This window comes from Janthinobacterium pasteuri, from assembly GCF_051380775.1.
Lineage (GTDB): Bacteria > Pseudomonadota > Gammaproteobacteria > Burkholderiales > Burkholderiaceae_D > Janthinobacterium.
Genome location: NZ_JBNYXS010000006.1, coordinates 114123 through 171553, shown reverse-complemented (window position 1 = coordinate 171553; position 57431 = coordinate 114123). Strand labels below are relative to the sequence as shown.

The 57431-nt window shown below is 60.9% G+C and carries 48 protein-coding genes and 4 tRNA genes (1 of these 52 only partly in view); 29 read left to right on the top strand and 23 right to left on the bottom strand.

What is annotated here, in order from left to right; all coding sequences use genetic code 11:
- Positions 1-894: the 5' portion of a heavy metal sensor histidine kinase gene (locus ACQ4WN_RS08905; protein WP_436551197.1), read on the bottom strand. Its footprint begins 507 nt before the window's first position; 894 of the gene's 1401 nt are visible here — the first part of the coding sequence; its start codon is at positions 892-894; its stop codon lies beyond the left edge, outside the window.
- Complete coding sequence (locus ACQ4WN_RS08900) at positions 891-1601, bottom strand: heavy metal response regulator transcription factor (RefSeq protein WP_289952618.1); 711 nt, start codon at positions 1599-1601, stop codon at positions 891-893. Before ACQ4WN_RS08900 ends, ACQ4WN_RS08905 begins: the two co-directional genes overlap by 4 nt.
- 141 nt (positions 1602-1742) lie before the next feature.
- Between ACQ4WN_RS08900 and ACQ4WN_RS08895 the strand changes: the two genes are divergently transcribed.
- Together ACQ4WN_RS08895 and uraH are read left to right on the top strand one after the other, a co-directional pair.
- Complete coding sequence (locus ACQ4WN_RS08895; RefSeq protein ID WP_436551196.1) at positions 1743-2237, top strand: GlcG/HbpS family heme-binding protein; 495 nt, start codon at positions 1743-1745, stop codon at positions 2235-2237.
- 11 nt (positions 2238-2248) lie between these two features.
- A complete protein-coding gene (gene uraH, locus ACQ4WN_RS08890) occupies positions 2249-2656 on the top strand; it encodes a hydroxyisourate hydrolase (RefSeq protein WP_436551195.1) in 408 nt (135 codons plus the stop codon).
- Here the strand turns inward: uraH and ACQ4WN_RS08885 are convergent.
- A complete protein-coding gene (locus ACQ4WN_RS08885) occupies positions 2653-3357 on the bottom strand; it encodes a glutathione binding-like protein (protein ID WP_436551194.1) in 705 nt (234 codons plus the stop codon). The two genes, uraH and ACQ4WN_RS08885, sit on opposite strands and share 4 nt — an antisense overlap.
- A gap of 190 nt (positions 3358-3547) precedes the next feature.
- Between ACQ4WN_RS08885 and ACQ4WN_RS08880 the strand changes: the two genes are divergently transcribed.
- Positions 3548-3973 carry a hypothetical protein gene (locus tag ACQ4WN_RS08880; RefSeq protein ID WP_436551193.1) on the top strand — a complete coding sequence of 142 codons (426 nt, stop codon included), beginning with the start codon at positions 3548-3550 and terminating at the stop codon, positions 3971-3973.
- Between the two features lies 1 nt (position 3974).
- Here the strand turns inward: ACQ4WN_RS08880 and ACQ4WN_RS08875 are convergent, their stop codons facing one another.
- On the bottom strand, positions 3975-5621 hold the full coding sequence (locus ACQ4WN_RS08875) for a methyl-accepting chemotaxis protein (protein ID WP_436551192.1): 1647 nt from the start codon (positions 5619-5621) through the stop codon (positions 3975-3977).
- 311 nt (positions 5622-5932) lie between these two features.
- On the opposite strand from ACQ4WN_RS08875, the gene ACQ4WN_RS08870 reads away from it, so the two are divergent.
- From ACQ4WN_RS08870 to ACQ4WN_RS08860, 3 genes are all read left to right on the top strand, one after another.
- Entirely contained in the window at positions 5933-6298 is a 366-nt protein-coding gene (locus ACQ4WN_RS08870; protein ID WP_034781254.1) for a hypothetical protein, read from the top strand.
- Between the two features lie 99 nt (positions 6299-6397).
- Positions 6398-6529 (top strand): cupin domain-containing protein, encoded by a 132-nt coding sequence (locus ACQ4WN_RS08865; protein WP_436551191.1) that lies wholly within the window; start codon positions 6398-6400, stop codon positions 6527-6529.
- Between the two features lie 73 nt (positions 6530-6602).
- The gene (locus ACQ4WN_RS08860; RefSeq protein WP_436551190.1) at positions 6603-6812 is read left to right on the top strand and encodes a helix-turn-helix domain-containing protein; all 210 of its coding nucleotides are present in this window, start codon (positions 6603-6605) and stop codon (positions 6810-6812) included.
- 47 nt (positions 6813-6859) lie between these two features.
- Here ACQ4WN_RS08860 and folE read toward each other — a convergent pair whose 3' ends face one another.
- Both folE and nudC read right to left on the bottom strand, forming a co-directional pair.
- Positions 6860-7426 carry a GTP cyclohydrolase I FolE gene (gene folE, locus ACQ4WN_RS08855; RefSeq protein WP_436551189.1) on the bottom strand — a complete coding sequence of 189 codons (567 nt, stop codon included), beginning with the start codon at positions 7424-7426 and terminating at the stop codon, positions 6860-6862.
- Positions 7427-7512: 86 nt separating this feature from the next.
- Positions 7513-8349 carry an NAD(+) diphosphatase gene (gene nudC / locus ACQ4WN_RS08850; protein WP_436551188.1) on the bottom strand — a complete coding sequence of 279 codons (837 nt, stop codon included), beginning with the start codon at positions 8347-8349 and terminating at the stop codon, positions 7513-7515.
- Between the two features lie 296 nt (positions 8350-8645).
- On the opposite strand from nudC, the gene ACQ4WN_RS08845 reads away from it, so the two are divergent.
- The 6 genes from ACQ4WN_RS08845 to ACQ4WN_RS08820 all read left to right on the top strand — a co-directional run bounded on the left by ACQ4WN_RS08845 (position 8646) and on the right by ACQ4WN_RS08820 (position 17300).
- The gene (locus ACQ4WN_RS08845) at positions 8646-10982 is read left to right on the top strand and encodes a catecholate siderophore receptor Fiu (RefSeq protein WP_436551187.1); all 2337 of its coding nucleotides are present in this window, start codon (positions 8646-8648) and stop codon (positions 10980-10982) included.
- A gap of 382 nt (positions 10983-11364) precedes the next feature.
- Positions 11365-12678: a dicarboxylate/amino acid:cation symporter gene (locus ACQ4WN_RS08840; RefSeq protein WP_436551186.1), complete on the top strand. Its 1314-nt coding sequence runs from the start codon at positions 11365-11367 to the stop codon at positions 12676-12678.
- A 108-nt stretch (positions 12679-12786) separates the two neighbouring features.
- Positions 12787-13797, top strand: coding sequence for a porin (locus ACQ4WN_RS08835; RefSeq protein WP_436551185.1), 1011 nt, complete (start codon positions 12787-12789; stop codon positions 13795-13797).
- Between the two features lie 45 nt (positions 13798-13842).
- The gene (locus ACQ4WN_RS08830; protein ID WP_436551184.1) at positions 13843-14052 is read left to right on the top strand and encodes a hypothetical protein; all 210 of its coding nucleotides are present in this window, start codon (positions 13843-13845) and stop codon (positions 14050-14052) included.
- A gap of 4 nt (positions 14053-14056) precedes the next feature.
- Positions 14057-15964 (top strand): sensor histidine kinase, encoded by a 1908-nt coding sequence (locus ACQ4WN_RS08825; protein ID WP_436551183.1) that lies wholly within the window; start codon positions 14057-14059, stop codon positions 15962-15964.
- Positions 15957-17300: a sigma-54-dependent transcriptional regulator gene (locus ACQ4WN_RS08820; protein ID WP_436551182.1), complete on the top strand. Its 1344-nt coding sequence runs from the start codon at positions 15957-15959 to the stop codon at positions 17298-17300. The genes ACQ4WN_RS08825 and ACQ4WN_RS08820 overlap by 8 nt, the downstream gene beginning before the upstream one ends.
- Here ACQ4WN_RS08820 and ACQ4WN_RS08815 read toward each other — a convergent pair.
- Positions 17293-18039, bottom strand: a complete 747-nt coding sequence (locus tag ACQ4WN_RS08815) for a metallophosphoesterase family protein (RefSeq protein WP_436551181.1) — start codon at positions 18037-18039, stop codon at positions 17293-17295. The two genes, ACQ4WN_RS08820 and ACQ4WN_RS08815, sit on opposite strands and share 8 nt — an antisense overlap.
- A 228-nt stretch (positions 18040-18267) precedes the next feature.
- Here ACQ4WN_RS08815 and ACQ4WN_RS08810 point away from each other — a divergent pair, with 228 nt between their 5' ends.
- Positions 18268-19116: a porin family protein gene (locus tag ACQ4WN_RS08810; protein WP_436551180.1), complete on the top strand. Its 849-nt coding sequence runs from the start codon at positions 18268-18270 to the stop codon at positions 19114-19116.
- 6 nt (positions 19117-19122) lie between these two features.
- Here the strand turns inward: ACQ4WN_RS08810 and ACQ4WN_RS08805 are convergent, their stop codons facing one another.
- The gene (locus ACQ4WN_RS08805) at positions 19123-19629 is read right to left on the bottom strand and encodes a hypothetical protein (RefSeq protein WP_436551179.1); all 507 of its coding nucleotides are present in this window, start codon (positions 19627-19629) and stop codon (positions 19123-19125) included.
- A 256-nt stretch (positions 19630-19885) separates the two neighbouring features.
- Between ACQ4WN_RS08805 and ACQ4WN_RS08800 the strand changes: the two genes are divergently transcribed.
- The 4 genes from ACQ4WN_RS08800 (at position 19886) to ACQ4WN_RS08785 (ending at position 25425) form a co-directional block, all read left to right on the top strand.
- Positions 19886-20803 (top strand): ABC transporter ATP-binding protein, encoded by a 918-nt coding sequence (locus tag ACQ4WN_RS08800; protein ID WP_436551178.1) that lies wholly within the window; start codon positions 19886-19888, stop codon positions 20801-20803.
- A gap of 9 nt (positions 20804-20812) precedes the next feature.
- Positions 20813-24394, top strand: coding sequence for an ABC transporter permease/M1 family aminopeptidase (locus ACQ4WN_RS08795; protein WP_436551177.1), 3582 nt, complete (start codon positions 20813-20815; stop codon positions 24392-24394).
- 98 nt (positions 24395-24492) lie between these two features.
- Positions 24493-25005 carry a hypothetical protein gene (locus tag ACQ4WN_RS08790; protein WP_436551176.1) on the top strand — a complete coding sequence of 171 codons (513 nt, stop codon included), beginning with the start codon at positions 24493-24495 and terminating at the stop codon, positions 25003-25005.
- A 114-nt stretch (positions 25006-25119) separates the two neighbouring features.
- Positions 25120-25425, top strand: coding sequence for a hypothetical protein (locus tag ACQ4WN_RS08785; RefSeq protein WP_436551175.1), 306 nt, complete (start codon positions 25120-25122; stop codon positions 25423-25425).
- 82 nt (positions 25426-25507) lie between these two features.
- Here ACQ4WN_RS08785 and ssb read toward each other — a convergent pair whose 3' ends face one another.
- Positions 25508-26026 carry a single-stranded DNA-binding protein gene (gene ssb / locus ACQ4WN_RS08780; protein WP_071075050.1) on the bottom strand — a complete coding sequence of 173 codons (519 nt, stop codon included), beginning with the start codon at positions 26024-26026 and terminating at the stop codon, positions 25508-25510.
- A gap of 381 nt (positions 26027-26407) precedes the next feature.
- Between ssb and uvrA the strand changes: the two genes are divergently transcribed.
- Entirely contained in the window at positions 26408-29257 is a 2850-nt protein-coding gene (uvrA, locus tag ACQ4WN_RS08775) for an excinuclease ABC subunit UvrA (RefSeq protein ID WP_436551174.1), read from the top strand.
- Positions 29258-29400: 143 nt separating this feature from the next.
- On the opposite strand, the gene ACQ4WN_RS08770 is transcribed toward uvrA, so the two are convergent.
- On the bottom strand, positions 29401-31272 hold the full coding sequence (locus tag ACQ4WN_RS08770; RefSeq protein ID WP_436551173.1) for a phosphoenolpyruvate carboxykinase (GTP): 1872 nt from the start codon (positions 31270-31272) through the stop codon (positions 29401-29403).
- 328 nt (positions 31273-31600) lie between these two features.
- On the opposite strand from ACQ4WN_RS08770, the gene ACQ4WN_RS08765 reads away from it, so the two are divergent.
- Positions 31601-32614: a D-2-hydroxyacid dehydrogenase family protein gene (locus ACQ4WN_RS08765; RefSeq protein ID WP_436551172.1), complete on the top strand. Its 1014-nt coding sequence runs from the start codon at positions 31601-31603 to the stop codon at positions 32612-32614.
- Here ACQ4WN_RS08765 and ACQ4WN_RS08760 read toward each other — a convergent pair.
- Positions 32602-33375 (bottom strand): L-asparaginase, encoded by a 774-nt coding sequence (locus ACQ4WN_RS08760; protein ID WP_436551171.1) that lies wholly within the window; start codon positions 33373-33375, stop codon positions 32602-32604. The genes ACQ4WN_RS08765 and ACQ4WN_RS08760 overlap by 13 nt on opposite strands.
- Positions 33376-33552: 177 nt before the next feature.
- Between ACQ4WN_RS08760 and ACQ4WN_RS08755 the strand changes: the two genes are divergently transcribed.
- Both ACQ4WN_RS08755 and ACQ4WN_RS08750 read left to right on the top strand, forming a co-directional pair.
- Positions 33553-34038, top strand: a complete 486-nt coding sequence (locus ACQ4WN_RS08755; protein WP_034781194.1) for an asparaginase domain-containing protein — start codon at positions 33553-33555, stop codon at positions 34036-34038.
- Positions 34039-34559: 521 nt separating this feature from the next.
- Positions 34560-37331 (top strand): TonB-dependent receptor, encoded by a 2772-nt coding sequence (locus ACQ4WN_RS08750; RefSeq protein WP_436551170.1) that lies wholly within the window; start codon positions 34560-34562, stop codon positions 37329-37331.
- A gap of 76 nt (positions 37332-37407) precedes the next feature.
- Here the strand turns inward: ACQ4WN_RS08750 and ACQ4WN_RS08745 are convergent, their stop codons facing one another.
- From ACQ4WN_RS08745 to dinB, 3 genes are all read right to left on the bottom strand, one after another.
- Positions 37408-38700, bottom strand: coding sequence for a hypothetical protein (locus tag ACQ4WN_RS08745; protein ID WP_436551169.1), 1293 nt, complete (start codon positions 38698-38700; stop codon positions 37408-37410).
- Between the two features lie 160 nt (positions 38701-38860).
- Positions 38861-39757 carry a recombination-associated protein RdgC gene (locus ACQ4WN_RS08740; protein WP_035823026.1) on the bottom strand — a complete coding sequence of 299 codons (897 nt, stop codon included), beginning with the start codon at positions 39755-39757 and terminating at the stop codon, positions 38861-38863.
- Between the two features lie 118 nt (positions 39758-39875).
- The gene (gene dinB / locus ACQ4WN_RS08735; RefSeq protein WP_436551242.1) at positions 39876-41030 is read right to left on the bottom strand and encodes a DNA polymerase IV; all 1155 of its coding nucleotides are present in this window, start codon (positions 41028-41030) and stop codon (positions 39876-39878) included.
- A 173-nt stretch (positions 41031-41203) separates the two neighbouring features.
- Here dinB and ACQ4WN_RS08730 point away from each other — a divergent pair, with 173 nt between their 5' ends.
- From ACQ4WN_RS08730 to ACQ4WN_RS08695, 8 genes are all read left to right on the top strand, one after another.
- Entirely contained in the window at positions 41204-43339 is a 2136-nt protein-coding gene (locus tag ACQ4WN_RS08730; protein ID WP_436551168.1) for a S9 family peptidase, read from the top strand.
- Positions 43340-43438: 99 nt separating this feature from the next.
- A tRNA-Val gene (locus ACQ4WN_RS08725) sits at positions 43439-43514 on the top strand.
- Between the two features lie 54 nt (positions 43515-43568).
- Positions 43569-43645, top strand: a tRNA-Asp gene (locus ACQ4WN_RS08720).
- A 217-nt stretch (positions 43646-43862) separates the two neighbouring features.
- Positions 43863-43938 (top strand) — tRNA-Val (locus ACQ4WN_RS08715).
- Between the two features lie 57 nt (positions 43939-43995).
- Positions 43996-44072 (top strand) — tRNA-Asp (locus tag ACQ4WN_RS08710).
- Positions 44073-44327: 255 nt separating this feature from the next.
- Positions 44328-45335 (top strand): hypothetical protein, encoded by a 1008-nt coding sequence (locus ACQ4WN_RS08705; protein ID WP_436551167.1) that lies wholly within the window; start codon positions 44328-44330, stop codon positions 45333-45335.
- On the top strand, positions 45326-45952 hold the full coding sequence (locus tag ACQ4WN_RS08700; RefSeq protein WP_436551166.1) for an ATP-binding cassette domain-containing protein: 627 nt from the start codon (positions 45326-45328) through the stop codon (positions 45950-45952). Before ACQ4WN_RS08705 ends, ACQ4WN_RS08700 begins: the two co-directional genes overlap by 10 nt.
- 135 nt (positions 45953-46087) lie before the next feature.
- A complete protein-coding gene (locus ACQ4WN_RS08695; protein ID WP_436551165.1) occupies positions 46088-46426 on the top strand; it encodes a CzcE family metal-binding protein in 339 nt (112 codons plus the stop codon).
- Positions 46427-46494: 68 nt separating this feature from the next.
- Here ACQ4WN_RS08695 and ahpF read toward each other — a convergent pair whose 3' ends face one another.
- The 9 genes from ahpF to ACQ4WN_RS08650 form a co-directional block, all read right to left on the bottom strand.
- Complete coding sequence (gene ahpF, locus ACQ4WN_RS08690; RefSeq protein ID WP_436551164.1) at positions 46495-48090, bottom strand: alkyl hydroperoxide reductase subunit F; 1596 nt, start codon at positions 48088-48090, stop codon at positions 46495-46497.
- 99 nt (positions 48091-48189) lie between these two features.
- Positions 48190-48753, bottom strand: coding sequence for an alkyl hydroperoxide reductase subunit C (gene ahpC, locus ACQ4WN_RS08685; protein WP_102120961.1), 564 nt, complete (start codon positions 48751-48753; stop codon positions 48190-48192).
- Between the two features lie 188 nt (positions 48754-48941).
- Complete coding sequence (locus ACQ4WN_RS08680) at positions 48942-49340, bottom strand: DUF3597 domain-containing protein (protein WP_436551163.1); 399 nt, start codon at positions 49338-49340, stop codon at positions 48942-48944.
- A gap of 176 nt (positions 49341-49516) precedes the next feature.
- Positions 49517-52360: an EAL domain-containing protein gene (locus ACQ4WN_RS08675; RefSeq protein ID WP_436551162.1), complete on the bottom strand. Its 2844-nt coding sequence runs from the start codon at positions 52358-52360 to the stop codon at positions 49517-49519.
- A 132-nt stretch (positions 52361-52492) separates the two neighbouring features.
- Complete coding sequence (gene rbsD, locus ACQ4WN_RS08670) at positions 52493-52885, bottom strand: D-ribose pyranase (RefSeq protein WP_436551161.1); 393 nt, start codon at positions 52883-52885, stop codon at positions 52493-52495.
- 13 nt (positions 52886-52898) lie between these two features.
- Positions 52899-53810, bottom strand: a complete 912-nt coding sequence (rbsK, locus tag ACQ4WN_RS08665) for a ribokinase (protein WP_436551160.1) — start codon at positions 53808-53810, stop codon at positions 52899-52901.
- On the bottom strand, positions 53807-54865 hold the full coding sequence (locus ACQ4WN_RS08660; protein ID WP_436551159.1) for a LacI family DNA-binding transcriptional regulator: 1059 nt from the start codon (positions 54863-54865) through the stop codon (positions 53807-53809). The genes rbsK and ACQ4WN_RS08660 overlap by 4 nt, the downstream gene beginning before the upstream one ends.
- Positions 54866-54886: 21 nt before the next feature.
- Positions 54887-55858 (bottom strand): ABC transporter permease, encoded by a 972-nt coding sequence (locus ACQ4WN_RS08655; protein ID WP_436551158.1) that lies wholly within the window; start codon positions 55856-55858, stop codon positions 54887-54889.
- A gap of 18 nt (positions 55859-55876) precedes the next feature.
- Positions 55877-57427, bottom strand: coding sequence for a sugar ABC transporter ATP-binding protein (locus ACQ4WN_RS08650; protein WP_436551157.1), 1551 nt, complete (start codon positions 57425-57427; stop codon positions 55877-55879).
- Positions 57428-57431 lie beyond the last annotated feature (4 nt).

Below are 57431 nucleotides of genomic sequence, written 5' to 3'. Positions count from 1 at the left end.
CAGCCGTTCCAGCTCTTCCACATTCGACGACACCAACTGTTCATAGTCTTGCGCACTGCGGGGGCGGGCCAGCATGACCTGGCTTTGCCCCAGCAGATTGGTGACGGGCGTGCGAAATTCATGCGCCAGGTCGGCGGAAAATTGCGACAGCCGCGCATAGCCTTCCTGCAGCCGCGCCAGCATGGCGTTCAAGGCCTGGATCAGGGGTAGCAATTCCGTGGGCGCATCGCGCGCCTCCAACTGCTGGCCCAGTTTGCCGGGCCGTACCAACGCCGCATGGGCGGCGATATTGCGCAACGGCCGCAGTCCCCGCAGCAGCATCACGCTGGCCAGTATCGCCGCCACCAGCGCGCTGACGGCCACCGACACGACGATCTGCCAGCGGTAGGCGGCAAACATGGCCGTGCGGTCGCCGTAGACGCGGGCGACAGAAATGTCGGCCATCTGCGCAGGGTCACCGATGCGCGCGCTGGCAGCCACGACCCGGGCCGGATAGCCGTCGCGGCTGGTCCAGCTGGCGATGTCGCTGTTTGTCACGGTCGCATCGACGGCCACGGGAACCGCATGCACGACGTTCTCGCCATGTGGATTGACATCGATCAAACGCGTGCCATCGGCACGCACGATGCGCACCAGGGAATTTTCTTGCCCGCTCATGGTGTCGCGGAAATACTGGGGCCGCTCGCGGATGATGTCGAGGGTGCCCGCATTGCCCAGCAACTGCTGGATCTGGCGCAGTTTCCCCAGCAACAAAATGTCGTCGCGGCGCTCGATTTCCGCGACGAATGAACGGTATAAATGCATGCCCAGCCCGGCCGACACGAGCGCCACGATCAGCACGAAGACGAGCGTGACGCGCAGGGTCAGCGAGCGGCGCAATTGTGCCAGCTTCATTGCGTGGTGCCGCTGTCAGGAGCATGCGGCGCGCGCAATTCGCAGACATAGCCCATGCCCCGCAAGGTATGGATCAGCTTGGGTTCGAACGGGTCATCGAGCTTGCTGCGCAGGCGGCGGATGGCCGCGTCGATGACGTTGGTGTCGCTCTCGAAATTGATGTCCCACACTTGCGAAGCGATGATGGAACGCGACAGCACCTCGCCCTGGCGCCGCGCCAATAAATGCAGCAAGCCGAATTCCTTGGCCGTCAGAGTGATGCGCTGCCCTTGCCGGCTGACCTTGCGTTTCATCACATCGATTTCCATGTCGCCGATACGGATCACGTCGTCTTCACGCGGTGGCCCGCGCCGCAGCAGGGTGCGGATGCGCGCCACCAGCTCGGCAAAGGCAAATGGTTTCACCAGGTAATCGTCGGCGCCCAGTTCCAGCCCTTTCACGCGGTCCTGCACTTCGTCGCGCGCCGTCAGGAAAATCACGGGCACGTCCGCGCCGCCTTCCTGCAGCCGCAGCGCGCGCAAGACTTGCCAGCCATCCATGATGGGCAGCATGACGTCGAGCACGATCAAATCGGGCGCTTCTGTGCCGGCCAGGTGCAGGCCGTCGCGGCCATTGCGCGCCAGGCTCACCGTAAAGCCGGACTCGGCCAGTCCGCGCAGCAGGTAGTCGCCCGTCTTCGGCTCGTCTTCGATGACCAGGATGCGCATGGGTGGGGCTTTCGTGTGGGAAGTTAAAGCATTTTACGCCGCGTGCGGACTGCTGCGGATGATAAAAATGTCATGCGACGATCATCTTCTCGTAGGGCAACACTGGCCATACTGGCGTTACTTTACTCAACGGACAGCCCCATGAAAACCCTGTTACTCGGCAGTACCCTGCTGTGCCTGCTGGCCAGCCCCGCACACGCCCAGCTGCGCAAGGTCGATGATCTTTCTCTGGCAGCGGCCAACAAGCTGGCCGATGCGGCCATGGCCGCTTGTCAGGCGCAAGGACGGCACATCGTCGTCACCGTACTGGACCGTGGCGGCAATGTCGTGACCGTGCAGCGCGCCGATGGCGTCGGGCCGCACAACACGGATGCCAGCCGGCGCAAGGCCTACACGGCCCTGTCGACGAAAAACGATACGCAGGCACTGGCCGTGGCCGCGCGCGGCAATCCCGACATGGCCAATTTGACGACACTGCCGGAATTGTTGCTGTTGGGCGGCGGCCTCCCCTTGCGAGCCAGGGGCGAAGTGGTCGGCGCCATCGGCGTCGCCGGTGGCGGTGGCGCCCTGCAAGACCGGGCCTGCGCCCATGCCGCCTTGGCCGCCACTCCAGAACTCGATTCCCCCACCCTTTGAAAGAGACAACGATGACTTACCTGAAAAAAATCACCGCCACCCTGGCCTTCGCCAGCCTGTCCGCCATGGCCCAGGCCGCCAATCCCTTGAGCGTGCACATACTCGACCTGCAGAGCGGCCAACCGACGGCGGGCGTGACGGTCACCCTGGAGCAAAAGAACGGTGAAAGCTGGCAACAGCTGGGCAGCGCCGTGACGAATGCGCAGGGGCGCATCGCGGCCATGTATCCGGCCGAGACACCGATGCAGGCGGGCGACTACCGCATCGTGTTTAAAACAGGCGAGCACTATGCGCGCCTGAAACAGGAAACCTTCTTCCCGGAAATTCCCGTGCAATTTCACGTGGAAAAGACTGACCAGCACTATCACATTCCGCTGCTGCTCAGTCCTTTCGGCTTTTCTACTTACCGGGGGAATTAAACCGCGCCGATAGTTTTCGCCGTCTGCCCGAACAGCACGCTTTTCGCGTCGCCGCTGACGGTGGGCTGCTCATTGATTTCGGCCGCGCGGGCATACGCGCACACGGTGGCGGGACGGGCGGCAATGGCCGCGAACCAGCGCGCCAGGTGCGGGAAATCTTCCAGCTTCTGGCGCTGGCGCGCGTGCGGCACGATCCACGGGTAGATCGCCATGTCGGCGATGGTATAGGTATCGCCGGCCACGAAGGCACGGTCCGCCAGGCGCTTGTTCAGCACGCCATACAAACGGTTCGTTTCGTTGACGTAGCGCGTAATGGCGTACTCGATGGGCTCGGGTGCGTATTGCACGAAATGGTGGTTCTGCCCGGCCATGGGACCCAGTCCGCCCATTTGCCAGAACAGCCATTGCATCACCTCGGCGCGCCCGCGCACGTCCGCCGGCAGGAATTGCCCGCTTTTCTCCGCCAGGTATTGCAGAATGGCACCCGACTCGAACAGGGACAAGGGCGCACCGCCATCTTCCGGCGCCTGGTCGACGATGGCGGGGATGCGATTGTTGGGCGCGATGGCAAGAAACTCGGGCTTGAATTGCTCGCCCTTGCCGATATGCACGGGAATGATGTTGTAGGCGATGCCTGCTTCTTCCAGGAACATCGTCACCTTGTGCCCGTTGGGCGTGGTCCAGTAATACAGGTCGATCATCGTCGTCTTTCAGCTCGTTGGCATAGGGAGGGCGTAACTATTGTCACGCCGCAACTGGTGTGCATGGATATAATGCCACGTAAGCGAAAAACAAGACGGCGGACGACGCACCAACCATGCAAGCAAGCGCCCACTCTCGCCGCAAGTATTGAACTCCGACACCCCAGAGAACCACCAAAGAAAGCCGACCATGCGCAAACTCCTGATCGTCATGCTGTCCGTCCTGCTGTCAGGCTGTGTCCAGGACTTCGCCATCTATCTGTTTGACGGCCAGGACCATTCCCTGACCGTGCGCCGCCAGCAACGATATTTTTGGCAAGATACCGTGGAAGTGCAACTGATGGCCACCAATTTGCCGCAATGCCAGCGTCTGCATATCCTGGCGACCGATGCACCCGCCGACATCACCGTCGAGCTGTTTGCGGCCGGCGATGGCCTGTGGAATATCCGCATGGGCAAGCAGTTGTGGCAGGCGGAAACGACTACCTGCAATGCGCTGACGGAAATGGAAAACGACCCGAAAGCCGACCTGGGCCAGCCGGTCGGGCAATTCGTGGTCGTCGATGACAAGCTGGAATTCGAGCCCGCGCCGCAAGCGGCGGCGCCAGCCCAGTAAATCAGCGCGCCGCCAGGCTGCGCAGCGGCTTTTTCGCCACGGCGCGTGGCGCGCCAGCAGAGCTCGCCGCCACGCGCGGCGCCGTCCCCGGTTCCTGCGCCGACAGTTTGAAGCGCGCCACCAGTTGCGCCAGCACGGCCGCCTGGTCCTGCATGCTGGACGCCGCTGCCGCCGCCTCTTCCACCAGTGCCGCATTTTGCTGCGTCACGCTATCCATTTCCGTGATCGCCTGGTTGACGTGGCCGATGCCCGTGCTTTGCTCGTGCGAGGCGGCCGTGATGTCGGCCATGATGTCGGTCACGCGCGAGACGCTGGCGACCACCTGATCCATGGTCGTACCCGCCTGGGCGACGAGCGTGCTGCCGGCCGCGATACTGTCGACGGAAGCGCCGATGAGTTCCTTGATTTCCTTCGCTGCGCCCGCCGAGCGCTGCGCCAGGTTGCGCACTTCCGACGCCACCACGGCAAAGCCGCGGCCCTGCTCGCCGGCGCGCGCCGCTTCCACCGCTGCGTTCAAGGCCAGGATATTCGTCTGGAAGGCGATGCCATCGATGACGCCGATGATGTCGACAATCTTGCGCGACGAAGCGTTGATGGTGTCCATGGTGCCGATCACTTGCGCCACCACGGCGCCGCCCTGGCGCGCCACTGCCGAGGCGGACTGCGCCAGTTCATTCGCCTGCACGGCGTTGCCCGCGTTTTGCGTCACGGTCGAGGTCAATTCCTCCATCGAGGCCGCCGTTTCTTCCAGCGAACTTGCTTGCATTTCCGTGCGCGCCGACAAGTCCATATTGCCGCTGGCAATCTCGCTCGATGCCGTGGCGATCGTCTCGGCGCTGTGGCGGATTTCACTGATCGCATCGACCAGGTTGGCCTGCATGGTTTTCATCGCGTACAGCACGCTGTGGCGGTCGTTGGCGTGCGTGCGCACGTTGCCGCTCAAGTCGTTGTTGGCGATTTTTTCCGCCACATCGGCTGCATACTCGGGGTCGCCGCCCAGCGCATGGCGCAGGCTGCGGTTGATCGCCACGACGACGGCCGCCAGCAGGCCGCACACCAGCACCAGCACGCCCAGCGAGGTGAGCAGCGACTGGCGGAAGGCCGCGTCGATATCGTCCATGTACACACCCACCACCAGGGTCCAGGCCCACGGCTTGTAGGCCACCACGCGGCTCATCTTCGGCTCAGGATTTTTCTGGCCCGGACGGGGGAAATAATAATGAACGAAGCCCTTGCCCGCATCGCTCTTGCCGACGGCAACGATGTCGCGGTACAGATAGGTGCCGTTGGCATCCTTGAAGTCCGCCATGTTCTTGCCGTTGGTTTGCGGCGCGGCGGGATTCATCACGACGACGGCATCCAAGTTGATGATGGACAAGTAACCGGTTTCGCCAAAACGCATGCTCTTGATGACGGCGGTGGCCTGCTTTTGCGCTTCTTCCTGCGTCAAGGCGCCGCTGGCGGCCAGGTCGCCGAACATCTTGACGGCGCCCAGGCCCAGGTCGGCGGCATTGCTCAGGTCGGCGCTGCGTTCTTCGATGCGGATCTTGCGAATTTCCAGGGCGTTATAGACAAAAATGACGGTGATACATAACAGGCTGCAAAGCAGGGGGATCCATAATTTTTGCTGGAACGTCAATTTCTTCATGCTGTGTCTCCAACTATCTATATGCGCTAATGGGGCGTGGCCCGCTTCCAGCTCGGCTGGCCAGGAATGCGGCGGCGACGGTGCTCTGGCGGCACCGTTCAGACGACTCCAGCATACGCTCGAACGAGCAATATTTACAATGCCGGTAGGCAATGTTTTTTGCCCGGTGTTGTTAATGGGCTGCGACAATTGACGAGAATTGATGCTGCATTGCAGTAAAAAAGCATGCAGATAGGCAGTGGCAAGGCAGGCGGGGGTAGCGTGCCTGTGTCAAAATGCACGCCAGATCGATTGAATCACGAAAGCACAGCATGACCAAGAATGAAGCCATGAAACGCATCAACGACCGCCTGGGCAAACCCACCCTGACGGACAAGAACACGCATTTTGCCAGCGTCGCCAGCTATGGCACGGACGAAGGCTGGTGGCTGAAGATCCCCTTCCTGACGTTCAAGCAGGAATTGCACTTCATCCTCAACAATGAAAAGACGAAAAGCTTCCAGCACCTGAAAATCGGCGCAAACCAGATCCTCAGCCCCGGCATGAAGTTCCGCAGCACGGGCGGCGCGGCCGACGCCTTCATGTCGGCCTCGGCGCCGAAACGTCTGGTCGACTTGCTCGACGGCGGCAGCAAGTACAACTTCACCAAACACTTTGTCAACGACTACCGCTACTGATGCATCGCCATGCTGCCATCGCCCGGCGGCAGTCGCGGCGCATCCGGACGAGGGGGAATCCAGCCAAAGCATTCCCATGCCCCATCCCTCTTGCCCAGCATGCTGATGGCCCACCTGGGCCTGGCCAGCGTGCCCGAGGATGCGGAACAGGCGCCGCACCAGCACCGCAAGGGACAGCTGCTGTATACCACGCGGGGTATGATTCATTGCGAGGTGGAAAGCGGCGTGTGATCGTGCCGTCCCAGTGCGCCGCGTGGATGCCGGGCGGCCTGATGCATACAGCGCAAGGCGTGGGCGAGGCGCAATGTTATTGCCTGTTTGTCGAGCCTACCATGGCACCGGTCCTGCCCACCGTCTGCTGGCCACCCTGCTGCTGGCGCAGGGCCACAGCGTGAAGGCAGTGGCGCTGGAACTGGGCTATAAAAATACCAGTGGGTTTGTCACCATGTTCCGCAAGGCCGTGGGCAAGCCACCGGCGCGCTACCTGGCGCAACGGGAATCCGGAAGAATATAAAAAAAAGGCGGCATCACGCCGCCTTCGCCCTGCATCGTCGCCGAAAATCAGACTTCGCGCGCCAGGGCCAAAAATTCCGTGCGCAACGCCAGGTTAGGCTGCATCTCGCCCAGCATGGCCGAGGTGATGGTTTCTTCGCCCGGCGTACGAATACCGCGGCTTTCCATACACAGGTGACGGCAGCGCACGACCACACCCACCGATTTCGGTTCCAGCACTTCCATCAGGGCATTGGCAATCTGCATCGTCATACGTTCCTGCACTTGCAGGCGCTTGGAGAAGCAATCGACCAGGCGCGTCAGTTTCGACAGGCCTACGATCTTGCCGTTAGGCACATAACCGATGGTGGCCTTGCCAAAGAACGGCGCCAGATGGTGTTCGCAATGGCTGTAGACAGGAATGCCGCGCACAACGATCAGCTCGTTGTACTGTTCCGCGCCATCTTCAAAGGCTTTCAGCAAGTCCACCGGATCCTGGTCATAGCCGGACGTCCAGTGCTTCCAGGCCTTGGCCACGCGCGCCGGCGTTTCCAGCAAGCCAGGACGCTGCGGATCTTCACCAAAGCTGCTGATCAGCCGGCGCCAGTCGTTTTCGGAGAATTCTTCTTGAGACATGCTAAACCACCCTAAAATTTTCAATTGCCGCCAGTATATAGAAAACGCGAGAAAATGCGGCAAGCTGCCCGGCAGCCCTTGCCTTACTACACTGCCGGCGGGCGGTGCGCTCTCACCAGCAGCGCGGAAATCGACACGCTGGAACTCGCTTCCGGCCACGCATCGCCGGGCCCGAACCAGCGCGCCTCGGCGATTTCGTTCTCGTCGAGGCGGATCTCGCCATCGAGGTAATCGGCCGTAAACGCGATCATCAGCGAATGGGGAAACGGCCAGGACTGGCTCATGAAGTACTGCAGATTGTGCACGCGCAAACCCACCTCTTCCATCACTTCGCGGTGCACGGCTTCCTCGATCGATTCGCCCGCTTCCAGGAAACCGGCCAGCGGGCTGAAACGCTGCGACGGCGAATGCTTGTGCATGGCCAGCAGCACGGAATCACCGTTGCGGATCAGCACCATCATGGCTGGCGAAATGCGTGGATATGCGAGCATGCCGCAGGCGGCGCAGGTAAAACAGCGTTCGCCGCGCGTGCGCTGCATGGGCGTGGCGCACACGCCGCAGTGGCGGTGCGTGCGTGCCCACTCGGCCAGTTGCACCGCGCGGCTGGCCAGGCCCAGGAAAGCATCGTCGACGGCATTAAAAAGCGAGCGCATGCCGTGCCAGGCCAGGCTGCTATCGGCGGGCAGCAGCTCCGCATCCGTCCAGATGGTCTGGCAATAGCGGCCCTGCCACAGGCCGACGGGCTGGGCGCGGCTCAAGTCAATAGCGAGCGCGGCCGCCTCGGCGGCAGTGGGCAGGACCAGCTCGGGCGTACGCAACAGCAAGCGCCCGCGGTGAAAAACAAAGGTGAGCGTCTCGGTGGCGGCCGGAGCCGGTTCGGGCGCGTCAATCAGGGGGACAAAGGCATCGGGAGTCTGCAGCATGCTAGGCGGAACGAGTAAAGGTTGCTCATCATACTCCCGCTGCAGAACGCTTGCGCGCCTAGCAGCGGCGATGCTGCAAAGCAAGCATTCATGCGCCATGACAGTGTTTTTTTTTGCGGCATGCCCAATCCGTTGCGTAAACGATACTGATAACGATTCTCATTTACGAAATAGCGCCCAGTTATTACAATACGGCCTTCCGTCTCCATCGCCAGCCACTTGCCCGCGTGCCTACCTACACACCGCGTCGCAGAGCCAGCCAGGAACCACTACCCTGAACTTATCGAGAGAGCAAGATGGCAATCAAGAGCCGCAAACACGCACCAACCCGTTTCAACCAGCACATCGGCGCCGCCCTGGCCGTGATGCTGCTGCCCGTCGCCGCCCAGGCGGCAGACCCGGCTGGCCAGAGTGCCCCGGCAGCGCAGCAAACCCTGAACGAAATCAAGGTCGTAGGTTCCAAGGAAAACGATTTCAAGGCCGAAAAAGCCTCGTCGCCGAAATACACGGAAGAACTGGTCAATACGGCGCAAACCATCGTCGTGATCAAGAAGGAATTGATCGAACAGCAAGGCGCGCTGACCCTGACGGATGCGCTGCGCAACACGCCAGGCGTCGGCACCTTCTTCCTCGGTGAAAACGGCAACACGAACACGGGCGACGCCGTCTACATGCGCGGCTTCGATGCGTCGGGCAGCATCTATGTCGATGGCGTGCGCGACGTGGGTTCCATCTCGCGCGACGTCTTCAACATCGAACAGATCGATGTGCTGAAGGGCCCTGCTGGCACCGACAGCGGCCGCGGTGCACCCACCGGCTCGATCAACCTGGTCAGCAAGACCGCCACCATGGCGAACACCTTCAATTCGCTGCTGACGGCCGGTAGCGGCAAGCAGAAACGCGCCACGGCTGACTGGAACCGCATCCTCGACAGCGATACCGGCACGGCCATGCGCCTGAACCTGATGACGCAAGACAGCGGCAATCCGGCGCGCGATGAAGTCACCAACAAGCGCTGGGCCTTCGCGCCCACCGTCACCTTCGGCATCGGCAAGCCAACGCGCGTCACGGCCAGCTACCTGCACGTGGATCAAAACAACGTACCCGACGGCCTCGTGCCGACCATCGGCTTGCCAGGCTACTCGACGCCGGACGTCGCCGCGAAGGACAAACCGGCCGTACGCACCTTCCTGAACAGCGCGGCGCGGGTCGATCCAAAGAATTTCTACGGTTCCAGCGCCGATTACGACAAGATCAAGGCCGACATGGGCACCTTGCGCATCGACCATGATTTCTTGCCCAACGTGCAAATCCAGAACACCACGCGCTACGGCAAGACCAAGCAAGACTACCTGCTGACGGCCTTCATGGGCAACACCGCCAACCTGCAGACGCCGAACGCCAACGATCCTTCGAGCTGGACCCTGGCGCGCAATCTGCCCACCGTGAAGGACCAGGAAAACACGATTTTGACCAACCAGACCGTGGTCAGCGCGCAATTCGACACGGGCGTGCTGAAGCACTCCGTGGTGGCCGGCGCCGAGTTCACCAGCGAAAAGCAGACCAACTACGGCTATGTCGCCGCCAGCCTGGGCACCTTGCCAGCTGCCAATCTGTACAATCCGAACCCGCGCGACCCCGTCACGGGCCGCAATCCCGTGCGCAGCGGCGCCTTCACCCAGGGCGAATTCAACACGCAAAGCCTGTATCTCTTCGACACCATCAAGTTCGGTGACAAGTGGATCTTCAACGGCGGCGCACGCTTCGACCATTTCAACACCACGTTTGACGCCGTCAGCCTGCAAACAGCCGTGACCGCGCCCGCGGTACAGCCATTGCCAGTGGGCACGCCGATTCCCACCCATTTGACCCTCAGCGATACCTTAGCCAACGGCAAGATCTCGGCCCTGTACAAGCCGACGCCGGACAGCAGCGTATATGCCTTGCTGGCCACGTCGAAGGCGCCGCCAGGCACCAATTTTGTGCTGAGCGCGGGCGCCAGCAGCGCGCAAAACCCGAGCTATGACCCGCAGGAAACCATCACCAAGGAAATCGGCACCAAGTGGGACTTCCTGAAACAAAAACTGTCGTTGTCAGCCGCCGTCTACCAGACCACCGTCAAGAATGAAGTGGAACAGGATCCAGTCGACAAGACCTACTATCAGACTGGCAAGAAGCGCGTGCAGGGTATCGAGATCGGCATGGTCGGCGAAGTCATGCCTAACTGGCTGGTCAGCGCCGGCTATACGCGCATGAACACCAGGATCGAGTCGAACAGAGTCGTCAGCGTCACGGCCAGCGGCATCAACAACCTCACCTACACGCCAAAACAGGCGTTCACCAGCTGGACTTCGTACACCCTGCCGTTTGGCCTGAAGATCGGCGGCGGCGCGCGTTACGTGGGTGAAATGCTGCGCGGTATCGATGGCGCCGTCGGCACCCCGGTCCGCGTGGATGCCTACTGGGTCTTCGACGCCATGGCGACCTATACCGTCAACAAGAACCTCGACTTGCAGTTGAACGCCTACAACCTGGCCGACAAGACCTACGTGGCAGCCATCAACAAGTCCGGCTTCCGCTACACCCCGGGCCAGCCCCGTTCGTTCAGCCTGACGGCGAATATCAAGTTCTAAAATCGAGAACACGCTTCGCGTCACATCCAGCCCCTCTTCGGAGGGGCTTTTTTATTGTCCTGATAATCTTGCCTTTTTGCCGCACCGCCGCCCTGCAGCGACTAGCGTATGAAAAGTCATACAGCGATGGCCCGCCGCGTCCAATTTTTCGCGCAAAGACGCCAAATTGCGGCATCTAAGCAACAAAAAAACTTCCTTAAATCAACAACTTAAGAAGTTAGGACCCAAATTCCCATTTCAGGCATATCCTTTGCTATGTACAGGTTTTGCTGCAAATAATCGCTGGCACGCAAGGGCTTGTTTTTGAGAAATATTGACTCCAAGCTTGAGTTGCTCGCTATCAATAATCCGCTCACAGCGGCGTTTCACCGGAGGAGTCAAAATGAAAAAGAAACGGCCATTAACCCTGTACATCCTGATTGCCATGATCCTCGGCATTGCCGTGGGCTATGGATGCAACACCGCCTTCCCTGATGCCAAGCTCAGCGCTCAAATCGCTGGCAATATTTCCATCGTCACCGACGTCTTCTTGCGCCTGATCAAGATGATCATTGCGCTGCTGGTATTTTCCACCCTGACAGTCGGTATCGCCCACATGGGCGACGGCAAGACAGCGGGCCGCATCGGCTTGAAAGCCATGTGCTGGTTCGTCGTTGCCTCGCTGGTCTCGCTGGCGCTGGGCATGGTGCTGTCGAACCTGATGCAGCTGGGTACCAACCTGGGCTTGCCATTGCCGGACGTACACGCTTCGACCAATTTGAAAACGGCTGCCTTCACCTTGAAAGATTTCTTCACGCATCTGGTGCCGAAGTCGCCGATCGAGGCCATGGCCAACAATGAAATCTTGCAAGTGCTGGTGTTCTCGATCTTCTTCGGCGGCGCACTGGCCGGCCTGGGCGAATCGGGCAAGACCTTGACGGCCGTCGTCGACCAGCTGGCGCAAGTCATGCTGCGCATCACCGGCACCATCATGAACCTGGCCCCGCTGGCCGTGTTCGCCGCCATGGCCTCCGTCATCACCACCCACGGCCTGGGCGTGCTGGTCACGTTTGCCAAGTTCATGGGCGGCTTCTATCTGGGCTTGCTGTGCCTGTGGGTCTTGCTGATCGGTGCCGGTTTCATCGTCATCGGCCCGCGTATCTTCAAGCTCGTCGGCCTGATCCGCGAACCCTTCCTGCTGGCATTCTCGACGGCCAGCTCGGAAGCGGCTTATCCAAAATTGCTGACGGCGCTCGACCAGTTCGGCGTGGACCGCAAGATTTCCAGTTTTGTATTGCCTATGGGCTACTCCTTCAACCTCGACGGCTCGATGATGTACTGCACCTTCGCCGTGCTGTTCATTGCGCAAGCCTACGGTATCGACCTGTCGATCGGCACGCAGATCACCATGCTGCTGCTGCTGATGCTGACCTCGAAAGGTATGGCAGGCGTGCCGCGCGCCTCGCTGGTGGTGATTGCCGCCACCCTGAACCAGTTCAATATTCCGGAAGCGGGCTTGCTGCTGCTGATGGGTGTCGACCAATTCCTCGACATGGGTCGCTCGGCCACTAACGCGGTCGGCAATGCCGTCGCCACGGCCGTCGTCGCCAAGTGGGAAGGTGGCCTGGCCACCGAGGAAGAAGCCGCCGCGGCCAACGCCGCCAACCAGAATACGGAAAGCCATTGGGGCGAAGCTGACCACGCTAGCAAAGCCTGATAGCGCCATGGCCCGCCACAAGCGGGCCATTTATTTGTTGTCCATGTTGAGTAACAAGCAGTCAGGTAGTGCGATCAGTAGTCATTCCAACTTATTAGAGAGATTTTCATGAAAAAAGTCCTGTTTACCCTGCTGGCCCTTGGCGCAGCTTCCGGCGGCGCATTGGCTCAATCCAGTGTGACCATGTATGGCGTGGCTGACGCCGGCCTGGTGTTCGACAAAGATGCGGCCGGCGATCGCCTGAACCGCGTCGCCTCGGGCGTGGCCTCGGGCTCGCGCATCGGCTTCAAGGGCAAGGAAGACCTGGGGGCTGGCCTGGCCGCCACCTTCGTGCTGGAAAGCGGTTTCAATATCGATACCGGTACCTCGGGCCAGGGCGGCCGGCTGTTCGGCCGCCAGGCGTATGTGGGCCTGACCGGCAGCGCCGGCGCCGTCACCCTGGGCCGCCAATATACTCCGTACTATCTGGCCCTGCGCGACGTGGCCGATCCGTTTGTCATCGGCCTGGCCGGCACGGCATCGAACATCATGTCGACGACGAATTACCGCGTCGATAACATGGTGCAATACAGCACGCCGACCTGGAGCAAGCTGTCGGCCGAACTCGCGTATGGCTTTGGCGAAGTAGCCGGCGACAATGCGAAAAACCGCAGCATGGGCGGCGCCGTGCATTACATCGATGGCCCGCTGAACGTGACCCTGACCCATCACCGCAAGGAAAATCCGCTGGCGACCGCCCAAACGCGCAACACCCTGCTGGCCACGCGTTATGACTTTGGCGTGCTGCAAGGTAACTTCGGCTATGCAGACAACCGCACCATCGACGACAACAAGAGCAACGACAGCAAGAGCAATGACATCCTGGTTGGCTTCAGCGCCCCGTTCGGCGCCACCAAGCTGGTCGCGTCGTACATCCGCCATAACGACAAGAGCAACGCAAACCGTGACGCCCAGCAGTGGGCCATCGGCGCGTTCTACGCCCTGTCCAAGCGCAGCGACCTGTACACCGGTTACGGCCATATCCGCAACAAGAACGGCGCCACCTTCGTTGTCGGCAATGCCACCGACGATGGCACCGGTAACAGCGGTTTCAACTTAGGCATGCGCCACACTTTCTGAGGACGTCGGCCAAAATCTACTGCGCGGCGCGCTTTGCGGCCGGCGATGCTCACCGGCTCGGCGCCCCCGTACTCAAGTACGGTTGCGCTTCTCGGCCACAAATCACTGCCGCTCGCTACGATTTTGTCGGACGTCGTGATGTTCGTGAAATATGCGTCAAGCACGCTGCTGGCCGCCGGATTACTTTCCGGCGGCTTTTTTTATATTGAGATCATCAAGATGCGATACTGTGGGTTCTTGCAAGTTGGCAGCTGATTTTATGCATAGCAGTAACAAACCCTCCCTTTCCTGGCGCCAGCGCCTGTCCCAACGGTCGGGCCGCGAAACGCTGGCCTGGGGCGTGGTGCTGGCCGCCTGCCTGGCCACCGTCTGGCTCGTGTATTTCTGGACCGAACGCATCGCCATTGGCAAACTGCAGGCCAGCGGCGCACAGCGCCTGGAGGTGTATGTCAGCAGCCTGGAAAATGCGCTGGAAAAATACGACTTCCTGCCCAAGACCCTGGAACTGAACCGCGACGTGATCCGCCTGCTGCAGCACCCGGAAGACCCGGTGCTGGTCGATACGGTCAACCATTACCTGGAACAAATGAATGCCCAGGCGAAATCGTCGACGATTTTCATCAGCAACCTCGACGGCAACACGCGGGCCGCCAGCAACTGGCAGCAGCCCGACAGCTTTATTGGCGACAATATCTCGTTCCGCCCCTACGCCCAGGATGCGCTACGCGGTACGCCGGGCCGCTTCTATGGCGTAGGCACGACGCGCCTGGAGCCCGGCTACTTCTTTGCCCATGGCATCTACCAGAATGGCCACATGCTGGGCCTGGCAACGGTCAAGGTGAACCTGGAAACCCTGGAAAAACGCTGGGTGCAAGGCGCGGACAAGGTCATGCTGGCCGATGAGCACGGCGTGATCTTTCTCAGTTCCATGGCGGATTGGAAATACAAGACTCTGGCGCCGCTGTCGCCCGCCATCGTCGAAGAACTCAATCGCACGCGCCAGTATTACTCAAAGCAACTGGCAGCCATCCCCTTCGTTTCCGACCGCCAGCTGGGCAATGGCGCCCGTGTGATCAGCGTGCGCGAGCAAGAACACGCCGATACGCCACCGAAGATCAGCTCGAGCGTCATGACGCAGATCAAGCTCAAGTCGCCGCAAGGCTGGACCTTCATCTATTTATCTGACCTGGCGCAGGCCAAGGCCAGCGCGCGCGCGGCGGCGGCCTTCTCCTGCGTGCTGTTGGGCTTTTTCATGCTGCTGTTCTTTTACCTGCGCCAGCGTCGCGCGGCCGTGGCGCAAAAATTGCGCGCCCGCGAAGACCTGCAGCATGCCTATGACAACCTGGAAGCCATGGTCGAGGAACGCACCTCGGAACTCAATGCCATGACGCAAAGCCTGAGCCAGGAAATCGAGGTGCGCAGCAAGGCCGAGCAAAAACTCCACATCACGCAAAATGAATTGTTTCAGGCCGGCAAGATGGCCGTGCTGGGACAGATGTCGGCCAGCATCACGCATGAATTGAACCAGCCGCTGACGGCGCTGCGCACCATGTCCGACAATGCCGTCATCCTGCTCGAGCGGGGGCGGCTCGACGACGCGCGGCGCAACCTGGCGAAGATTTCGCAAATTGCGGCCAGAATGGGAACCATTACGGGGCAATTGAAGATTTTTGCACGTAAATCGACCACCAGCCTGACCTCCGTGTCGATACCCACGGCGATCAGCAACGCCCTGTTTCTGGTCGAGCGCCGCCTGCAGGTTGAAAATGTGCGTTTCACCCTGCAGCTGCCGCCTGAAGACATCTTCGCCATGTGCGAAAGCAACCGCCTGGAGCAGGTGCTGGTGAACCTGTACGCCAACGCGCTCGACGCCATGAATGGCAGCGACGTGCGCAGCTTGCGCGTGGCCGTCGAATGCACACCGGAACACGTACTGATCCACGTGGCCGACACGGGGCCCGGCCTGTCGACGGAAGTGTACGAACACCTGTTCGAACCGTTCTTCACAACAAAACCGCAAGGACTGGGTCTGGGCCTGGGCCTGGCGATATCTGAACAGATCACACGCCAGTTCGGCGGCGTGCTGCGCGCCGGGAACGCCCCCGGCGGCGGCGCCATCTTCACCATCGAACTACAGATTGCAACGCAGGAGGAAAAACATGTTTGACGGCTTGAAGGTCTTGCTGGTCGAGGACGACCCCACCGTACGCGAAGGCAGCGAGCAGGCGCTGCAGCTGGCAGGCCTGGACGTGCTGGCCTTCCACTCGGCCGAGCTGGCCTATAAACTGCTGACGCCGGATTTTCCCGGCATCGTGGTCAGCGATGTGCGCCTGCCGGGCATGAGCGGCCTGGAATTGCTGCAGGCGGTCAAGACGCTCGATGCCAACCTGCCCGTGATTCTCGTCACGGGCCATGGCGACATCACCATGGCCGTGCACGCCATGCGCACGGGCGCCTACGATTTCATTGAAAAACCATACTCATCCGAGCAACTGGTCGACGTCATCCTGCGCGCGCTGGAAACGCGGCGACTGACCCTGGAAGTGCACAGCCTGCGCCGCCAGCTGGAAGACGGCGGCGGCATCGAAGCGCGCCTTCTGGGAAATTCCGTGGCGATGCGCGACATACGGCGCCTGATCCTCGACGTAGCCGATGAGCCGGCTGACGTCCTGATCTATGGCGATACGGGCACGGGCAAGGAAATGGTGGCCCGCTGCCTGCACGACTTCAGCCACCGCCGCAAGCACAACTTCGTCGCCGTCAACTGCGGCGCGATTCCCGAAAGTATTTTCGAAAGCGAAGTCTTCGGCCATGAACCGGGCGCGTTTACGGGTGCTGCCAAGCGGCAAGTGGGCAAGATCGAGCACGCCGACCATGGCACTTTTTTCCTCGACGAAATCGAAAGCCTGCCCCTGTCGCTGCAAGTGAAATTGCTGCGCGTGCTGCAGGAACGCTATATCGAACGGCTCGGTTCGAACGTGCCCACGCCCGTCGACGTGCGCGTCATCGCAGCGGCCAAGCTGGACCTGGAAGACTTGTCGCAGCAGCAGAAATTCCGCAGCGATCTGTATTACCGCCTGAATCTGATCGTGCTGCATCTGCCGCCGTTGCGCGAACGGCGCGAGGATATTCCCATCCTGTTCGAGCACTTCGTGCTGGCCGCCGCCGCCCGCTACAACCGCGCCGCACCCGTGGTCTCCAGCGCGCAGATGCGCAACCTGATGGCCCATTCCTGGCCCGGCAACGTGCGCGAACTGCGCAATATCGCCGACCGCTTCGTGCTGGGCATCGCCGGTGGTGCCTCCAGCCTGCTGGCGGGCAACCAGGCCAGTCCCCTGTCTCTGGCGGAGCAAGTCAACGGCTTCGAACGTGCGCTGATCGAACAAGAACTGCGCACATATTCCGGCAACGTCAGCGAAGTGAGCGCGGTGCTGGGCTTGCCGAAACAGACCTTGTACCACAAGATGCAGAAGTACAACCTGGTGGCCGAAGAGTTCAGGTAAGCACGCCAACACGGCCCGTGCGCAGTGGCACGACCCAGTCGGGCCTGCCATTCGCCAGCGCCAGCCGCGCCGCCTTATCCCAGTCATACTCTACCGCATGAAAGTGCGCCGTCCAGACGCCGTCCATCCCCTGTTCGGCAATCGCATAGCGCGCATGCGGCGTGCCGTTCTGCATCACGTGCGGATAACCATGGTCATCGTCGTAGGCTTGCAAGCCTACGCTGCCCGGGTTGACGATCAGCCGCCCGTCGGCCAGTCGCACCTGGCGCGGCATGTGCGTGTGGCCGCACAGGATCAAGGCCGCGTCTGCCTCGCCCGCGCGTTCGGCCACCTCCACCGGCGTCGCGGCGCGGCTGCCCTGCGGCGTGACGCTGTCGAGAAAATACACGAGGTCGCTTGTCGGGGTGCCATGCACGAGCAGCACATCGTGGCGCAAACGCAAGGTAGCCGGCAGCGCGTCTATCCACGCGAGTTGCTCGGGCAACAGTTGCGCGCGTGCATAGGCGTCCGACACGCCCATGCGGGCCGGATCAGCCAGTAGCTGGCGCTCGTGGTTGCCACGGATGGTGGGCAAGCCGAGGCCCATCAGACGCGCCGCCGTGGCGCGCGGCTGAAGATGGCCCGAGACGATATCGCCCAGGTTGACGATCACATCCACGCCCTGACGGGCGATGGCGGCCAGCACGGCCTCAAGCGCGTCCAGGTTGCCATGGATATCGGAAATGGCGGCGATTTTCATGCGGTATCTCCTCCTTGTGCGCACCATTCTGCCCGCGTCCTGCGTTGCAGGCAATGCCGGTGCGTGTACCAGCTATTACTCAAGGTAGGACAAATCCGACGGCCACTTGCGCCGTGCGGCTACGTAATTTAAAAGTAACAATTGCTACCATTTCCTCTTTGCACTGTTGCCCAGCGTGGGCCGCCCAAGCGTTGCGACAGTGTTCACTTTATCCTGAGGAGTTACTCGATGTTTGCCATGTCCGTGCCCACCCGCCTGTCCCCACCACGCCTGCGCCATCTCGCCTTGCGCAGCACCATGATGCTGGGCGTGCTGGGCATTGCTACGGCGGCCGCCACGGCGCGGGCCGAGCCATCGCCCGCCCTGGACCGTGCCAGCATCTCGGTAGGGGCGTTTTCTGCCGATCCGCGCATCAATATCGGTGCCGACACGCAGTTTGGCCGCATCGACGCACCCGAAGCTAAGCCCAGCCATACCACCATCCCGCGCATCAAGGCGGACTTGCTGATCGGCGACCGCCACGGCCTGGCATTCGACTACTACCGCTACGACAAATCCTACACGCCAAGCCTGACGGGCCAGACTATCATCAATGGCCAGCCCGTCACGGGCACGGCCACGGCGAATGCCGACCTGAAACTGGACCTGGCCAAGCTGGCCTATAAATGGTGGCTGGGCAGCGGCAACGACACCTTCGGCATCGGCCTGGGCGCCGCTTACTATCATGCCAGCCTGAACGGCACGGCCACCGGCGTCGTGAATGGCGCAACGGCCACGGCACGCGACTCCATCGGCGAGCACGCGTTTGCGCCGCTGCTGGAAGTGGGCTGGCGCCACGCCTTCACGCCGGACTTGCGCATGTATGCGGAAGCGTCGGGCATCAAGAAAAATGGCGGACGCATCAACGGTCATATCTACGGCGGGAATGTCGGCGTGGAATGGTTTCCGTTCAAGAATATCGGCTTCGTGGCCGATTACGGCATGTCGAAAATCAAACTGCACCGCGACAGCGAACGCGATGCCGACCTGAACATCCGCCTGACGGGACCGTCGGCGTATGTGAAAGTGCGCTTCTAAACCAGCTCAGGCCGCCGGTTTCAGCAGAGTTAGCTGAAACTGCGGCAGGCTGGCATCGTCCCACGCCTCGACCCTGGCAAACGGCAGGCGCGCAAACGCCTGCTGCCAGAAGGCGCAGGCTGCGGCATCGGCGCGGAACATCGCCACCAGCCACGTCTGCTCGCTGCCCAGCAACACTCTGCGCACCACTTCCAGCCCCACGCCCCGGCGCCGGTACTGCTTCAGAATAAAAAAGTCGCTGAACTCCTGCACGGCCAGCTCACCCGCCATGCCAGGCTCCGTGAGGAAAAAACCCGCCAGTTCACCACCGACCTCGATCCAGCTGGCCGTATGGCCGGCTGCGTGCACATACGACGCCAGCCCCGCGTCGCACACGTCATAGCGGCCATCAGCCAGCAGCGCCTCGCCGCTCCAGGCCGAATTATCGTAGCAATAGAGCTGGAACAACTGCGCCAGCGCGCCCTCTTCGCCGGGCGCAACGGCGCGCAATGTCATGTTCTGTACTACCGGCATAATTTCGTCTTTCCGCCACCTGGCGTCGCTGAGTTGGCGAGTGTAGCACCACGTCACTCATCCGTCCCTCCGGCATTTCAGCCCTGCATTTCCACACTTGGTCGCAAAAATATTAACTTCCCTCCAATTGCTTATATATTATTGTTTTTCAGTAATATCCGCCATCGCGGCTGAAAAACAAGGGCAATCCCCTTTTACAGACCGGCAGACAGGAATCTGCCGGCTTTTTAGACCCAAGCTCTGGAGAGTGCTGCACATGCTATCGATCAAACAGCTGAACAAAACGTATGCCAATGGCGTCAAGGCCATCAACGATGTCAGCCTGGAGATTCCCAACGGAATGTTCGGCTTGCTGGGACCAAATGGCGCAGGCAAGTCCTCGCTGATGCGTACCATTGCCACTTTGCAAGATCCCGATAGCGGCAGCATCCATTTCGATGGCGTCGATGTGCTCAAGGACAAGGCAGGCCTGCGCCGCCAGCTGGGCTATCTGCCGCAGGATTTCGGCGTGTATCCGAAAGTCAGCGCGGAAACCCTGCTCAACCACTTTGCCGTGCTCAAAGGCTTGACGGAGAAGGGGCCGCGCAAGGAAGCCGTGGAAGCCTTGCTGCAGCAAACCAATCTGTGGGAAGCGCGCAAGCGCAACCTGGGCACATATTCGGGCGGCATGCGCCAGCGCTTCGGCATCGCCCAGGCACTGCTGGGGGCGCCGCGCCTGGTGATCGTCGATGAGCCGACGGCCGGCCTGGACCCGGACGAGCGCAACCGCTTCCTGAACCTGCTGGCGAAGATCGGCGAGCAAGTGGTGGTGATTCTGTCGACGCACATCGTCGACGACGTGACGGACCTGTGCCCGCGCATGGCCATGATCGTCAAGGGGCAGGTGCTGGTGCAGGGCGAACCGCAGGCGGCCATCGATACCTTGCACGGCAAGGTCTGGCGCCGCAGCGTCACGACGGAAGAACTGGCACAGTACCAGCAAACCTTGAACGTGCTATCGACGCGCCTGGTGGGCGGCAAGCCGCAAATCAATGTGTTTGCCGACAGCCAGCCCGACAGCGGCTTCGTACAGATCGCCGCAGACCTGGAAGACGTGTACTTCCTGCACGTGCGCAATGCTGCCCGCCACGGTACTGCCGCGCCGGCCGCAATCGCAGTCGCAGTCGCAGCGTAAGGGGCCGCCATGTGGAAGGAATTTTTCAAGTTTGACCTCGGCTACCAGCTGAAACAGCCGCTGCTGTGGGTGTTTGCCGTCATCATGGCCCTGATGGCCTTTGGCGCTACCACCAGCGACTCGGTGCAGATCGGCGGCGCCATCGGCAACGTCAACCGCAACGCCCCCACCGTGGTAGCGCAGATGCTGGGCATCTTCAGCCTGCTGGCGATGCTGCTCGTCACCGTCTTCATTGCCGGCGCCGTGCTGCGCGACAGCGAAGTGGGCATGGCCGACATGCTGTTCGCCACGCCCATGCGCAAGTGGGACTACTTGTTCGGCCGTTTCGCCGCCGGTTTTGCCGCCTGCCTGGTGATCTTCATCGCCATTGCCCTGGCCACCATGCTCGGGCCCGTCATGCCCTGGGTCGATGCGCAGCGCGTGGGCGCCTTCTCGCTGCACACATACGCCTGGAGCTTTGGCGTCATCGTCATCCCGAACCTGCTCTTCATCGGCGCCCTGCTGATGTTGCTGGCGGCCACCACGCGCTCGATGATGCTCGTGTATGTGGGCGTGCTGGGCTTTTTCGTGCTGTGGGCCATGGCCGGCGTATTTACGCGCGACATCAACAATGAATGGTATGCCGTGCTGCTCGACCCGTTCGGCGTGCGCGCCTTCGGGCGCATGACGCGCTACTTCACGGCCGCCGAGTCGAATGCCAGCCTGCCGCCCCTGTCCGGCTACCTGCTGGCCAACCGCGCCCTGTGGCTGGGCATCACCGCCGTGCTGTTTGCCGCCACCGTGCTCCTGTTCAAGCCGCAGCGCACGGGCACTGGCAAGCGCCTGTTCGGCAAGCACAAGGCGCCGGCGACCGCGCCGGCCGTCGCCGCGCCGCTGCACCTGCCGCGCAGCATCCCCACGTTTACCCCGGCAACAGCCTGGCGCCAGTGGTGGCAAATCCTGCGCTTCGACGCGGCGGGCGTCTTCAAGAGCCTGCCCTTCCTCGTCATGCTGCTGTTCGGCATCATCAACCTGATCGCCGGCTCCAGCGTGGCCAAGAGCATGTATGGCACGGCCGTGTATCCGATGACGCATCTGATGTTGCAAAGTATCAGCAACAGCTTCAGCTTCCTGTTGATCATCATCGTCACCTTCTATGCGGGCGAACTGATCTTCAAGGAGCGCCAGGTGAAGATCGCCGACGTCAGCGATGCCATGCCCGTGCCCGGCTGGGTGCCCCTGCTGGCCAAATGCACGGCCCTGGTCGGCGTCATCGCCGGCTATCTGCTGGTGGGCGTCATCACCGCCATCGGTTTCCAGCTCGTCAAGGGCGGCGCGCCCGTGGAACTGGGACTGTACCTGCAAGGCACCCTGCTCGCTTCCCTCTTCTTCGTGCTGATGGGCTTGTGCGCCCTCACCCTGCAAGTGTTGTCGAATAACAAGTTCATCGGCTATTTGCTGGTAATCCTGCTGATGGTGGCGCAAGCCGTGCTGGGCATGCTGCACCTGGAACACAATCTGTACGCCTTTGGCGGCATGCCGGCCATCAAGTATTCGGACATGAATGGCTATGGCCACTTCCTGACGGGCTGGGCCTGGTTCGCGCTGTACTGGAGCTTGTTCACCGTGGCGCTGGTGATGCTGGCGCGGGCGTTCTGGGTGCGCGGCCTGTCCGCCGGCTGGCGCGCACGCGTGCGCCTGGCCCGCCAGCGCCTGCAAGGCCGAGCCGGCGCCGCGCTGGCTGCAGTCGTGCTGTGCTGGGCGGGCACGGGTGGCTGGATCTTCTACAACACGAACGTGCTGAACCAGTACGAACCGTCGGACATCGGCATGGACAAGCAGGCCCGCTACGAGAAATTGTACAAACACTACAAGGACTTGCCGCAGCCGAAGATCACGGATATCCAGGCCGATGTGGATATTTATCCTGAGCAACGTAAAGTGTTGATCAAGGGCCACTACGTGCTGCAGAACAAGACAGCACAGCCGCTCGACACCCTGCGCATCCAGCTCGATCCACGGCTCAAGACGACCTGGCTGAATTTGCCTGAGCACAAGGTTGTGCTCGACGACAAGGAACTTGGCTTCAGCATCCTCAAGCTGGCCCAGCCCCTGGCGCCGGGCGCCACCCTGCCGCTGGACTTCACGGTGGCGGTCACGCACCAGGGTTTCACCAACGACGGCGCGCCGGACCAGGTCAACCTGAACGGCAGCTTCTTCAACAACCAGAGCTTCTTCCCCCACTTCGGCTATGCGAAGGAGATGGAGTTGCTGGACCGCAATGAGCGCCGCAAGCGGGGCCTGGGCGAACCGCAGCGCATGGCCAAGCTGGAAGATAAGTCGGCCTACGGCAACACCGTCTTTGGCAATGAAGCGGACTGGATCAATTTCGACACCACCGTCTCCACCAGCGGCGAGCAGATCGCGCTGGCGCCCGGTTATCTGCAGGCAAGCTGGGAAAAGGATGGCCGCCGCTATTACCGCTACAAGATGGACCAGCCGATGATGCCGTTCTTTGCCTACCTGTCGGCGCGCTGGGAGGTTAAGAAAGGCGACTGGCATGGCCTGCCGATCGAAGTGTACTTTGATAAAAAGCATGGCTACAACACGGAGCGCATGATTACCTCTGTGCAAAAGTCGCTCGATTACTACACCACCCAGTTCACGCCCTACCAGGCCAGGCAGGTGCGCATCCTGGAATTCCCCGGCTACCAGAGCTTCGCCCAGTCGTTTGCCAATACGATTCCGTATTCGGAAGGCATCGGCTTCATCGCCGACCTGCGCGACAAGGATGACATCGACTACGTGTTCTACGTCACGGCGCATGAAATGGCGCACCAGTGGTGGGGTCACCAGGTGATCGGCGCCAACGTGCAGGGTGCCAGCATGCTGATGGAATCGCTGGCGCAGTACTCGGCGCTGATGGTGATGGAAAAAGAATATGGCCGCGAAAAAATGCGCCGCTTCCTGCGCTATGAACTGGACCGCTACCTGAGCGGGCGCGGCGGCGAAGCCATCGAGGAACAGCCGCTGGCGCGCGTGGAGGGACAGCAATACATCCACTACAACAAGGGCAGCCTGGTGTTCTACCGCCTGCGCGACGAAATCGGCGAGGCAGCCCTGAACCGTGCCCTGAAACGCTATCTGCAGGACAAGGGCTACCAGCAGGCGCCGTTCACCACCACCCTGGAACTGCTGGCCACCATCCGCGCCGAAGCGCCGCAGGACAAGCAGGCGCTGATCACGGACCTGTTCGAGAAGATCGTCTTCTACGATAACCGCGTCACGCAAGCGTCGGCCGTGCAGCGCAAGGATGGCCAGTGGGATGTCACCATGCAGCTGCACCTGGCCAAGCTGGAGTCCGACGGCAAGGGCAAGGAAAGCCCACGTGCCTATGACGAGCCGGTGGAAATCGCCATCTTCGCGCGTCCTGCGGGCGGCAAGGAAAAGGATGAAAAAGTCCTGTTCACGGACAAGCGCATGGTGTCGGGCAGCGACCCGGTAATCACCATTACCGTGAAGGAAAAACCGTTCGAAGTGGGCGTCGATCCGTACAACAAGATGATCGACCGCGTCTCGCGCGATAACCGCAAGGAAATCAGTGTGAATTAAAGCTTCAATGCAACCTTGATGCGACGCAAATCGGTCGCGCATTCGATGCGTGCGCGACCGGTTTTTTTTATGTGCAATCAAGCCGGGGCATACTGGCGATGCCCGCTGCCGTACAGGCGCATGGCAGCAGCTGGCGTAAGATGGACGGCACGGCCATCGCCTGGTTTTTATCCATGCTCATAGGGGAATTTAATATGCTGCACCATCACCTGGCCATCCGCGCCAGCCTGCTGCTGGCGGCCCTCGTCTTTACAACGCCCGCCTGGAGCGCCGATCCGGTCCACAAGGAAAACGTCGAGTTGACGGCGGGAAAAAACGCACACAGCGTGAAAGGCAAGATCAAGGGCTACGCCACGGCCGAGTACACCTTGACAGGCAAGGCTGGCCAGACTCTCAGCGTCAAGCTCAAGACCAAGCTATCATCGAATTACTTCAACATCCTCCAGCCAGGCCAGGATGAAGCCCTGTTCATCGGCTCGACCAGCGGCAACATCTTCCAGGCAAAACTGCCAGCCGATGGCGAGTACACGGTGCAAGTCTACCTGATGCGCAACGCGGCGCGCAGGAATATGGTGGCCAGCTACAGTCTGGAAATGGGGCTGCGCGATTGAGGTTGGCGTGATTCAGCGCGCGTACCTGTCCTCCAGGCCAGCGGCATTGAATTTTTTCTCCTGCCGATGATCTTATCCATTGCTGGTTTTTCTGACTGACACAATGGAGGAGATATGCAACGAGCCAATTTCATTGCCATCGTCCTGGCACTCAGCTGTAGCCTGGCAGGAGCGCAAACGCCCGAACGCATGGCAAAGCTCACCGAGAGCAACGTGTTGTTGAGGGAAGCAACCATCGAAGGCAATGCCATGCATGCCTGCCAGCCGATGAAGGGCGACACGGTTGCCATCCTTGAAATCAAAAATGATACACCAGGGGCTACGGGCATAGCCCTTGCGCATGTACGCGTGATGAGTGGGCACTGCCAGGGCCAGATGGGATGGGTCGGTATGCCGCGTCTGGAAGCGCTTGCAAGGTAGGCATTATTCGTTCCATAAAGCAAAAAGCCTGTTTTCCTCTCAGAAAACAGGCTCCTAGTAACAAAAAATGGCTTTATCCGAATTAGAACGGAATATCGTCATCCATATCCGAAAAGTTCGGTGCTGGCTTCGGTGCCGGGCGTGGCGCCGGGGCCGGGGCTGGACGCGGAGCGGGTGCCTGGCGCGGGGCCGGGGCGTCGTAGCCGCCACCACCGCCACCACCACCGTAGCTGTCATCGCCACCGCCGGCGTCGCCGCCCATGCCGGAGCGACCGCCCAGCATTTGCATCTGTTCCGCGATGATGTCGGTTGCGTACTTCTCGACGCCGTCCTTGTCCGTGTATTTACGGGTTTGCAGACGACCTTCGACGTAGACGGACGAGCCTTTTTTCAGGTATTGGCCGACGATTTCCGCCAGGCGGCCGAAGAACGAGATACGATGCCACTCTGTCAATTCTTTTTGTTCGCCCGTGTTGCGGTCCTTCGATTTGTACGAAGTGGCCACGGCGATATTGGCGATCGCGTCGCCGCTAGGCATGTAGCGGATTTCCGGGTCACGGCCCAGATTGCCGACGATGATGACTTTGTTGACTGATGCCATGAATAACTCCTGATGAACTGCAGCGGGAGCCGGTGTCCCGCGCGGTAGTTTAGTGTACTAAACGAGGATTATAAGCGACCACGCGGCGCAAAGCACCCGCTTTCTGGCGCACGCCCTCTCCCGTGCGGCAGCACGTTTTTTTCACGGCAAGGGAAAACAAGAAACTTGAATACTGGTATTATATACAGTGTTTAAGCGTCTGCACGCATCTGTATCAAACTTTGTCGGGGCACGTTCGCCCGGCGGCGCAATCCGCCCATGGACGCCTCAGGCATGCAGAGCAAAACCCGGCTATAGTTACAGGTTGACCCGTTGTGGCTCCTCATCTGCACCCAGGCACAATGCGCCGGCCGCACCACTCACTGAAAGCAAGGCAATCACATGGAACAGATCCGCATTCGCGGCGCTCGCACGCATAACCTCAAGAATATCAATCTCGATTTGCCGCGCAATAAGCTGATCGTGATTACTGGCTTATCCGGCTCCGGCAAGTCTTCGCTGGCCTTCGACACCTTGTACGCGGAAGGCCAGCGCCGCTATGTCGAGTCGCTATCGGCGTATGCCCGCCAGTTCCTGCAACTGATGGAAAAGCCGGACGTCGACCTGATCGAAGGCCTATCTCCAGCCATCTCCATCGAACAGAAGGCAACTTCGCACAACCCACGCTCGACGGTGGGCACCGTGACGGAAATCCACGATTATTTGCGCCTGCTGTACGCGCGTGTCGGCACGCCTTACTGCCCTGACCACCCGGAAAACGCGCTGGCCGCCCAATCCGTGTCGCAAATGGTCGATGCCGTGCTGGCCATGCGGGAAGACACCAAGCTGATGATACTCGCGCCCGTCGTCGCCAACCGCAAGGGTGAACACGTGGACCTGTTCGAGCAGATGCAGGCGCAGGGTTTCGTGCGCTTTCGCGTGCAGAGCGGCACGCATGCGGCGAAAATCTATGAAGTCGATGACCTGCCGAAATTAAAGAAGACAGAAAAACATACGATCGACGTCGTCATCGACCGCGTCAAGGTGAACCAGGAAATCAAACAGCGCCTGGCGGAAAGTTTCGAAACGGCCCTGCGCCTGGCCGATGGCCGCGCCATCGCCTACGAAATGGATACCGCCCAGGAACACGTGTACTCCAACAAATTCGCCTGCAATGTGTGTGGCTATTCCCTGCAGGAGCTGGAACCGCGTCTGTTTTCGTTCAACAACCCCATGGGCGCCTGCCCGGAATGCGACGGCCTGGGGCACATCGAATTCTTTGACCCGAAACGCATCGTCGCGTTCCCGAACCTGTCGCTGGCCTCGGGCGCCGTCAAGGGTTGGGACCGCCGCAACCAGTTTTACTTCCAGATGCTGTCGAACCTGGCCGCATATTACGAGTTCGACCTGGACATGCCGTTCGAGCAACTGGCATTGAATGCCCAGCAAGCCGTGCTGTACGGTTCCGGCAAGCAAGTGATTCCGTTTACTTATGTGAACGAACGGGGCCGCACTGTCATCAAGGAACACACGTTCGAAGGCGTGGTCAACAATCTGCAGCGCCGCTACCGCGAAACGGATTCGATGGCCGTCAAGGAAGAACTGGCCAAGTTCATCAATGAAAAATGCTGCCCCTCATGCGATGGCGCACGCCTGCGCGTGGAAGCGCGCTTCGTCAAGGTCGGCACGGGCAAGCAGCAGCGCGCCATCTATGAAGTGGCAGGAAAACCGCTGCGCGAAACGCTGGAATTCTTTGAAAAGCTGAAACTGACGGGCGCCAAGAAAGAAATTGCCGACCGCGTGGTCAAGGAAATCATTTCGCGCCTGAAATTCCTCAACAATGTGGGCCTCGATTACCTGTCGCTGGACCGCAGCGCCGACACGCTCTCCGGTGGCGAAGCACAACGCATCCGCCTGGCATCGCAAATCGGCTCCGGTTTGACGGGCGTCATGTATGTGCTCGATGAACCGTCGATCGGCTTGCACCAGCGCGATAATGACCGCCTGATCGAAACGCTGAAACACTTGCGCGACATCGGCAACAGCGTGCTGGTGGTCGAGCATGACGAAGACGCCATCCGCACGGCCGACTACATCGTCGACATGGGCATCGGCGCGGGTGTGCACGGCGGCGAAATCATCGCCGAAGGCACGCTGCAAGACATTCTCAAAAACAAGAAATCGCTGACGGCGCAATACCTGAACGGCAAGCTGAAAATCGCCGTGCCGGCCAAGCGTCACGCCAGCAATCCGGAAAAACAGCTGCTCATTACTGGCGCGACGGGCAATAACCTGAAAAAGGTATCGCTGAGCTTGCCGGTGGGCTTGATGACCTGCGTCACCGGCGTATCCGGCTCCGGCAAATCGTCGCTGGTCAACGATACCCTGTATCCGGCCCTGTCGCGCCATCTGTACGGTTCGCAGACGGAACCGGCGCCGCACGAATCGATCAGCGGCCTGGAGCACTTCGACAAGGTCATCTCCGTCGACCAGGCCCCCATCGGCCGCACGCCGCGTTCCAATCCGGCCACCTATACGGGCTTGTTTACGCCGATCCGCGACTTGTTCTCCACCGTGCCGACGGCCAAGGAACGGGGCTACAGCGCGGGCCGCTTCTCGTTCAACGTCAAGGGCGGACGCTGCGAAGCGTGCCAGGGCGATGGAGTGATCAAGGTCGAGATGCATTTCCTGCCCGACGTCTACGTGCCGTGCGACGTGTGCCACGGCAAGCGCTACAACCGCGAAACGCTGGAAGTGCAATACAAGGGCAAGAACATCACGGAAGTGCTGGGCATGACGGTGGAAGAAGCGCATGAATTCTTCAAGCCCGTCCCCTTGATCGCGCGCAAGTTGCAAACGCTGCTCGACGTGGGCCTGGGCTACATCAAGCTGGGCCAGAGCGCCACCACCTTGTCCGGCGGCGAGGCGCAGCGCGTCAAATTGTCGCTGGAACTGTCAAAACGCGACACGGGCCGCACCCTGTACATCCTCGATGAGCCGACGACAGGCTTGCACTTCCACGATATCGATTTGCTGCTGAAAGTCATCCACCGCCTGCGCGACCAGGGCAACACCCTCGTCATCATCGAGCACAATCTGGACGTCATCAAGACGGCCGACTGGATCGTCGACCTGGGCCCTGAAGGGGGCGCCGGCGGCGGTCAGATCATCGCCACGGGCACGCCGGAAGACGTGGCGCTGAACCCGGCCAGCGTGACGGGCAAGTACCTGGGACCACTGCTGAAGCAGTAACGACGGCAGCGCAATAAAAAACGGCGCGGATTGCTCATGCAATCCGCGCCGTTTCTCTTTTTGATAGCACCCCAGTCATTGCCGGCGTGTCATTTATCGCACGCCAGTCTTCGCCGACGTGTTTCTCCCCCCACTACTAAACTTTATGCACTCAGCCGCTTTTCCAGCGCAGCCTTGTTATCTGCCAATTCTTGCGGCAGATGATACGCGAGTTTTTCAAACAACTGCGTATGCAATTTCAATTCTTCCACCCATGCCGCCTTGTCGATCGACGTGATGGTGTCGAACTGTTCTTGCGTGAATGGCAAGCCATCCCAGTTCAGGTCGCCATACTGCGGCGTCGTGCCGAACAGGTTTTCCACACCACCCGCCTTGCCTTCGATGCGTTCCAGCATCCATTTCAGCACGCGCATATTGTCGCCAAAGCCAGGCCAGACGAACTTGCCTGCCTCGTCCGTACGGAACCAGTTGACGCAATAGATCTTCGGCAGGGCGGCCGGGTTGACTTTACCCACCTTGACGCCCATGTCCAGCCAGTGCTGGAAGTAATCGCTCATGTTATAGCCGATAAATGGCAACATGGCAAATGGATCGCGGCGCACGACGCCCATCTGGCCCACGGCGGCGGCCGTCGTTTCCGAGCCCATGGTGGCGGCCATGTAGACGCCTTCGACCCAGTTGCGCGCTTCCGTCACCAGCGGCACGGTGGTCGAGCGGCGGCCACCGAAGATGAAGGCCGAGATCGGCACGCCGGCCGGATCGTCCCAGGCTGCGTCGATGACAGGGTTTTGCGTAGCAGCAACAGTGAAGCGCGCGTTCGGGTGCGCCGCCTTGGTACCGGACGCCGGCGTCCAGTCCTTGCCCTGCCAGTCGATCAGGTGGCTTGGTGCTTCTTTCGTCAAACCTTCCCACCAGACATCGCCATCATCCGTCAGCGCCACGTTGGTAAAGATCGTGTTGTCGCGCATGGAGGCCATGCAGTTGTAGTTGGTTTTCTCGTTGGTGCCCGGCGCCACGCCAAAATAACCGGCTTCCGGATTGATGGCATACAAACGGCCATCGGCACCCGGCTTGATCCAGGCGATATCGTCGCCGATGGTGGTCACTTTCCAGCCATTAAAACTTGCCGGCGGGATCAGCATGGCGAAGTTGGTCTTGCCGCACGCCGATGGGAACGCTGCCGCCACGTAATGCTTCTTGCCTTCCGGCGATTCCACACCGAGGATCAGCATGTGTTCGGCCAGCCAGCCCGGGTTGTTGTCGGACGCTTGCGCTTCCTGGTAGCCCATGTTCGAGGCGATGCGCAGGGCGAAACATTTCTTGCCCAGTAAGGCATTGCCGCCGTAACCCGAACCGAAAGACCAGATTTCGCGCGTTTCCGGGAAATGCACGATGTACTTGGTGCTGTTGCACGGCCATTTCACGTCGGCCTGGCCGGCCGCAAGCGGTGCGCCCACGCTGTGCACGCACGGCACGAAGGCGCCGTCGGTACCCAGCACGTCGTACACGGCACGGCCCATGCGGGTCATGATCTTCATGTTGACGGCGACATACGGCGAATCGGACAGTTCCACGCCGATGTGCGCGATGGGCGACCCAAGCGGGCCCATCGAGAACGGCACGACGTACATGGTACGACCGCGCATGCAGCCATCGAACAGGCCGTTCAAGGTGTGGCGCATCTCGCCAGGCTCAGTCCAGTTATTCGTCGGGCCAGCCGCTTCTTTTGTTGCCGAGCAGATATACGTGCGGTCTTCGACGCGGGCCACGTCGCTCGGATCGGAGCAGGCCAGGTAGGAATTCGGGCGCTTTTCGGCATTCAGTTTTTTCATGGTGCCGCTGGCAACCATTTCGGCACACAGGCGCTCGTACTCTTCTTGCGAACCATCGCACCAGTAAATACGCTCCGGCTTGGTCAGCGCGGCAATGTCGGCCACCCAGTTGATCAGTTTCTGTTGTTTAATATAAGCTGGGACGTTGAGTGCGGCGACGCCACCCATGACGGGCTGATTCATATTACCTCCAATACCAATAAAAGAAATTCTGGTCGTTCCGGCAAGACAGGCAGCATCGTTGAGAGGTGGCTGCGGCTCACTGCAGGCGGCGTCTTCACGCGGGCAGGGCTCTGGTGTCGTTTACCTGGATCATGCACCCAGGCTGCGGGAACAGTTTGCGCTATCACTATACTCAGGAAGCTTCAAAAGTGCCGGCGATTGTACACCCGCCAATCAGCTATTCTCGCAAAAATGTAGGAGAATAGCTTGACTAATGTAGTAGGCTATTCAGCATTCCCCGTATCCTGTTATTTCCCTACCAAATCCTTACTATAATCGGCCATCCACCATGAAAATTGCCCTACTCGATGATTATCAGGATGCCGTGCGCGGCCTCGATTGTTTCCCATTGCTCGATGGTCACGAGGTCAAAGTGTTCAGCAACACGGCGCGGGGCCTGGGCCAGCTGGCGATCCGCCTGGCGCCGTTCGACGCGCTGGTGCTGATCCGTGAACGCACTGGTTTCAACCGCGCCTTGCTGTCGAAACTGCCGAATCTGAAACTGATTTCGCAAACCGGCAAGGTCAGCGGACACATCGACGTGGCGGCTGCCACCGAACTGGGTATCGCCATCGCGGAAGGCATCGGTTCACCCACGGCGCCGGCCGAACTGACGTGGGCGCTGATCATGGCGGCGCAACGCAAGATCGTGCCGTACGCGCAACATTTACAGGAGGGGCTGTGGCAGACGTCGTCGCTGGAACCAGCGCGCAATACGCTGGGCACGGTGCTCAAGGGACGCACCCTGGCGATCTGGGGCTACGGCAAGATCGGTCAATTGATCGCCGGCTATGGCCGGGCCTTCGGCATGACCATCCTCGTGTGGGGCAGCGAAGCGAGCCGCGCGGCGGCCGTGGCGGCCGGCGATACGGCGGCTTCATCGCGCGAGGCCTTCTTTGAACAGGCGGACGTATTGACCCTGCACCTGCGCCTGTCCGACAAGACGCGCGGTCTGGTGACTGCCGAAGACCTGGCGCACATGAAACCGAGCAGCCTGTTCGTCAACACCAGCCGCGCCGAGCTGGTAGCCGATGGCGCGCTGGAAGCAGCGCTGCCGCTGGGACGCCCGGGCGCCGCCGCGCTGGACGTGTTTAAGGACGAGCCGCTGCCGCCAGGCTCGCCACTACTGCTGCTGCCGAACGTGCTGGCCACGCCACACCTGGGCTACGTCGAGCGTGACAGCTATGAACTGTATTTCCGCTACGCCTTGCAAAACATCGTCGATTTTGCGCAGGGGCAATGCACCCGCCTGCTCAATCCCGAGGTGTTGCAGCACGCGCGGCAATCCCCTCAGGAGCGCTGAAAGCCCTTGATGAGGTCCGGCTTGCCCGTGATGTGGATGGCGGGCGCCGGCAGCACGTGCCGGCCGCGCCACAGGCCGGCCCAGCCGGGCGGCCAGGCGATGTCCGGCCCCTCGTACGGTGCCACGCCGGCGCGCACGGCGACTACCGGTACGGGCGGCATATCGGCCAAGGGTTCGCCCGGGTTACGCTGCATGTCCAGGCTGTACATGTAATTAGGCAACAAGGCGTCGCAGACGCGGCCAAACCACTCGGTGTGGTCGTCGTCGCGCCCCAGCGCCTGCGCCAGCCCCTGCGGGTCGAAACGGGCCAAGGCATCGATCAGCTCGCCAGTGGTGGCGCCGGGCGTATCGCCCCAGCCCATCACGGGGTTGACGTTGTAATCAGCACCCGAGCCATACCAGCCTTCGCGCCAGGGCCGCTGCATCCAGTCGCGCGGCCCCGTAAACAAATGCCAGCGCCAATGCAGGCCCGACGGTTTCGGCCAGGAATACAGATACAGTTTTTGATAACCGGCCTGGTGCAGCTCGCGCACCATGGCCATCAGGCGCGCATGCGGCATGCGGTCCGGTGGCGCGCGCCGAAACAGGATCGCTTCGCCATCGGCAAACTGCACATCGTCGGTCGACAGGTTCAAGTCCAGGGTCCGCGCTTCGCTGCCGAAACGGGCGGCGATCCAGCCCGTCAGCAGATTGACGGACGTGATGACGCCATAGCCGCGGTGGCGGTGAAAAATGACGGTGCCGGGAGCGAGGGCTTTCATACGGAATCGGGATGGCAGGCAAACAAAGAAACCAGTGTACTCACAGATGGCCAGATTTTCCAGATGCGGCGCAAACGCAGGCGGCAAGCACGCCGTCCCATTGCAGCACCCATTCACGCAACGGTGCCAATCCACGCTATCATGCGCGTCATTCTCCACTGACATCGTGACCACATCATGACTTTGCGCATACTCGCCACTGGCGGCACTTTCGACAAACACTACAACGAATTGAACGGTACCCTGGGCTTTTCCGACAGTCATTTGCCGGCAGCGATTGCCCGCGCGCGCATGACGGCACCCGTGGCCCTGGAGCAACTGCCACTACTGGACTCGCTCGACATGCAGGATGCGGACCGTCAGCGCGTGCTGGCCTCGTGCCGCGCGGCGCAGGAAAAAGCCATCGTCATCATCCACGGCACCGATACCATGCGCGAAACGGCGCAAGTACTGGGCGCGGCGAACCTGCAGCAAACGGTGATTTTGACGGGCGCCATGATTCCCTACGAAATCGACAACTCCGACGCCCTGTTCAACCTGGGCTTTGCCTGTGGCGTGGCGCAAACCTTGCCAGCCGGCGTGTACGTGGCCATGAATGGCCAGATCTTCGCCTGGGACAACGTGCAAAAGAACCGCGCCGCCGGCGTGTTCCAGCCCTTGTAAGCCGATCGCAGGACAGGACGCAAAAGCAGACCGGCAACCGGTCTGACTGACACTCTGTCACAATTCGACAAGCCCGTTCCAACGGGCTTTTTTTACGTTTTTTCGCCTTTCATAAATTCAGCAATACAACATATTTCATCGAATTATTATAGGTAAAACATCAAATTGCCAATATAATAATTTTATGTTGCAAAAAAACGCCATCTATCATTTATAAAAACATCGATATTATTAAATATAAAACTGCAATTTAACAATTGAGTTATATATTCTTCTGTATCCATAATTTATTGCCAAATCCGACACGGTTGGGGTGCATTTTTTCTTGCTGAGACGACATAATGTTCGCCTCGACAAGTCATAAGTGCATTTATAACAATATTGCGCTAAGTAGTCTTCCACCTCCCACCGACGTGGTTCCGCCTACCGTACACGAGCACCGCTGGTCATCTATCCGATGGCTCGATACGTGCTCGTGTACCGCTTGTCGTTATTAAAACTACTACGGAGTAATTGTTACAATGGCATTTAAAGAAAAAATCGGCGTGCGCAGCGTACGCCTGGCCCTGACCGTTCTGGCAGGTAGCGTCTTGTTCTCTGGCCAATCCATGGCGGACGAAGCAATTCAAAAAGTTGAAATTACCGGTTCGAGTATCAAGCGTATCGCCGTCGAAGGCGCACTGCCAGTGCAGCGCCTGACGCAAGAAGCGATCGCCAAATCGGGCGCCACCTCGGTAGCCGACCTGATCCAGGCCCTGCCCGCGATGCAAGGCTTCACCATCGGTGCAGTCGCCGCAGGTTCCGACTCGGGCGGCAATACCAGCGCATCGCTGCACGGCATTGGCGAGACCTACACCCTGGTACTGTTGAACGGCCGCCGCATCGCGCCACAAGGTTCCGGCACCACGGTCAACCTGAACGCCATCCCGATGAGCGCCGTTGAGCGCGTCGAAATCCTGACCGATGGCGCTTCGGCCCTGTACGGCTCGGACGCCATCGCCGGCGTGCTGAACTTCATCCTGAAGAAAAACCAGCAAGGCGCCACCCTGGAAGCCACGTATGGCGGTCCGGAAGACAAGGGCGGCAACGCCTGGAATACCAGCGTCACCTACGGCTTCGGCGACCTGGACGAAGACCGCTTCAACGTGCTGGTATCGTACCGCCACGACGAGCAGTCGAAACTGATCGCGACCGACCGCGCGTTCGCCGATACCTCGTACCTGAAATTCGCCCGCGGCGGCAAGAACTACATCTGGGACCGTACCAGCACCTCGGCCTCGCCGGCAGGCGCCACTGTTGCCTACAACAACAGCACCACTTCGACGGTCTTCACGCCGTATCTGAAGCAAAACAACGGAAATTGCCCTGACAATTCCTACGTCACGACCAGCAATAAAAACGCTTGCGGCTTCGACACCGGTTCCACCGTGGAAATCGTGCCGCAATCGAAACGCGACAGCCTGTTCTCCAAAGCAACGTACAAGCTGAATGACAACCTGAACGCGTTTGCGGAACTGGCCTACTCGCGCTACGACCTGACGGCACGTATCGCCGCCAACCCGATCCCCATCTCGATCGCGCAAACGGAAAAAGACCCTGTCACCGGCGTTGAGAAACTGGTGTTCAAAAATCCTTCCGCCTACGCGAATTACGTACAACCCTACCTGTCGCCAGCGCAACAGGCAGACATCAAATCGATCACGGCCAACTACCGCAGCACCGACTTCGGTTTGCGTGCCAGCCAGACCATTACCCAAACCAAACACATGGTGGTGGGCGTGGAAGGCGAACTGGGCGCGTGGAACTTCGAGAGCGGCCTGACCTGGTCGCAAAACTCGATCGACGAGCGCTACACGAGCGGTTACCAGAAAAACCAGGCATTCAAGGATATCCTGGCCAATCCGGATTTCAACCCGTTTGCAACGACGCAAAAGCCATCCGTGCAAGCGCAAGTCGCAGGCGCACAATTCGTCGGTTCGGTACGCACCGCATCGACCACGATGCGCGGCGTCGATACACACGGCTCGCGTGAATTGTTCTCCTTGCCAGGCGGCAAAGCCAGCCTCGGTATCGGCGGCGACTACCGCACCTACCGCTACGAGCAGTCGCCAGGCGCCACCGGTGACGACATCTACAGCTTCAACACGAAGCCTGCCTACGACATGAGCCGCGACACCTACGGCGCGTTCGTCGAGTTGCTGGCTCCGCTGGCCAAGTCGTTCGAAATGACCGTTGGCGGCCGTTACGATGCTGTCAAGGCGATCGATGACAAGCTGAACAACAAAACTATCGGCAAAAAAGACAGCGCCAATACCTACAAGGTATCGGCACGCTGGCAGCCGGTACAAACCGTACTGATCCGTGGTTCCTACGGCACGGGCTTCAAGGCGCCAAGCATGCTGGACATCGCTCAGCCACTGGTCAACGCCGGCTTTACCGCCAAGAAATTTGACTGCCCGACCCCAGGTTCGCCACTTTGCCGCGGTGAAACAACGCAATACAACGCTGTGTCACAAGGCAATCCAGAACTGCAATCGGAAAAATCGAAGCAGTTCACCCTGGGCTTCCGTGTCGAGCCTAGCGCGGCCTTCTCGTTCGGCGCCGACTTGTGGGACGTGAAACTGAGCAATGCTGTATCGGAAATCACCGAAGAGCAAGCATTTGCCGATCCGGTCAAGTACGCAACGAGCTTCTCGACCTACAAGGAACCATCGACCGGCAATACCTACTACGCGTTCAAGAAACTGTCGGTCAACATCGGCAAGAAGGAATACCGTGGTATCGACTGGGATCTGTCGGCCAACCATAAGTTTGACTTCGGCAAGCTGACCGCCCAATTGAGCGGTACGCACATGTTACACGCCAACTACACCAAGGCCGGTAGCAACAATGTGTTCACCAGCAACATGAACTTCTTCGGCGACACCAACGAAGTCACGTTCCGCAACCTGATGAAGCTGACGACGACCCTGGATACGGGCCGCTTGAGCAACACGGTAACGGTCAACTACCGTAACGGCTACACCGATGCAGCCGCGACCGTGTATGACGTAGCAGCCGCAAAAGAAGTGAAGGGTTTCCGCCTGCAAGTTCCGTCGTACACCACGTTCGACTGGCAAGCACGTTTCGCCTTTGACAAGCAAACCACGATCCGCGCAGGCATCAAAAACCTGTTCGACCGTGCACCGCCGCTGTCGCTGCGCGCTTCGTCCGGTCACCAGGTTGGCTTCGACCCACGCTACGCCGATCCAATGATGCGTTCGTTCTACATTACCGGCAACTACAAGTTCTAATGTGACGTTGTGAATTAGCTTGTCTGAAAAGCGCCTTGCACTTCACCGTGCAAGGCGCTTTTTTCTTGTCGCACAGCTATTTTGTTACCTGGACATTCAGATAACGGTAGTGGCTCTCACCGTAATCTTTCGATACCGTACGCAATTGCACGGCAACGCCCAAGTCATGCAGCAAGGCACTCTCGACCACATACGCATTTTTCTGCCAGGTACAGACAAAGCGGGTCGCTTCGCCTTGCAGACCAGCGGAAATCGTACTGGCCTGCAGGGTATCCTTCACTTCACACAGCGTAATCAGTTGCTCTGGCCGCTCGCCTGGCTTGGCGGGCACGTTCATTGTGGTCATGCTTGTCTGAAACCGCGTGCCGGGAGATAAACTCGCCGGCAGCGGCAGTGACAGGCTGGAGGTCGCCAGATAGCTGTTGCTGACATCATTCTTCTCTGCGGCCCGCAACTGAAACAGGCCCGCAACTTGCAAGCGCTGCATGGTAAAGGTGCTGTAATGCTCGCTCGTGACGACCAGGCCATCGCGCTCGCGCAATTCATGATCGACCACCGTGTCCACATCAGGTTGACCGGGCGTGGTGGACTGCTGGGAAAAACGCAGCGTCTTGAAGCGCGGTCGCCAGACGGGCGCCGCCGCCAGGGCCGCTTGCGTGACAGCCAGCACCTCCCGCGGCAGCGGCGCACTGTCAAACGCGCCCGCGGCATTCGGGGCCGCCGGATACTCGCTGGCATCGATGTCGGGACGCGCCTCGCGCAGCAGGGCGGCGTCGACACCGCCCTGCAGCGAACAGCCGACGCGCACCACGCCTTGCAGCTCTTCGTGCGGCTCGATCAGGAACACGCGTTCGACCTTGTCCCGTCCGGCCGCCACGCCGGAGGCGGAAGCAAACGCCTGCCACGGCCCGCCAGGCAGGCGCACGTCGGAACGCACATACGCGCCATCATCGGCGCGCATGCGCCGGGCATCGTGGATCAGGGGCAGCAGTTGCCGGTACACCGCGTCGGCCTTGCCGGCCATCAGGAAGCCCCAGCTGTAATAGCGGCCCAGGCTGCCCAAATCCGACACTTCATCCGTATAGCCAAGCAAGGTCAAGCCGCCTGCGCGCAAGGGAGTGGCAAACAGGATGCTGCCGGCCTTGGTCTGATAACGGTTGGGAACCTTGATCCAGCTGGTATCGCCGCGCGTGGCCAGCGGCACGCTGCCGGCCAGAGCCGCGCTGTCCTGGTGCAAGCTGCGGAAAAAAGAGGCATCGCAAGCGCTCAGCTCGCGCAGGGTAGTGTCGGATAGTTGCCCCTGGGCGGAAGCCACCTGCGTGGCCCCGAGGATAAGGACGGCGCAACAGCGCTGGAAATACTTGTGCATGAGTAAATGTAGAAATAATCAATATCAGGATAGTAACGATATCACAGTAATATTATTTCCACGTGGAAAATTCCTGCGGAATGTCGACGGTGCTTGTCCAATGTAAAACGGCCCGCTGGGCAATGCCAGCGGGCCGTCCGTCACGCATGGATGCTTGTACTTACGCCGTCGCTTCACCGCCCAAAGCTTCGACTACGTCGGCCATCAGCTTGGCGAGCTCGCCCGTCATCAGCATCACGTCGCCGTCGAAACGCTCTTCGTCATTCTTCGTGCTCGATTCCGTTTCCTTGATCACGTCCAGCGGCTTGACGCTCTTGATGGCCAGCGATTCCGTCAGCACGAACGAGATCTTGTCATTCCACGTCATGGCCAGGCGCGTGCACTGCTTGCCGGCGGCGATGTGGCGGCGCACGTCGTCCGCTTCCAGGGTGTGGCGCACGTAGCGCACGGTGGCCTTGCTTTCGCCCGTGGCGCGCAATTCCGTGTCCATGTCCACCGTGAAGCCGGCAGGCGCATCGTCGGCCTGCAGCCATTCCGTCATCACCGCCACGGGCGAGCGCTGCACGCGCAGGCTTTCCAGCGGCAGTTTGTCGACGGCTTTCAACAGCAGCTTGATGACTTCATCGGCTTTTGCCGGGCTGGCGGCATCGACCACCAGCCAGCCATTGACGGGGTCGATCCAGGTCCAGACGTTGCTGCGGATGCTGAAGGCGCGCGGCAGCAGCTCGTCGGCCACGCGTTCCTTCAATTCTTTCATGGCTTTCTTGCCAGGCGCAAAGCCTTGCGCTTCTTCCATCTCGGCAGCGCGGGCCTTGGCCACCTGGTTGATGACGGTCGCTGGCAACAGTTTCTTTTCCGTGCCCAGCAAGATCAGCATTTGCTTGTTGACCACGTGGACCAGGCCACCGTTCGGGCGTGGCGTATCCCAGCCCTGGCGCATCAGATCCATGCTGGTCGCCGGCGTAAATTTGTTCGAGGACAAGGCCTCTTCCAGTTGTTCTGGCGTATAAGCCCATGGTGCGGGCAGGCGGTAAATCTGAAGATTCTTGAACCACATAGTTTTTGTCTTCCGTTTGTTTCAGTAGTGCCAGGGGAACGCCATTCTACACTTTCGACACAGGAATGCCGTCAAAAGCGCGGACTGGCGCGATGCTTATAATCAACAGGGAATGCCGCTACAGGGCGGGAAACAGCTCCGCCTGGGCTGGCGCCTGCCGCGTCACCACGGCCGGATCGCACAAGGTCGAGATGCGCACGCCCAGCAGGCGGATTTTCTTTTCAAATGGCACGCGCCGCAGGCAATCGCGGCTGGCGCGCAGGATGGCGGCGGCGTCCGCCGTGGCGCTGGGCAGGGTGATATCGCGCGTGACGGTGCTGAAATCCTCGAAGCGCAGCTTGATGCCCACCGTACGCCCCGCCAGCGACTGCTTGTCGAGGTCGCCCGCCACGCGCGTGCACAGGCTTTCCAGCTTTTCCGACAGGGTGGCGCGGTCGCGCACCACCTGCAAGTCGCGCTCAAACGTCGTTTCGCGGCTGACGGACTTGGTTTCCCTGCTCGTCTGCACGGGCCGCTCATCGATGCCCAGCGCCGCCTGGCGCAGCCAGCCCGTGTACAGGTCGCCGAACTGCGTACGCAGCATGGCCAGGTCGGCTTGCGCCAGTTCACCGATGCTGACGATGCCCAGCGCTTCCAGCTTGGCCGTGGCCTTCGGGCCGATGCCGTTGATCTTTTTTGCCGGCAAGGGCCACACGCGCGTTTCAACATCCTCGGGCGACAAAATGGTGAGTCCGTCGGGCTTTTCCAGGTCGGAACAGATTTTTGCCAGCAATTTGTTGGGCGCCAGGCCGACCGAGCACGACAGGCCCGTCGCCTCGAACACGGCCGCCTTCAGGCGCGCCGCCATGGCCGGCGCCTGCTCGCCGTATTCGGTGAGGTCGATATAGATTTCATCGATGCCCACGTTCTGGATGATGGGGCACAGATGGGCCACGGCTTGCTTGAAGCGGGCCGAATACTCGCGGTAAGCCTCGAAATCGGCGGGCAACAGGATGCTGTCCGGCGCCAATTTCGCTGCCTTCATGATGCCCATGGCGGAAAACACGCCAAACTTGCGCGCCGCATAGGTCGAGGTGGTGACGACACCGCGCCCCACGTAGTCGCGCATGCGCGCAAATTGCCGCGTGCCATCCTCCTGCAGCACCGGTTGCTGCAGCCGGCCGCCGCCGATGACGACGGCTTCGCCGCGCAATTCGGGATATTTCAACAGTTCCACGGAGGCAAAGAAGGCATCCATGTCCAGGTGGGCGATCCAGCGGCGGGCTTCAGGCAAGGCAGGGGCAGATGTGGTCAAGGACACCTCGCGGCAGGATGCAGATGAATACTGTAATTATATACAGTATCGCTGGAAATCCCCATGGATGCAAGTTGAAACGCATGAGCACGGCGGTTGCTTTTCTCAATAGCAAGATTACAATCCTGACACAACTATTCAAAGGAGTTGCCTTGTCTATAGCACATCAAGCTTTGCGCCATCTGGCCGTCTGCTCATCCATCGTGCTGTCCACGCTGGCGCCATCCGCGCTCGCCGCCGATACCGCGCCCGTCGCCGCCAGAACAGCCTGGCAGGAAACGCGCCACGGCACCGTCGTCACGGACGACTACCGCTGGCTGCAAAAGAAGACCGATCCTGCCGTCATCGACTACCTGAATGCGGAAAATGCCTACACGGCCGCCGTCACGGCCCCGATCCAGCCGCTGGCCGACAAGGTGGCTGCGGAAGTCAAGGGCCGCATGCAGGAAGTCGACCTGTCCGTGCCTGCGCGCCAGGGTAACTTTTACTATTACACGCGCACGGAAGCGGGCAAGCAATACCCGCTTCACTGCCGCCGCCCTGTCGGTGCGCATGGCGCCTACGATGCGCAGGCGGTCGAAGAAATCCTGCTGGACCAGAATCAATTGGCCGAAGGCCACAAATTCTTTGCCGTGCGCGCGTTTGCCATCAGCCCGAATGAACAATTGCTGGCCTACACCACCGACACGACGGGTTTCCGCCAGTACGAGCTGCATGTCAAGGATTTGAAGACGGGCAAGCTGCTGCTTGATACCATGCCACGCGTGACATCGCTGGCCTGGGCGGCGGATAACGCCACCCTGATGCTGGCCCAGGAAGACGCCACCACCAAACGCTCGGACCGCCTGTTCCGCCTGGCCCTGGGCGGCACGCCGCAGCAGGTCTACCACGAGCCGGTGGAGCAGTTCGCCATCAATGTGGGTCGCACGCAGGACAAACGCTACTTTGTGCTGACCTCGGGCAGCACGGATACCAGCGAAGTGCTGCTATTGCCAACGAACAAGCCGGAAGGCAGTTTCCAGAGCGTGCTCAAGCGTGAAAAGGGCCACCGCTACGGCGTCGAACACCGCGACGGCCAGCTATACATTCTCACCAACAAGGAGGCGAAGAATTTCCGCGTCGTCAGCGCACCGCTGTCTGCGCCGCAGCCGAAAAATTGGAAACCCGTCGTTGCGCACAACAAGGACGCGGTGATCCAGTCCATCGACGTGTTCCAGGGCTACCTGGTGGTGATGGAAAAGGCGCGCGCACTGAACCGCGCGCGCATCTATGATTTTGCGCAAAAGAACTGGAAAACCGTGCAGTTCGACGACCCCGTCTACCTGGCCACGGCGGCCGGCACGCCCGAATTTAACGCCACGCAATTTCGCATGTCGTACCAGTCGCCCGTCACGCCGCCTACCGTCATCGATGTCAGCATGAAGGATGGCAAGCGCACGGTGCTGAAACAGCAGGAAATTGTCGGCGGCTTTGACGGCAGCCGCTACACCACGCAGCGCCTGTGGGTAACAGCGCGCGATGGCGTGCAGGTGCCGCTGTGGGTCGTCTACAAGAAGGGCGTCAAGCTCGACGGTTCCGCGCCGCTGCTGCTGTACTCGTACGGCTCGTATGGCATTTCCACGGAAGCCACTTTCTCCATCAGCCGCATCAGCCTGCTGGAGCGGGGCGTCATCTATGCGCAGGCGCATATCCGCGGCGGCACCGACATGGGCGAAGCCTGGCATGAAGACGGCATGCTGATGAAGAAGAAAAACACCTTCAATGACTTCATCGACAGCGCCGACTACCTGGTGCGCGAAAAATGGACGAGTCCGAACCGCCTCATCATCCAGGGCGGCAGCGCCGGTGGCCTCTTGATGGGCGCCGTCGTCAACATGCGTCCCGAACTGTTCCACGCCGTGCACGCGGCCGTACCGTTCGTCGATGTGATGAACACCATGATGGACGCCAGCCTGCCCCTGACGACGGGCGAATACCTGGAATGGGGCGACCCGAACCAGAAGGCAGCCTACGACTACATGCTCAGCTACTCGCCCTACGACAACATTACGCGCAAGAATTATCCAGCCATGCTGGTGACGACGGGCCTCAACGACAGCCAGGTGATGTACTGGGAACCGGCCAAGTATGTGGCCAAGCTGCGCGCGTATAAGACGGACAGCAATCCCCTGCTGCTGAAAACAAATATGGGCGCCGGCCACGGTGGCGCTTCCGGCCGCTACAACGCCATCGCCGAGAACGCATTTAATATGGCGTGGATGCTTTCCCAATGGAACATCACGGAATAATGTGAAAAAAGCGCTTGCACAAGGATTTACGTCGTCCTATAATAGCGCCTCTTCCAGACGTGGTGACAAACGTCGGGATGGTTTTCTGAGACAAGCAACGGGTGCTTAGCTCAGTTGGTAGAGCGGCGCCCTTACAAGGCGTAGGTCGGGAGTTCGAGCCTCTCAGCACCCACCAAATCAGAAAACTGTCCAGTGCTTCATGGATCAGCAATACAGATCATACGAGCTTGGAGTGGTAGTTCAGTTGGTTAGAATACCGGCCTGTCACGTCGGGGGTCGCGGGTTCGAGTCCCGTCCGCTCCGCCAATAAAAGAAAAGCCCTTTGGTTCTCTGAACCGAAGGGCTTTTCCCATTTCAGAAGCAAAAAACACGTCAGCACTCCCTTCCATGAACATTTTTGCGCTTTTCAGCAAAAAAACTGCTTTTAGCCCCCAAGAATAGTTGCACAAGCGGGAAAGCGCCCCCTATAATAGTGCCTCTTCCAGACGTGGTGACAAACGTCGGGATAGTTTTCTGGGTATGCGGGTGCTTAGCTCAGTTGGTAGAGCGGCGCCCTTACAAGGCGTAGGTCGGGAGTTCGAGCCTCTCAGCACCCACCACCAATACAGAAAATTATCCAGTGCTTCATGGATCAGCAACACAGATCATACGAGCTTGGAGTGGTAGTTCAGTTGGTTAGAATACCGGCCTGTCACGTCGGGGGTCGCGGGTTCGAGTCCCGTCCGCTCCGCCAATAAAAGAAAAGCCCTTTGGTTCTCTGAACCGAAGGGCTTTTCCCATTGTGGGGTCAGACCCTCAACACCGCCAACGTCAAGCTCAAAGCTAACTTGTCCGGGGGTCTGACCCCGGCTGTTAGAATCAGCGCTCGTCCTGACTCTGCAGCTCCTGCCTGATGCGCCTGCCCCCCAGTCTTTCCCCCTACCTCGTCCTGCGCTTGCGCCTGGCCCATCATGCTTTGCTGCAATTTGCCGCCAGCCTAAGGAGTTCCATGGAGATCTTCTTTTTCCTGGCCGGACCCGTCCTGCTGGGTCTGCTCAGCGTCATCGCCCTGCCTGGCTTTCTCGCCGCGAGCCTGCCCTGGCCCGCCGCCCTGGCTGTCGTGAGCGCGCAAGTCATGCTGACCTGCCTGCCCGTCTGGCTGCTGCGCAAACGGCTGTTGCCGGCTCCCGTCGCCGCCTGGCTGCGCCAGCTGCCCTTGCCGACGCGCTTGCGCTGGCAAGCCGACGTGGCCGTGGCCGGTTTGCTGATGCTGCCGCTGGGCCTCGCCTATGCCATCTCGACCACCATCTGGCTGCTGCAGTCGCCACCCTGGCTGCGCCCAATTGTCGCGCCCGGCATCGCCGCCACCATCGTCGCCTGGCTGCTGGCCTGGCTGCTGACGACGCTCATCATGGCGCAGCGCCTGCGCGCGCCACGCCCAGCACAAAGGGCGCGCCCGCCAACGATGAGCACCTATGTGCCGCAACGGCCCCGCTGGCGCACCGTGTTTCTGTGGCGCCAGTTGTTCTGGCTACCGTTTTGGCGCAAGGAAAATATGATTGGCATCCAGCAAAGCGTGCTGCTGGCCACGGCTGGCGCCAGCATGCTGGCCTGGCTGCTGCGTGCACCCCTGGTGCCCGCGCCGCTGCTCGGTTTACTGGCCAGCGCCAGCCTGGTCATTGTGACGGACCGGGGCGACAAGGCCGTGCGCGAGCAGATCGGCTTGCTGCATCCATCACTGAACGCCTGGCCTCTGGCCAGCACGGCCTTGACACGCCTGGCTTGCGTAGTGAGCCTGCTGCCACCGTTTGCCGTGCTGCTGGCAGGCGCTGTCTTGCTGTACAACATTAACCCCGCCGCCTTGCAGCAGCGCGTCACCAGCGTGTATGCCCTCGCCGCCAGTGCGGCCTTGCTGGCCATCGTCGGCCTGCCCCGCCTGACGGCGCGCGGACGCGTCGTCCTCGTCGTGCTGTCCATCCTTGCCTTGAGCGCTATCGGAAGCGAATTATGGAATTGAATGCCTCTTCTCCCACCCTGCACATCGAGCACCTCGATTTTCACTTCCCGACGCACAGCGTCTTCCAGGGATTCAGCCAGCAATTCGGCCCTGGCATCACCTGGCTGCGGGGCGCGAATGGCGCCGGCAAGACGACCTTGCTGAAACTGGCGGGTGGCGCACTGCTGCCCGCGCGCGGCGCCCTCCGCCTGGACGACATCGACAGCGGTTTCATGCCGCTGGCCTACCGCGCCCAGGCCTTTTATTGTGGTGGCGACGCCCCTTCCCTGCCCTGGCTGCAAGTGCACGAAATGCTCGACCTGCACCTGGCCCTGTACCCGGGCAGCGACCAGTCCCTGCTGAATGACGAGCTGAGCGCATTTGCCATGATGCCGACCTTGCAGCAAAGCATTACCGACCTCTCGCTGGGCCAGCACAAAAAGCTGCAACTGGCCCTGGCGCTGGCCTTGCCCGTGCGCCTGCTGCTGATCGATGAACCGTTCAATGGCCTCGACGCGGCGGCCATGGCGCATCTGCGCACGCGCCTGTCCGAGCCGTCCCGCCTGGCGCGCCAGTGCATCGTGCTGACCAGCCATCTGGTGCCGGACGTGCCGCTGGCGGCGACGGTGGAAATATAGACAGGAAATACAGCTTTGCAGATCGGCCAAGGACAGCTTACGATGCCGTGTTGCAAAAACCGGCGATCCCGGTGCAGCCACGACGACAACACGGCACGGTTATTCACCGCGCCTGGCTTATTCTTGGAGATTAATATGTTGAACACCCACCGCAGCGCCCTGGCGATTTTGTGCGCCGCCTTCGGCGCCTCGGCCATCGCGGCCGGCCCCACGGGCACGCCCGCCGACTATGGCAGCAGCGCCCCGCACGCCGCCGCGCAGCGCAGCATCGAACTGCAGGCCGATACGCGGCACATCAACGTCACGCGCGGCGAAACCGTCACCATCGCGCGCGCCGGCCAGCGTTTTACGTGGCACGTGCAAACCTTCAACAACAAGACTGTCTTCGCCCTGAGCGAGATCGCGCCCAAGGACATGCCCGTCGACGGCGTCCAGGTATATGTGGCCGCCAATCCCCTGTACGCGGGCAGCTAAGTTTCCTCTACGCATAAAAAAAACCGGAACAGCCTCGCGGCCGTTCCGGTTTTTTTTAACGTGAAGATTTACGCCGTCAATGCTTCTTTCGCTGCCGACTCTTCGACCACTTCCTCGTCATCCGAGCGGATCAGGTGGTCAAAGGCGGACAGGGCTGCCTTTGCACCTTCGCCAGTGGCGATGATGATCTGCTTGTACGGCACCGTGGTGACGTCGCCGGCGGCAAACACGCCGGGGATCGAGGTCTGGCCGCGGGCGTCGACTTCGATTTCACCGTGGCGCGACAACGCTACCGTCCCTTTCAGCCATTCCGTGTTCGGCACCAGGCCGATTTGCACGAAGACGCCTTCCAGCTCGACCTTGTTCGATGCGCCGCTGACCCGGTCCGTGTAGCTCAGGCCATTGACGATCTTGCCGTCGCCGTGGATCTCGGTGGTTTGCGCCGAGGTGATCACGGTCACGTTAGGCAGGCTGTGCAGCTTGCGTTGCAGCACCGCATCGGCGCGCAATTCCGCGCCGAACTCGATCAGGGTCACGTGTTTCACCAGGCCGGCCAGGTCGATTGCCGCTTCCACGCCCGAGTTGCCGCCACCGATCACGGCCACGCGCTTGCCCTTGAACAAAGGACCATCACAGTGCGGGCAGTACGCCACGCCGTGGTTGCGGTATTCCTTCTCGCCCGGCACGTTGATTTCGCGCCAGCGCGCACCAGTGGCCAGGATGATGGTCTTGGCTTTCAGGATGGCGCCATTCGCCGTTTCAATCTCGATCAGCTTGCCTGGCGTCAGCTTGCTGGCGCGCTGGGTGTTCATGATATCGACGTCATAGGTCTTGACGTGCTGTTCCAGCGCCATGGCAAACTTCGGACCATCGGTTTCCTTGACGGAAATAAAATTCTCGATGGCCATGGTGTCGAGGGTCTGGCCGCCGAAACGCTCGGCCAGCACGCCCGTCCTGATGCCTTTGCGGGCCGCGTAGATGGCCGCTGCCGCACCGGCAGGGCCGCCGCCGACGATCAGCACATCAAAGACGTCTTTCTTGTTCAGTGCTTCAGCCTGACGTGCGCCGGCGTTGGTGTCGAGCTTGGCGAGAATTTCCTCGACATTCGTGCGTCCCTGGCCGAAATGCTCGCCATTCAGGAACATCATCGGCACGGCCATGATCTGGCGCTCTTCCACTTCTTTCGGGAACACGCCGCCATCGATGGTGGTGACCTTGATGCGCGGGTTGATCACCGCCATGGCATTCAATGCCTGCACCACTTCCGGGCAGTTATGGCAGGAGAGCGAAATAAACGTTTCAAACTCGTAATCGCCATCGAGGTTGCGGATCTGTTCGATCACGGCTTCGTCGAACTTGATGGTGTGGCCGCCCACTTGCAGCAGCGCCAGCACCAGGGAAGTAAATTCGTGGCCCATCGGCACACCGGCGAAACGCACGCCGATGTCGGAGCCTGCACGGTTGATGCTGAACGACGGGGTCCGCACGCCAGCGTCTGTGCGCTCGACCAGCGTGATCTTGTCGCTCAACAGGACTATCTCCTGGAGCAATTCCTTCATCTCGCGGGCTTTTGCGCTGTCATCGAGAGAAGCGACCAGCTCAAGCGGATACACCACTTTTTCCAGGTAGGATTTCAGTTGGGTTTTGAGGGTTGCGTCTAACATGATTTTTTTCCTTTTCTACAAATATTTAGGCGAATGCCGGGCCGGACACCCGGTCCGGCATCGCGGTAACTACTTGTTTGCTGCTTGCTGCTTCAAGATTTAGATCTTGCCAACCAGGTCCAGCGATGGGGTCAGGGTTGCTGCGCCTTCCGTCCATTTGGCTGGGCAAACTTCGCCTGGGTGAGCGGCAACGTATTGAGCTGCCTTGACTTTGCGCAACAGTTCCGCTGCGTCACGGCCGATGCCGTTGTCATGCACTTCCAGCACTTTGATGAAGCCGTCCGGGTTGATGACGAAGGTACCGCGCAGAGCCATGCCTTCTTCTTCGATCATGACTTCGAAATTGCGCGACAGGGTACCGGTTGGGTCGCCGATCAGTGCGTATTGCACTTTCTTGATCGCGTCCGAGGTGTCGTGCCATGCTTTATGCGCGAAATGCGAGTCGGTCGAGATGCCGTAGACATCGACGCCCAGCTTCTGGAACTCGGCGTGGTGATCGGCCAGGTCTTCCAGTTCGGTTGGGCAAACGAAGGTGAAGTCGGCTGGGTAGAACACGAATACCGACCACTTGCCTTTCAGCGACGCTTCCGTCAGGTCGACGAATTTGCCATTGTGGAATGCGGTTGCCTTGAATGGTTTAACTTGGGTATTGATGAGCGACATAGTCATTTCCTCTCGTGTGGTGAATCAGTAAGACCCTAGTGTAAGGGGTTTTAATCCATATGCAAAATTGATTGTCACAATAGTTTCAATTGGTTTTAGCTATCGCGACACTATGGGAACCCCATGATAGGCAGTTCCCACAGGATTGGATAGCGGTGACAGTGGATACCCCTGCCGCCGCCAGGTGTTTAGTTCTTCAGTTCTTCCGGTACCTTGCCGCCGTTTTCCGCCAGCTTGATCATCACCTGGCGGTGCAGCCAGATATTCATGCTGGCCGAATCGTTGGTGTCACCTGTGAAGTGCAGCTCTTGTGCCAGTTCCTTGCGCGCGGCCAGGCTGCTGTCAAGCTGCAGCAATTTCATCAGATCGACGATGGATGTGCGCCAATTGAGTGTTTCCGCGTTCTTGCTGGCCAGGTCGACCAGCACCACTTCCACGTCCACCACCGGCACGGCTGCCGCTGGAGCAGGTGCTGCCGCTGGTGCCGCCGCCGCTGGCGCGTCGGTAGCGGCGGCTGGCGTGGCTGCCGGGGCAGCATCGGACGCATGGTGGAAGATTTTGTTATAGATATTGCTGAAAATGCCCATGAGGTCACCTCGAGTTGAGTGAATGGAAGAAGGTTTGCCTGCGCGCCCGGTTCATAACGCGAACCGGTGACAGCTGGAGCCGGGCGCAGGCGCCAGCCCGTCGAGTATAAGCCCGTTCAGGCCGGGAGCCCTGTCCCGCAGGGCCAGTGGACATCTGGTGGCAGCGCGCGCCTGTTTCAAGGGTGCAAGGGCCGCTGGGCGTGCAGCAGCGCATCGAACGCTTCGATGGCCAGCGGCGGCGCAAACAAATCGCCTTGCGCAAAGTCACAGCCGATCTCCAGCAGCCGCGCGCGCTGCTCTGGCGTCTCCACCCCCTCGGCGATGACTTGCAAGCCAAGCTTGTGGGCCATGGTGACGATGGCTTCGCACAACACCAGTTCGCTGGCACCGGGCGCCAGCTTGCGCACCAGCACGCCGTCGAGCTTCAGGTAGTCGATACCGCACTGCTGCAATTGCGTCAGCGAGGCGGGGCCGCTGCCAAAGTCGTCCAGGGCGATCTGCAAGCCCGCCTCGCGCAAGTGCTGCAGCCGCTGCGCCATGCCGCTGCCGGTCCCCAGCAGCGCATCTTCGCGCATGTCGAGCACGATGGCCGAGGGTGGCACATCGAGCGCCATCAGCTGGCGCAGCCAGGTGCCGGGCGCCTCGGCTTCGCGTTGCAGCTCCAGCGGTGACTGGTTCAGGCACAGTTGCAGCCCTGGCAAGCCGATGGCCTGGCCCTGCGCGCGCCAGCGCAGCAGTTGCGCGGCCGCCGTGCGCAGCACCCAGTTGCCAATGTCGACGATCAAGTCGCTGCTCTCGGCTACTGCCAGGAAATCGGGCGGACACACGATGCCTCGCTGCGGATGGTGCCAGCGCAGCAAAGCTTCCACTTTGACAATAGTGCAGCCATGCAGTTCAACGATGGGCTGGTAATGCAGCTGCATCTGCTGTTCGCGCAAGGCCGTGCGCAGGTCTGCCCCCATGCGCATGCGGTTGACGGCCGCCACCTGCATGGCGGGCGTAAAGTAGCTATAGCGGTTGCGCCCCGCGCCTTTCGACACATACATGGCCTGGTCCGCATGCTTGAGCAAGTCCTCGATCGTACCCGCGTCGTCAGGATACAGGGTGATGCCGATCGAAGCCGAGACGAACGCCTGCTCCTGTCCGAGCAAGAACGGCGCCAGCAAGCCGTCGAGTATCTGCCGCGCGATGCGGTCCACTTGCTGCAGATCGTCGACATCGGACAGGATCACCGTGAATTCATCGCCGCCCAGGCGCGCCACCGTGTCCGTCTCACGCACGCCCACGCGGATGCGCCGCGCCGCTTCGATCAGCAAGATATCGCCCTGATGGTGGCCCAGGGTGTCGTTGACTTCCTTGAAATGATCGAGGTCGATGAACAGGATGGCCACGCGGCTCGTATCGCGCCGGCCCTGGGCCAGCGCCAGGCGCAAACGCTCATGGAACATGCGCCGGTTCGGCAATTGCGTCAAGGTATCGAAATTGGCTTGCTGCCAGATCAGCGCTTCCGTTTGCCGCTTGTCCGTCACGTCTTCCAGCATGCACAGGTGCTGCGGCGCGCCATGGCGCGCCGTGGCGATGGCAGTCACCGAGGCATCGACCCACACCACGCCGCCATCGGGGCGCACGATGCGCTTGGCGTGGCGGAAGCCCGGCATGCGCCGCGCCAGCAACTGCGCCACGTGCGCCTGCTCGCCAGCCACGTCGTCGGGATGGCTGATTTCCATCCAGCTCGACCGCTTCATGTGCTCCAGGCTACGTCCTGCGATGGCCAGATAGCGCGGATTGATATCCAGAAACTGTCCACTCACGGTATCGATCAGGGCGATGCCCATGGGCGCTTCCTCGAACATGGTGCGAAAGCGCAACTCCCCCTGGCGGATGGTTTCTTCCGTGCGGCGGCGCTCGCGTGCCAGGTTACTGAAGTGAAAGGCGGCCGACACGGCCAGCATGCTACCCGCCACGCCCAGCGACAGGTACAACCAACCCAGGTCGGCGCCTGGTACGGGGCGATACAGGAAACCCTTGTAGGCGTGGCTATCCGTGGCATTGGGCGGCAGCACGCCCATGGCGACATACGTGTCGGCGATATGCTGCCAGCGCTGGGGATTCATGTAGCCCAGCTCCACCAGTTCCGGCTGCAGCAGCAATTCCATCTGCTGCGCCTCGTACAGCAGGTGCGCGCGGTCATGGCGCTGGCTGTATTTGAGATGGATCAGTTGCGCCATTTCCTCGCGATGCGCCATCGCGTATTGCCAGCCGCGCAGGCTGGCAGCACGGAACGCTTTCACGCGCTCGGGATGGCGGCGCAGTTCGTGCTCGCTGGTAAACAGGTTGTCGCCATAGAAATCGATGCCGGCCGTGCGCGGCGTAAACTGGTAATAGGGAAAGCCCACACGGTCCAGATAGTCCGGCTCGTTGGTGGAATACGCGGCGATGGCCTCGACCTTGCCTTCGATCAAATCCTCGACCCGGTAGCTGGGTGGCAGGTGCAGCATCTGTTCCGGTGCGACGCCCATTTTCTTCAGGAACAGCGACACTTCATCGGACGCGAACGCCACGTCGGTGGGCGCGCCTGTCATCACGGGGGCGCCCGCCAGCCGGTGCACGTCCGGCGCGCCGCCATGCTGGCGCATCAGCAGGACGCTGGGCGAATGCTGGAACACCACGGCCAGCACCACCAGCGGCTTACCAGCTATGCGGCTGAGCAACAAGGTGCTGTCGCCAATGCCATATTCGGCCTGCCCCGTCAGCACGGCGGCCTCGGCAGGCGGCACGCCGCGGCCTTCGAGCAGCCTGACCTCCAGCCCCGCCTCGCGGTAATAACCCTGCTCGATGGCCGCGTAATAGCCGGCAAACTGGAACTGATGCGTGAAATTGAGCTGCAGCGAGATGGGTTCCAGCGCCCGGGCGGGCGTTGCCAGGCACAGCAGCAGGAAGAAAAAGCAGCGCCAGCCATGCACCAACCTGCCGGCGGGCGGCAAGTAGGAGCGGAAAGCGTCGGATGCTTTCATCAGCATGGCAAAACACCACAGAAACTGCCGAGCTGGCAGGGTATGACTATTGTAGCCGCCCCTTTTGCCGATGGATAATTATTTCACTAGAAACAATAAAGTTGATGTTTTTAGCAAACAATCTGACCATTGTTTTCGCTAGAACACGACGCCAGCCACCAAAATAATGTTGGCATACGGGCTGCATTCGCCCGTGCGCACGATGGCGCGCGCGCCCTTCGACAGTTGCTTGAACTCTTCATGCGTCACCTGGCGCGCATCGGGCAAGGCCAGGGACGCCACCTGCGCCGCCATGACCGGGTTGTGCTGTGGCAATTCGCTGGCCAGCAAATGGTATTCCACCTGCATTTCGCTCAATACCGTGTTCACGGTATCGATGAAACCGGGAATGCCGCGCGTCAAGGCCAGGTCGATCAGGGGCACGCCCGGCTGCGAGGGCAAGCCCGCGTCGCCGATGACGAGCATATCGCCATGGCCCAGCGAAGCGATCAGTTGCGACAGCGCAATATTAAGCAGCGGTGATTTTTTCATGGGCGTGGTGTCTTTAGAACAGCTCGTGCAGGTGGGGAATCGAGGTTTGCGCGCCGGGCTTGGTGACGCTCCAGGCGGCCGCGCGCTGGCCTTGCTGAATCGCTTCAGCCTCGTCCATGCCGGACGCCAGGCCCGCCACAAAACCGCCGATAAACGTGTCGCCGGCCGCCGTCGTGTCCACGGCTTGCACCACCTCGGCCGGGAACGTGGTATCGCCGCCATACAGGGCCGCGTGCACGCCCTTGGAGCCGAGGGTGATGATAACGTTATCGCTGCCCAACTTTTGCAGCGCTGCCGCCAGCACCTTGATGTCCGCGCCTTCTGGACTGACGCGGGCCAGCATGGCCGCTTCGATTTCATTCGGAATCAGGTAGTCGACCAGTTCCAGCACGCCGTCCGGCAAGCTGGCGGCCGGGGCCGGGTTCAGCACCACCGTCTTGCCCAGCGAACGGGCCAGTTTAATGGCGTGCACGACGGTGGCCATCGGTGTCTCCAGCTGCAGCACGACAATATCTGCCTGTTCGATCAAACCTTGCGCCGCGTCAATGTGCGCGGGGCTGAGCAAATCGTTGGCGCCGCCGGCAATCACGATGCTGTTCTGGCCATTGTCGTCGACCAGGATGGAAGCGATGCCGGACGCGACACCGGGCAAGGTGGTGATGTGGCTGTCGATGATGCCGTCGCCGACGAGAGCCGCGCGCAGGGTCGCGCCGAACGCGTCGTCGCCCACGCAGCCGACCATGGCCACTTGCTGGCCACCGGCGGCCACTTTGCCGCTGAGGCGCGCACAAGCGACGGCCTGGTTGGCGCCCTTGCCGCCAGGAATGGTGCGAAACGCGCCGCCCGTCAGGGTTTCGCCGGGGAGGGGCATGCGCGGCACGCGCAAGACCAGGTCCATATTGATGCTGCCGATAACCACGATCATGATGTCATTCCCATCAGTTCAGTTGCAGGTGAAGAAGTAGGTGCGGAAAAGGGTACAGTGGCAGCCACGCTGGAACCGCGCGCATGCAGTGCCGGCGCGATGCTGCGCTGCTGGCGCGGCAAGGCGGGGTCGGCGATGCGCGCCAGCAGGCAGGCGGCCGTGATGTGGCCCAGCTCGCGCGTGTTTTGCGCCACGCTGCTCAAGGCCGGATGCACGAAGCTGGCCAGGTCGATATCGTCGAAGCCGACGACGGCCAGCTCGGCCGGCACGGCAATGCCCCGCTCGGCGGCGGCGCGCAGGGCGCCAAAGGCCATCAAGTCATTGCAGCAGAACAAGGCGTCGGGGCGCTGGCCCTTGGGCAGCGCCAGCAAGTCCAGCGCCGCCGCATAGCCGCCCGCGCTCGTAAAATCGCTATGGCGGCACAGCGCGTCGGCCAGTACCACGCCCGCGTCCGCCATGGCACTGCGCGCACCGGCGATGCGTTCGTTGGAAATGCGCACTTCACGGGGACCGGCGATGCACGCGAGGCGCCGGCGTCCCAGCCCCAGTAAATGGCGCGCGGCCAACGATCCCCCGGCGCGGTTGTCGACCGCCACGGCATCGATGGACAGGTCGCTGGGCGCGCGGTCGAGCAGCACGGCCGGCACCTTCATCTTGCGCAGCAGTTCGCCATCGCTGTCAGCCAGCGCGGATAAAATCAAGCCATCGCAGCGCTTGGTCAAGAGCACGTTCAAGTAGTCGCGCTGCTTGACGGGGTCGTCATCGGAATTGCACAGGATCACACTGTAGCCGGCCGCGTAGCAGCTATCCTCGATGCCACGCGCCACTTCAGAAAAATACGGGTTCGTATTGTTGGGAATGATCAGGCCGATGGTGCCCGTGCTGCGGCTGCGCAGGGAACGCGCCAGCGCGCTGGGCACGTAGTGCAATTGCTCCGCCGCCGCCAGCACGGCGCGGCGCGCCTCGTCGCTGACGGGGCGGGTATTGTTGAGGACGTGCGAGACGGTGGTAAACGACACCCCCGCCGCCTGCGCCACTTGCTTGATGGTTGCCATGAAACGCGCTTTCTCCTGCGATTATGCGCGCTCGCCGCGGCGGCGGTAAGTGTCGAGCACCACGGCGGCGACGATCACCAGGCCGGTGACGATGCGTTTCACGGGTTCGGATACGCCCACTTGCGCCAGGCCCGCTTCCAGCACGGAAATGATCAACACGCCGATAAACGTGCTGATGACGGAACCGCGTCCGCCCATCAGGCTGGTGCCGCCGATCACGACGGCGGCGATCACTTGCAATTCCATGCCCACGCCGCCATTCGGGTCGGCCGCTTCCAGGCGCGACATCTGGAACAGGGCGCCCACGCCGGCGAGGAAACCCATCAGGGCAAACACCAGCACTTTTGACGGCTTCGTATTGATGCCGGACAAACGCACGGCTTCTTCATTCGTGCCGATGCCGATCCAGTGGCGCCCCAGCACCGTGCGCGTGAGCACCAGGTGGCCGATGACAACAATAGCGATGGCGGCGATGAAGGCCGGCGACAGGCCGAAGGCGATCGGCGAGCTGATGCCGTCAACGGCGCTGCCGATGTATTCCGTGCGCGAATTGGTCACCTGGTACGCCAGGCCACGCGCCATTTCCAGCACGCCCAGCGAAACGATGAACGAGGGAATGCGCCAGCCGACGGAAATCAAGCCCGTGGTGGCGCCGCACAGGGCGGCGACGAACATGCCCAGCAGGGCCGCGCTCCACACGGGCCAGCCCCAGTGCACGACGGCCAGCGACAGCACGGAAGCGGCCAGCGCCATCACGGAGCCGACGGACAGGTCGATGCCGCCGATGATCAGCACGAAGGTCATGCCGACGGCCATCACCACCAGAGTCGGGATGTTGTTCGACAGGGTGCTGAGGGTGGCGAGCGTAAAGAAGTTTTCGCTGGCAAACGAGAACAGCACGCACATGGCGAGCAAAGCGCCGATCAGGCCCGCATAGTTTTTCAGGTCGGCCAGACTGCGCTGCAGATACGAAGGAGAGGAATGGGTGGTCATGGGAATCTTTCCGGCGGATCAGGCCGCAGCTGGAGTGGAATGAGGGGTCAAATAGCCGGAGAAGGCGGCCGACAGCAGCGCGTCCTGGCTCCAGGCACCGCGCTCGAAGGTCTCGACGATGCTGCCCGCGCTCATGACGGCGATGCGGTCGCAGATCAGCATCAGTTCGCGCAAGTCGCTCGACACGATGACGAGGCCCTTACCCTGGCGCGCCTGTTCGGCCAGCACCTGATAAATATCAAACTTGGCGCCGATATCGATGCCGCGCGTGGGCTCGTCGAACAGCATCACGGGACAGTCGCGGTACAGCCAGCGGGCGATTACTACCTTTTGCTGGTTGCCGCCAGAGAGCTCCGCCACCGTTTGCGCGCTGTTGCGCGAGCGGATGCCCAGGCGCTGAATGTAATCGTCGGCCACCGACGCTTCGGCGGCGTCGTTGAGCCAGCCCGCGCCACTCACGGTGTCGAGCGAGGCGAGGGTCGTGTTGACGGCGATGGACTGGCGCAGCAACAAGCCTTGGCCCTTGCGGTCTTCCGTGATCATGGCGATGCCGGCTTTCACTGCTGCCTGCGGCGAGTGCAAGGCGGCGGGCACCTCGCTGTCGCCGAGAAACACGTCACCGGCGTCGGCGCGGTCGGCGCCGAAGATCAGGCGCAGCAATTCCGTGCGACCCGAGCCGATCAGGCCGGCAATGCCGAGGATTTCGCCGGCGCGCAAGTCGAAGGACGTCGGCTTGACCACCTTGCCGCGCGCCAGGCCGCGCACGCGCAGCAGCGGCGCACCTAACGTGCGCCCGCTCAAGTCCACCGCATCGTCGGCCGAGCGGCCCACCATCAGGCTGACCAGGTCGGCGGCGGAGTGTCCCGCGATATCGTCATCGCACACGAGCTGGCCGTCGCGCAGCACGGCGATGCGGTCGGCTACGCGCTTGAGTTCTTCCAGGCGGTGGGAAATATAGATGATGCACACGCCTTCGGCCTTCAGGCGCTCGATTTGCAGGAACAGTAATTCCACTTCGCGGTGCGTCAGCATGGCCGTCGGTTCATCGAGCACCAGCAGGCGGCAGGAACCGATCAGATTGCGCGCGATTTCGATCATTTGCTGGTGACCGATGCCCAGCTCGCCCACGAGGGTCCACGGGTCGAGGCCGCCCAGGCCGACTTTTTCCATCTGTTCGCGCGCGTCGCGTTCGAGGCGCGTACGGTCGATGAAGCCGAAGCGCTGCGGCAGGTTTTTCAGGTACAGGTTTTCCGCAATCGACAGGGTGGGAATCAAATTGAGTTCCTGCATCACCATGCGGATGCCCAGCGCCTCGGCGGCGCCACGCGAGGCGGGCAGGTAAGGCTTGCCGTCGAGCAGCATGGTGCCCGTCGTGGCTTGCTCCAGGCCGCAGATGATCTTCGACAAGGTACTTTTGCCCGCGCCGTTCTCGCCCGTCAGCGCCAGCACCTGGCCAGCGGCGAAGCGCAGGCCCACGCCGCCCAGCACGGGGCCGACATAGGACTTGCCGATGTTATCGAGCGTTAACAGGGGAATGGCGGCTGTCGCCGGGGGTATGTCGATGGGCATGATA

Excerpts from the sequence above, each read along its gene's own strand:
- ACQ4WN_RS08900 (WP_289952618.1), bottom strand. The coding sequence starts at position 1,601 with ATGCGCATCCTGGTCATCGAAGACGAGCCGAAGACGGGCGACTACCTG.
- ACQ4WN_RS08895 (WP_436551196.1), top strand. The coding sequence starts at position 1,743 with ATGAAAACCCTGTTACTCGGCAGTACCCTGCTGTGCCTGCTGGCCAGC.
- uraH (WP_436551195.1), top strand. The coding sequence starts at position 2,249 with ATGACTTACCTGAAAAAAATCACCGCCACCCTGGCCTTCGCCAGCCTG.
- ACQ4WN_RS08885 (WP_436551194.1), bottom strand. The coding sequence starts at position 3,357 with ATGATCGACCTGTATTACTGGACCACGCCCAACGGGCACAAGGTGACG.
- ACQ4WN_RS08880 (WP_436551193.1), top strand. The coding sequence starts at position 3,548 with ATGCGCAAACTCCTGATCGTCATGCTGTCCGTCCTGCTGTCAGGCTGT.
- ACQ4WN_RS08875 (WP_436551192.1), bottom strand. The coding sequence starts at position 5,621 with ATGAAGAAATTGACGTTCCAGCAAAAATTATGGATCCCCCTGCTTTGC.
- ACQ4WN_RS08870 (WP_034781254.1), top strand. The coding sequence starts at position 5,933 with ATGACCAAGAATGAAGCCATGAAACGCATCAACGACCGCCTGGGCAAA.
- ACQ4WN_RS08865 (WP_436551191.1), top strand. The coding sequence starts at position 6,398 with ATGCTGATGGCCCACCTGGGCCTGGCCAGCGTGCCCGAGGATGCGGAA.
- ACQ4WN_RS08860 (WP_436551190.1), top strand. The coding sequence starts at position 6,603 with ATGTTATTGCCTGTTTGTCGAGCCTACCATGGCACCGGTCCTGCCCAC.
- folE (WP_436551189.1), bottom strand. The coding sequence starts at position 7,426 with ATGTCTCAAGAAGAATTCTCCGAAAACGACTGGCGCCGGCTGATCAGC.
- nudC (WP_436551188.1), bottom strand. The coding sequence starts at position 8,349 with ATGCTGCAGACTCCCGATGCCTTTGTCCCCCTGATTGACGCGCCCGAA.
- ACQ4WN_RS08845 (WP_436551187.1), top strand. The coding sequence starts at position 8,646 with ATGGCAATCAAGAGCCGCAAACACGCACCAACCCGTTTCAACCAGCAC.
- ACQ4WN_RS08840 (WP_436551186.1), top strand. The coding sequence starts at position 11,365 with ATGAAAAAGAAACGGCCATTAACCCTGTACATCCTGATTGCCATGATC.
- ACQ4WN_RS08835 (WP_436551185.1), top strand. The coding sequence starts at position 12,787 with ATGAAAAAAGTCCTGTTTACCCTGCTGGCCCTTGGCGCAGCTTCCGGC.
- ACQ4WN_RS08830 (WP_436551184.1), top strand. The coding sequence starts at position 13,843 with ATGCTCACCGGCTCGGCGCCCCCGTACTCAAGTACGGTTGCGCTTCTC.
- ACQ4WN_RS08825 (WP_436551183.1), top strand. The coding sequence starts at position 14,057 with ATGCATAGCAGTAACAAACCCTCCCTTTCCTGGCGCCAGCGCCTGTCC.
- ACQ4WN_RS08820 (WP_436551182.1), top strand. The coding sequence starts at position 15,957 with ATGTTTGACGGCTTGAAGGTCTTGCTGGTCGAGGACGACCCCACCGTA.
- ACQ4WN_RS08815 (WP_436551181.1), bottom strand. The coding sequence starts at position 18,039 with ATGAAAATCGCCGCCATTTCCGATATCCATGGCAACCTGGACGCGCTT.
- ACQ4WN_RS08810 (WP_436551180.1), top strand. The coding sequence starts at position 18,268 with ATGTTTGCCATGTCCGTGCCCACCCGCCTGTCCCCACCACGCCTGCGC.
- ACQ4WN_RS08805 (WP_436551179.1), bottom strand. The coding sequence starts at position 19,629 with ATGCCGGTAGTACAGAACATGACATTGCGCGCCGTTGCGCCCGGCGAA.
- ACQ4WN_RS08800 (WP_436551178.1), top strand. The coding sequence starts at position 19,886 with ATGCTATCGATCAAACAGCTGAACAAAACGTATGCCAATGGCGTCAAG.
- ACQ4WN_RS08795 (WP_436551177.1), top strand. The coding sequence starts at position 20,813 with ATGTGGAAGGAATTTTTCAAGTTTGACCTCGGCTACCAGCTGAAACAG.
- ACQ4WN_RS08790 (WP_436551176.1), top strand. The coding sequence starts at position 24,493 with ATGCCCGCTGCCGTACAGGCGCATGGCAGCAGCTGGCGTAAGATGGAC.
- ACQ4WN_RS08785 (WP_436551175.1), top strand. The coding sequence starts at position 25,120 with ATGCAACGAGCCAATTTCATTGCCATCGTCCTGGCACTCAGCTGTAGC.
- ssb (WP_071075050.1), bottom strand. The coding sequence starts at position 26,026 with ATGGCATCAGTCAACAAAGTCATCATCGTCGGCAATCTGGGCCGTGAC.
- uvrA (WP_436551174.1), top strand. The coding sequence starts at position 26,408 with ATGGAACAGATCCGCATTCGCGGCGCTCGCACGCATAACCTCAAGAAT.
- ACQ4WN_RS08770 (WP_436551173.1), bottom strand. The coding sequence starts at position 31,272 with ATGAATCAGCCCGTCATGGGTGGCGTCGCCGCACTCAACGTCCCAGCT.
- ACQ4WN_RS08765 (WP_436551172.1), top strand. The coding sequence starts at position 31,601 with ATGAAAATTGCCCTACTCGATGATTATCAGGATGCCGTGCGCGGCCTC.
- ACQ4WN_RS08760 (WP_436551171.1), bottom strand. The coding sequence starts at position 33,375 with ATGAAAGCCCTCGCTCCCGGCACCGTCATTTTTCACCGCCACCGCGGC.
- ACQ4WN_RS08755 (WP_034781194.1), top strand. The coding sequence starts at position 33,553 with ATGACTTTGCGCATACTCGCCACTGGCGGCACTTTCGACAAACACTAC.
- ACQ4WN_RS08750 (WP_436551170.1), top strand. The coding sequence starts at position 34,560 with ATGGCATTTAAAGAAAAAATCGGCGTGCGCAGCGTACGCCTGGCCCTG.
- ACQ4WN_RS08745 (WP_436551169.1), bottom strand. The coding sequence starts at position 38,700 with ATGCACAAGTATTTCCAGCGCTGTTGCGCCGTCCTTATCCTCGGGGCC.
- ACQ4WN_RS08740 (WP_035823026.1), bottom strand. The coding sequence starts at position 39,757 with ATGTGGTTCAAGAATCTTCAGATTTACCGCCTGCCCGCACCATGGGCT.
- ACQ4WN_RS08705 (WP_436551167.1), top strand. The coding sequence starts at position 44,328 with ATGGAGATCTTCTTTTTCCTGGCCGGACCCGTCCTGCTGGGTCTGCTC.
- ACQ4WN_RS08700 (WP_436551166.1), top strand. The coding sequence starts at position 45,326 with ATGGAATTGAATGCCTCTTCTCCCACCCTGCACATCGAGCACCTCGAT.
- ACQ4WN_RS08695 (WP_436551165.1), top strand. The coding sequence starts at position 46,088 with ATGTTGAACACCCACCGCAGCGCCCTGGCGATTTTGTGCGCCGCCTTC.
- ahpF (WP_436551164.1), bottom strand. The coding sequence starts at position 48,090 with ATGTTAGACGCAACCCTCAAAACCCAACTGAAATCCTACCTGGAAAAA.
- ahpC (WP_102120961.1), bottom strand. The coding sequence starts at position 48,753 with ATGTCGCTCATCAATACCCAAGTTAAACCATTCAAGGCAACCGCATTC.
- ACQ4WN_RS08680 (WP_436551163.1), bottom strand. The coding sequence starts at position 49,340 with ATGGGCATTTTCAGCAATATCTATAACAAAATCTTCCACCATGCGTCC.
- ACQ4WN_RS08675 (WP_436551162.1), bottom strand. The coding sequence starts at position 52,360 with ATGCTGATGAAAGCATCCGACGCTTTCCGCTCCTACTTGCCGCCCGCC.
- rbsD (WP_436551161.1), bottom strand. The coding sequence starts at position 52,885 with ATGAAAAAATCACCGCTGCTTAATATTGCGCTGTCGCAACTGATCGCT.
- rbsK (WP_436551160.1), bottom strand. The coding sequence starts at position 53,810 with ATGATCGTGGTTATCGGCAGCATCAATATGGACCTGGTCTTGCGCGTG.
- ACQ4WN_RS08660 (WP_436551159.1), bottom strand. The coding sequence starts at position 54,865 with ATGGCAACCATCAAGCAAGTGGCGCAGGCGGCGGGGGTGTCGTTTACC.
- ACQ4WN_RS08655 (WP_436551158.1), bottom strand. The coding sequence starts at position 55,858 with ATGACCACCCATTCCTCTCCTTCGTATCTGCAGCGCAGTCTGGCCGAC.
- ACQ4WN_RS08650 (WP_436551157.1), bottom strand. The coding sequence starts at position 57,427 with ATGCCCATCGACATACCCCCGGCGACAGCCGCCATTCCCCTGTTAACG.